Here is a 55,955-nt window from a genome sequence, read left to right on the forward strand (position 1 = left end):
GTTAATCAGACCTTCTTCGATTTCGCGAAGTGCAATAACGGTGGTTTTATCGTTTTCTTCCGGTACCAGCGGATCTTTACCGCCTACCTGCATCTGACGAGCGCGACGCGCGGCGACCAGCACCAGGTCAAAACGGTTACCAATTTTCTCTACAGCGTCCTGAACAGTTACGCGTGCCATACTTAAAATGCTCCACAGGTGAAGAAATGACTGGGCATGATACTGAAAGTGGGTTCAGTCTGCCAACAGTTTGGTGATTAATGCGTCATGTCGCTGCTTCTGGCGGCTCATACGCAGTCGTTCTGCGCGAAGAATGGTTTTGAGATCGCTCAGCGCGGCATCAAAATCATCATTCACAATAAGGTAATCATATTCCGCGTAATGACTCATTTCTGCAACTGCCTGTTCCATACGCTTTGCGATGACTTCTTCGCTGTCCTGACCGCGGCCACGCAGGCGGCGATCCAGCTCATCTTTCGACGGCGGTAAAATAAAGATACTGCGCGAGTCAGGCATTTTCTTACGAATTTGCTGTGCGCCCTGCCAGTCGATGTCGAGGAACACATTCACGCCCGTCGCCAGAACCTGCTCAATGGTTTCACGTGAGGTGCCGTAGTAGTTTCCAAACACTTCTGCGTGTTCAAGAAACGCGTCTCTGCCGATCATCGCTCTGAACTCGTCGTGATCCACAAAGAAATAGTGTTCACCGTGCACTTCACCCGGACGCGGCGCTCGCGTGGTGTGAGAAACAGAAACCTGTGTATCGTACAACGGTTGGGTTTTTAACAGTGCCTGAATAAGGCTGGATTTACCCGCGCCACTAGGGGCAGAAACAATATAAAGCGTGCCTTGAGCCATGAGAGTCTTTTGTATGTGTTAGCGAAGAAGTCCTACATACGGGCTTATTATACACGTCGGCGCACCGTGACGTAGCCTTTGTCACACTTTTTCCCCTGGATTATTGAATTTTGCGTGCCGTTTTCAGGTTTTACCCGCGGTTTGCAGAAATAAAAAGAAACCCTGGATAGCGCCTCGTAAAGCGAAAGGTTGCCGTTAGCGTTGTTTTGATCGGCAGGTTATACCTCCTGCAACGCAAAGGAGGGGTAGCAATGTGGCGATGGATAAGCGGATTACTGGTGTTGTGGTGTGGCTATGGCGCGGCGGTGTGTCCGGTGTGGTCGCAGGCAAAAGCAGAGAAAGAGATTGCGTCGTTAAGCGCGCAGATAAAACGCTGGGATGATGCCTACTGGAAGCAGGGGGCGAGCGATGTAAACGACGACGTGTACGACCAGCTTCACGGGCGGTTAACGCAGTGGCAGCGCTGTTTTGGCAGTGAGATTTCAGAAGAGAAACTCCCCGCGCTGACGGGAAGCGTAAAACATCCTGTTGCCCATACGGGGGTACGTAAAGCAGCCAGCAAAGAAGCGCTGAGCCAGTGGATGCACGGCCGGAAAAATCTCTGGATGCAGCCAAAAGTCGACGGCGTGGCAGTGACGCTTGTGTATCGCAACGGAAAGCTAGCCCGGGCGATCAGCCGTGGTAATGGGCTAAAAGGCGAGGACTGGACGGCACGCGTGCGTTTGATTCCGTCCGTGCCTAAGGAGGTATCCGGCGTGCTGGCAAACAGCGTCTTACAGGGGGAGCTTTTCTGGCTACGCGAAAACCACGTCCAGCGGCAGATGGGCGGAATGAATGCACGTGCAAAAGTGGCGGGCGCGATGATGCGACAAAAGGACAACGCGTTTCTGAACCAGACGGGAATATTTATCTGGGCCTGGCCGGATGGACCGAAGGGAATGGAAAACAGGCTTTCTGAGCTGTCCAGCGCAGGTTTTTCCCTGACGGCGCGCTATACGCTGCCCGTACAGACTGTTGATGCTGTTGAAAAACAGCGTTTGGCCTGGCAAAACACGGCATTACCCTTTGCCACGGATGGCATAGTGGTTCGGTCTGCTGAGTCTCCTTCAGGGGAGCGCTGGCTGCCTGGCGAAGGCAACTGGGTCATCGCGTGGAAATATTCGCCTGCAGCACAGGTCGCTGAGGTCAGAAATATTCATTTTTCCGTGGGGCGCACGGGCAAAATTTCTGTCGTGGCGGCACTGGAGCCTGTCCAACTGGACGATAAACAGGTGCAGCGAGTGAGCCTGGGTTCGGTTGGGTGCTGGCAGAGGCTGGATATTGCCCCGGGCGATCAGGTTCAGGTAAGTCTGGCCGGGCAGGGTATCCCCCGGTTTGATAAGGTGGTCTGGCGAGGAACGGACAGACAAAAACCAGAACCACCGGCCTCGCGTTATCACTCCCTTAGCTGCCTTTATGCCTCGCCGGAGTGTATGGAACAGTTCTTTGCCCGGCTGACGTGGCTCAGTTCAAAGCAGGTATTCAACATTGAAGGATTAGGTGAGTCAGGCTGGCGGATGCTCTGGCAGGCACATCATTTTGAACATCTCTTTTCATGGCTGCTATTAACGCAGGAACAGCTGCAGTCGACGCCGGGGTTTTCCGCAGCGCGCGGACTCGCGCTCTGGCACCGCTTTAATCAGGTGCGCGAGCAGCCTTTCATCCGCTGGATTATGGCTCTGGGTGTTCCGTTACCGCAGGCGTCGCTGAAGGCTTCAGGGGAGGTGTCCTGGCAGAAGATGAGCGAGCGCAGCGCAAAGTCATGGCAGACCCTGCCGGGAACGGGAGAGGAGAAGGCGCGGCAAATCGTTAGCTGGCTGCACGCGCCAGAGATAGATGTGCTGGCGAAGTGGCTCGCTGAACAGCACATCAACGGGTTCTGAGATTAGTGAGCGCCGTGCTTATAGTGAAACACAGGCAGCCCGAGCTTCAGACGCAGCGCCAGCATGCGGGCCGTAAAGCCAAACAGCAGCGTGGAGATGACCACCACATCGTGGTTTGAAACGTAATGCTGCAGGGCAATGTAGAGCACCGCTGCGGCGAAGGAGATGCCGGCATATAGCTCTTTTTGAAAGACCAGAGGAATGCGTTTGCAGAACATATCGCGCAGCACGCCGCCGAATACCCCCGTGACCACGGCCGCGATGGTAGCGATAACCGGACCTTCCCCCATATCGAGCGCGATTTGCGCGCCGATGATTGAAAAAACGATCAGCCCCAGCGCATCAAGCACCAGGAACAGGCGGCGCAGATGGGGCATAACGGGTGCCACTATGGTGGTTAATACGGCAGCCGTTGCGACGATAATCACGTACTCAGGATGCTTCACCCAGCCAAGCGGGTAATGGCCAAGCAGGATATCGCGCACGGAACCGCCGCCCAGCGCGGTTGCAGTAGCAATAATGATCACGCCGAAGGTGTCCATCCGGCGACGCCCGGCGGCGAGAGCGCCAGTCATGGCTTCTGCGGTGATACCAATGAGATAAAGAATGTGAAGCAGCATATACCCTCCGGTGTGAACGCGGGAAGGTTAGCGATTTGTGCGCAAGATCACGATTGAGATTTTCTAAGGCGATTGGATTTCACCTATAAAATCTAATCAATACATGCTGAATATGGTTGATTATTGGCAGGTGAATTGGAAAAGGTGTGAAAATTCGAATTAGAAATAATAATGGGTGGCATCAGCCGATACCACCCAAAAAGGGATTACTCAATATTCTGGATCTGCTCGCGCATCTGCTCAATCAGAACCTTCAGTTCAATCGCTGAGTTGGTCACTTCAGCATTGATAGACTTAGAAGCCAGAGTATTCGACTCGCGGTTGAACTCCTGCATCATAAAGTCCAGACGGCGGCCTACAGCTTCCTTCTTCTTCAGTATGTTGTAGGTCTCTTTCACGTGCGCTTCCAGACGATCCAGCTCTTCGGCCACGTCAACGCGCTGCGCCATCAGCACCAGCTCTTGTTCCAGACGGGTGTTTTCCAGCTGAACTTCCGCTTCTTCCAGCTTGGCGACAAGTCGTTCGCGCTGCCATTGCAGCACTTCTGGCATGTGGGTGCGGACTTTGGCCACTTCGGTGCTCACGCCTTCAAGACGCTGCTCAATCATCGCTTTTAGCGCCTGGCCTTCGGTTTCTCGGGCAACGATAAAATCGTCCAGCGTGCCGTCGAGGGCTGCCAAAATTTCAGCGGCAATGGCATCCAGATCCTGCTCACCGGCGGCCATGACCCCAGGCCAGCGCAGAATATCAACCGGGTTGATTTCGCCTTCATCGCTCTGCATTTTGACCCAGTTCGCCGCATTCACGAGCTGTTTCGCCAGCTTTTCGTTGAGGATCAGTTCGCCCTGCGCGCTTGCATCTGGCTCAAAGCGCAGGTTGCATTCCACTTTCCCGCGGGTCAGACGCGTACGGATACGCTCGCGCACCACAGGTTCAAGGCTGCGGAACTGTTCCGGCATACGGAAATATGTTTCCAGATAGCGCTGGTTTACCGAACGCATTTCCCAGGTAGCGCTACCCCAGCTACCCTTGATTTCACGCCGGGCGTAGGCGGTCATACTGCGGATCATAGACATTCCCGTTTTTAAAGGAGAGATGGGGGGATTATAGCTTTCGGGGGCTTCTCAGGATAGGAATAAGCTTCCTTTATCCGTATAATGCGCAGCCACATTCGTTTCAAGCCGGAGAATCCATCATGCGTCCATCAGGTCGTAGCGCCAATCAGGTGCGTCCCGTCACCCTGACCCGTAACTATACAAAACACGCTGAAGGCTCCGTGCTGGTTGAGTTTGGTGACACCAAAGTGCTGTGCACCGCGTCCATCGAAGAAGGGGTTCCGCGCTTCCTGAAAGGCCAGGGTCAGGGCTGGATCACCGCCGAATACGGCATGCTGCCACGCGCAACGCACACCCGTAATGCCCGTGAAGCGGCAAAGGGTAAGCAGGGCGGCCGTACCATGGAGATTCAGCGTCTGATCGCACGTGCGCTGCGCGCTGCCGTTGACCTGAAAACTCTCGGTGAATTCACTATTACGCTGGACTGCGACGTAATTCAGGCAGATGGCGGCACGCGTACCGCGTCCATTACCGGTGCCTGCGTAGCGCTGGCGGATGCCCTGAACAAGCTGGTTGCAGCCGGTAAGCTGAAAACCAACCCAATGAAAGGGATGGTCGCGGCGGTTTCCGTGGGGATCGTTAACGGCGAAGCGCTTTGCGATCTGGAATACGTTGAAGATTCCGCCGCCGAGACCGACATGAACGTGGTGATGACCGAAGATGGCCGCATCATTGAGGTGCAGGGCACGGCGGAAGGCGAGCCGTTCACCCATGAAGAACTTCTCTCCCTGCTGGCGTTGGCCCGAGGGGGAATCGAATCCATTGTAGCGACGCAAAAAGCGGCGTTAGAAAATTGATTTTAAAGGCGACCAGTGAGTCGCCTTTTTTTTGCCTGTAAGACAGAAAAACCAAAGGAGCGAATCCATGAAATCGTATCAGCGCCAGTTTATTGAGTTTGCTATTAATAAACAGGTACTTAAGTTTGGCGAATTTACGCTGAAATCCGGGCGTAAGAGCCCCTATTTCTTCAACGCCGGGCTGTTTAATACCGGGCGCGATCTGGCCCTGTTAGGCCGTTTCTATGCCGAAGCGCTGGTGGATTCCGGGATTGATTTTGACCTGCTGTTTGGCCCGGCCTACAAAGGCATTCCAATTGCGACCACCACAGCAGTCGCGCTGGCGGAACATCACGACCGCGACGTGCCGTACTGCTTTAACCGCAAAGAGGCCAAAACCCACGGTGAAGGCGGTAATCTTGTAGGCAGCGCGCTGCAGGGCCGCGTGATGCTGGTGGACGACGTGATCACCGCAGGCACTGCGATCCGTGAATCTATGGAGATTATCCAGGCCAACGGTGCGACGCTGGCTGGCGTGCTTATTTCTCTGGATCGTCAGGAGCGTGGTCGCGGCGATATCTCTGCTATCCAGGAAGTAGAGCGTGATTACAGCTGCAAAGTGACCTCTATCATCACCCTGAAAGACCTGATTGCGTATCTGGAAGAGAAGCCAGAGATGGCGGATCACCTGGCGGCGGTGCGGGCGTATCGCGAAGAGTTTGGCGTGTAATTGAATTGCCCGGCGGCGCTACGCTTACCGGGCGCTGCGGCGCTACTGCAGTTGTGCTGCTACTAACGGCCAGCGGGCGTCAAAATCGTCCGTTGGTCGGTATTTGAATTCACTGCGCACAAAGCGGGAGAGCATGCCTTCACAAAACGCCAGGATCTGGCTTGCCAGCAATGTCTCATCCGTATTGTATCCTTCGCCTTCACGCATTTTCTTCTCGCGTAGCACCTGGCGCAGCTGTGCTTCAATACGCTCAAAAAGCTGATTGATGCGGCCCTGCAGCCTGTCCTGCTCAAACATCAGCGCGTGGCCGGTCAGGATACGGGTTAAACCCGGATTGCGTTCCCCAAAGCCCAGAATTAACAGCACAATCAGACGCAGACGCGCGGTGGTGTCTTTTTCGTCTTTCAAAATCAGGTTAATGCGTGTGATCAGACTGTCTTCAATAAACTCGATCAGGCTGTCGAACATTTTTGTTTTGCTGGGGAAATGACGATACAGCGCCGCTTCAGACACGCCCACAGAGGCGGCCAGTTTAGCGGTGGTGATGCGTTGACTGCCATCGCTGGATTCAAGCATCAGAGCCAGAGATTGAAGTATTTCTTCGCGACGATTCCTTTTCGCGGTTTGTTTTTCTGCCATGTTACAAAATACCCCTGAAAAATAAGCACTTGCCAGGCTGGCATCCACACAGCGACCGCAAACTGACGTTTGCGGTTTGTTATTGCGTTATGGCGCTGCGAGATACGTGTGTGTCGGGCGGTTATTTGCGCCCGGAATGGCCGAAGCCGCCTTCGCCACGGTCGGTGGCATCAAAGTCTGCCACCAGGTTAAATTCTGCCTGAACCACCGGTACAAAAACCATCTGCGCGATACGCTCGCCCGGTTCAATGGTGAAGCTGTCCTGGCCACGGTTCCAGACGGATACCATCAGTTGACCCTGGTAGTCGGAGTCGATCAGGCCGACCAGGTTACCCAGCACAACGCCGTGCTTATGGCCCAGACCAGAGCGCGGCAGGATCACTGCCGCCAGAGACGGGTCAGCAATGTGGATCGCCAGCCCAGTCGGGATCAGGGTAGTGGCACCGGGAGCCAGTTCTACGGCGTCATCGAGACAGGCGCGCAGGTCAAGTCCGGCAGAGCCGGAGGTGGCATAGGTTGGCAGCGGGAATTGCTCGCCAACACGCGGGTCCAGAATCTTAACGTCGATTTTTTTCATCATAACGGGTAACGATCTCGTCCAGTAATTGTTGGCCCAGGAGTTCCTTGCGCTCAAGCGGTAAGATTTTATCTCCATCCTGCCAGAAAAGGTGCAGTGCGTTGCTGTCGCTATTAAATCCTTGCGTGGCCAGCGATACGTCGTTCGCGCAAATTAAATCGAGGTTTTTGCGGGTACGTTTTTGCCGGGCATATTCTTCCACATTATTCGTTTCTGCGGCAAATCCAACAACGTAAGGACGATGGTTTTTTAGTGCGGCGACCCCAGCAACAATGTCCGGGTTTTTCACCATTTTCAGTGTTAATTCATCACCTTGCTTTTTGATTTTAGATTCGGCGATGGTCTCGGCACGATAGTCTGCCACGGCCGCACAGCCGATAAAAATCTGCTGATGTTGCGCATGAGCCTGCACGGCGGCTTCCATCTCCAGCGCGGTGGTGACATTAATGCGCTGCACAAAAGGTGGCGTAGGTAACGAGACCGGGCCGCTGACCAGCGTGACGTTAGCACCGCGTTTTGCCGCTGCGGCAGCAATTGCAAAGCCCATTTTGCCGGAGCTGTGGTTGGTGATGTAGCGCACCGGGTCCAACGGCTCGCGCGTGGGACCCGCAGTAATCATGATGTTGAGATGTCGCAGATCGTTGACAGGTGAGAAATGGGCGGCAGCCATATCTACAATCGTCAACGGGTCGAGCATACGCCCTGGGCCAACGTCGCCGCAGGCCTGGCTGCCACTGTCCGGGCCCCAGATAAGCAGGCCGCGCGAGGCCAGCGTCTCCAGATTATGCTGGGTGGCGGCATTGCGGTACATCTGCTGGTTCATGGCGGGCACAACGGCGACAGGTGCAGGCGTCGCGAGGCAAATGGTCGAAACCAGATCGTTCGCCATACCGGCCGCCACGCGGGCAATCAAATCCGCCGTGGCTGGGGCAAGAATCACCAGATCGGCCCATTTCCCAAGCTCAATATGCCCCATCGCGGCTTCGGCGGCCGGATCGAGCAGGCTGTCAGATACCGGGTATCCTGAAACCGCCTGCAGGCTCAGAGGGGTGATAAAGGCTTTACCGCCTTCGGTTATCGCGACCCGCACGTCCGCCCCGCGCTCGCGCAGACGACGCACCAGCTCCGGCGCTTTATAGGCAGCAATACCGCCGCTCACGCCAAGAACGATTTTTTTACCGGCCAGGCTCATCATGATTCTTTCCTGTTGGGTTTCACCAGAGAGCGGGCATTTTATCACAATCCCAAATACGGGGTGATGAAGTCCTTTATTCACTTTGCGAGGCGCTACGCAAGAACGAAACTTCAGCGTCGAGCCCCGGATTTGCCTGTGGCAGCATAATGGCAAACAGAAGGAGGCCGGGCATGGAAGAGACTGAACTGCTGCTACCGCGCGAAAAAATGCTGCGTCATGGCGTCACGTTATTAAAAGACGACGAGCTGCTGGCGCTCTTTTTACGTACAGGTACGAAGGGAAAAACGGTATTTACGCTGGCGAAAAATCTGATAGACCATTTTGGTTCACTGTATGGTTTGCTGACAGCCGAACTGGAGGAGTTTGCGCACGTAGAAGGCATTGGCGTCGCGAAATATGCCCAGTTACGGGGTATTGCTGAACTTGCCCGGAGATTTTATAACGTGCAGATGGAGGAGCAAGATCCGATCCTTACCCCTGACATGACCCGAGAATTTCTGCAAAGCCAGCTATCCGGTCTGGAGCGGGAGATCTTTATGGTGATCTTTCTCGACAACCGAAACCGGGTGCTTAAGCATACCCGCCTTTTTTCAGGTACACTGAGCCACGTTGAGGTGCATCCGCGTGAAATTGTGCGCGAAGCGATAAAAGTGAATGCAGCAGGCGTGATCCTCGCGCATAATCACCCCTCTGGCTGTGCAGAACCGAGCAGAGCGGACAAAGAAATCACCGAGCGCATTATCAAATGCTGTCAATTCATGGACATTCGTGTGCTGGACCATCTGATAATTGGCCGCGGAGAGTACATTTCTTTTGCAGAACATGGCTGGATTTAGGCTATTTCTGGCGATCCATCGGGATCTTTGTCTGTTCGGGACTTGAGCACACCGCCGAGTCAGCGTATACTACGCCACCTTTGAGAATCTCGGGTTTGGCATTTGGGCCTGGCAATCGAGAGTTCACTTAGAACTACGCGATGACCGGGCTGTAAAGCCTGACGAGGCGCCGATACCCCATACGAAGCTCGAGCTAATTTGATTTTTGGAGAATAGACATGTCCCAAGTCTGCCAAGTTACTGGCAAGCGTCCGGTGACCGGTAACAACCGTTCCCACGCACTGAACGCGACTAAACGCCGTTTCCTGCCGAACCTGCACTCTCACCGTTTCTGGGTTGAGAGCGAGAAGCGTTTTGTCACCCTGCGCGTATCTGCTAAAGGTATGCGTGTAATCGATAAGAAAGGCATCGATACAGTTCTGTCTGAACTGCGTGCCCGTGGCGAAAAGTACTAAGTACTTAAAGAGGAAATAAATCATGGCTAAAGGTATTCGCGAGAAAATCAAGCTGGTTTCTTCTGCTGGTACAGGTCACTTCTACACCACCACGAAGAACAAACGTACTAAGCCGGAAAAACTGGAACTGAAAAAATTCGATCCAGTTGTACGCCAGCACGTACTGTACAAAGAAGCTAAAATCAAATAATTTTAGCCTCCTTGTATTGAAAAACCCCGCAACTGCGGGGTTTTTTGCATTCTGCATCTCAACGGAGGAACCATGCCTGAATTACCTGAGGTAGAGACCAGCCGTCGCGGCATTGAGCCCCATCTGGTCGGCGCGACTATTCTTCATGCTGTCGTTCGCAATGGACGTCTGCGCTGGCCGGTGTCCGATGAGATCCACGCGTTAAGCGACAAACCCGTCCTTAGCGTGCAGCGCCGCGCGAAATACCTGCTGCTGGAGTTGCCTGACGGCTGGATTATTATCCATCTGGGGATGTCCGGGAGCCTGCGCATCCTGACCGAAGAACTGCCTGCGGAAAAGCACGACCATGTCGATCTGGTGATGAGCAACGGCAAAGTGCTCCGTTACACCGATCCCAGGCGCTTTGGCGCGTGGCTGTGGACAAAGGAGCTGGAAGGACACAACGTGCTGGCGCATCTGGGCCCTGAGCCGCTTTCAGACGCGTTCAACGCGGACTACCTGAAAGAGAAGTGTGCGAAGAAGAAGGCTCCGATCAAGCCCTGGCTGATGGATAACAAGCTGGTGGTCGGCGTGGGGAATATTTACGCCAGTGAATCGCTTTTCGCGGCCGGGATCCATCCCGATCGGCTGGCATCATCGCTGTCGGCGCAGGAGTGTGAGCTGCTGGTCCGGGTCATTAAAGCCGTATTACTGCGCTCGATTGAGCAGGGCGGGACCACGCTGAAGGACTTCCTGCAAAGCGACGGTAAACCGGGCTATTTTGCCCAGGAGCTGCAGGTGTATGGCCGTAAAGGTGAGCCATGCCGGGTATGCGGGACGCCGATCGCTGCCGCAAAGCACGCCCAGCGAGCCACGTTCTACTGCCGTCAGTGCCAGAAATAGCGCTACTTTAGCTTGTCCATCAGCGCCTGGTGGACGTTATCCGGCAGGAAATGGGTAACGTCCCCGTGATGGCGCGCCACCTCTTTCACCAGCGTGGACGAGATAAACGACCACTCTTTTGATGGCATCAGGAATACGCTTTCCAGCTCCGGCATCAGGTGGCGGTTCATGTGCGCCAGCTGCATCTCATACTCGAAGTCTGCCACCGCGCGCAGGCCACGGATCAGAATATTGGCCTGCTGGGCGCGGGCGAAGTTCGCCATCAGGTCGCTAAACCCGACCACCGCAACATTCGACAGGTGCGAAATGGCATCGGTGGCGAGCTGTACGCGCTCGTTGAGGTCAAACATCGGCTTTTTGCTGGGGCTGGCGGCAATGGCCAGGATCACCTTGTCGAACATGCATGCCGCACGGGTGATGATATCAATATGACCGTTGGTGATCGGATCGAAGGTACCCGGATAAATCGCTTTTGTGCTCATGGCTCACGTTTTCTCTGAGTAGCCGCGGCAGAGCGCCCACAGCTCGGTGTATTTGTTGAAAGTATACTGGGCATTCACTACCGCGAGTAACCAGCCCTGCTTACCGTCCAGCACGCCACCACGCAGCAGCAGCGTTTTCAGAAACGCACCCAGCGTGTGGGTGAAGATACCCGTCAGCGAGGCCTTCTTGCCGCGCTGGTGACGCTCCTGCGCCCATGCGGTGGCATAGTTGAGCTGCTTTTGCTGGAAGCTGGCGAAATCACGGCAGGTCAGGTGCAGCAAATCGCCCGTCAGGGGGATGACCTGGGCGCTGTCGCAGGTCAGGGATTCATGGACCAGATTGTCGTTGTACTGATAGCGCTCGCGCTCGTAGAGGCGCATCACGCGGTCAGGATACCAGCCGCTGTGGCGCATGAAGCGGCCAAGGAAGTAGTTGCGGCGGGCGATGCTGTATACGGCGCCAGGCTTGGGCGAGGAAAGCACCGCCTGGATGGCCTGCTGAAGCTCCGGCGTGATGCGTTCGTCGGTATCGAGCATCAACACGTAATCACCGGTGGCATACCCCTGAGCGCGCTGGCGCTGGATGCCATAGCCTTGCCAGTCAGTATTGGTAAAGACTTTTGCGCCCGCTGCCCGGGCAACGTCCACCGTGTTGTCCGTGCTTCCGGAGTCGAGAATGACGATCTCGTCAGCCCAGGCGACGGAGGTCAGGCAGTCCGGAAGCAGGTCGGCGGCGTTTTTGGCGATCATGACGACCGACAGACGCGTAGACATTAGTGGCTCCGCTGAGGCAAATAAGGTTGCAGAAGCTGCAGCAGACGGGTGAGTGCGCCCTGATTCTGGTGCAGCACTTCAACGGCGTGGCGACCGTACCACAGGCGGTAATCTTCGTCCGTCAGAAGGGTCAATACCTCTTTGACGACCGAGTCCGCATCGGTCACGGTAATTAAACCATCGGCCTGCTGTAATTTCGCGCAGATATCTTTGAAGTTAAACGTGTGTGGCCCCATCAGCACAGGAATGGCGTGGGCTGCCGGCTCCAGCGGGTTATGGCCTCCGCGTTCCACCAGGCTTCCGCCAACAAAGGCGAGGTCAGCAATGCCGTAGAGCAGCATCAGTTCGCCCATCGTATCGCCAATCACCACCTGGGTACTGCCGGAAGGGATCTCTCCGCTGCTGCGCAGAGTGAAGCTGAAGCCTCCTTTCTGCACCATTTCGCGGGCATCTTTAAAACGTTCCGGATGACGAGGCACGAGGATCAGCAGTAAATCAGGGAATTTTTCCAGCAGCTTGCGGTGCGCCTGCAGGATAATCGCCTCTTCACCCTCATGAGTACTGGTGGCAATCCAGACCTGACGACGCGGAGCCCACTGGCGGCGCAGCGTGATGGCGCGGGCGGCCAGTTCAGGGGTAACGGAAATATCGAATTTCAGACTGCCGGTTACGGCAAGCTGGTTGCGCTTCAGGCCCAGAGAGATAAAGCGTGCCGCGTCTTCTTCATTCTGCGCAGCAATCAGCGTGATTTTGCTCAGCAGGCGGCGCATAAATTTACCCAGCTTGCCGTAACCTTTCGCCGAGCGCTCTGACAGGCGCGCGTTGGCAATCACCAGCGGAATTTTACGGGCATGCAGAGCGGAAATCATGTTCGGCCACAGCTCGGTTTCCATCACGATCACCAGCTTCGGGCGAACGGTGTTCAGGAAACGATTCATGGCGCAGGGCAGATCGTAAGGGAGGTAGACGTGATGAACGTCTTTACCAAACGCGGATAACGCGCGCTCTGAGCCGGTTGGCGTCATGGTGGTGACGGTAATTGGCAGAGACGGGTAACGATGGCGCAGAGCGCGAACCAGCGGGATCGCCGCCAGCGTTTCACCAACAGAAACGGAATGCAGCAAAATACCGTCCGGCGCGACTTTATTGCGGCAAAAGCCATAGCGTTCAGCCCAGCGTTTACGATACGCAGGCGCTTTACGGCTACGAAGCAACAGTCTCAGCCACACCAGTGGCTGAATGATATAGAGCAGGGCGGTATACAACAATTCCAAGCGATTATCCGTCTTTTTAGTTTCGGCGGGCAAATTCTAAGCATTTAAGCCAGGTAAAGCTATCTCTTATGCCAGATACCGTTTTAAACGGAAGTAGCGTCGGCCCAGGCGCCAGCGCAAACGCGGGCTTTTGGCACTTTTCCAGATAAGCTTCCAGATCCCGGTGTCGAAGAACTCTTTGATAATCATTGTCTTCTTTGCCTCATCCTTCATGTTGTCGAAGGTATGAATGATTCCCAACCCCTCTTTGGCGATTTGCCAGTAGCAGGCGGGGATATTTTTCACTTTATCCGGGTAACGCTGGTTAATGGCATCAAGCATCTGCAGGATTTTCATGTAGTGGCGCGCGGAGCGAATCAGCGTGTCGTCATTATCCGGCGTGTGCGATACCGAGGCAGAGTGAATGTAGTAGTCATAAAAGCGTTCGCTGGTGTACTGAACGCGCTCTGCGGCAAGCAGCACCTCGGTGGTCCACGGGATATCCTGATGGCGCAGGCCGGGTTCGAAATGGAAACGGTGTTTACGAATAAAATCGTGGCGATAAATATTAAGCCAGGTCACGTGCAGGAACTTACGTGAATCCAGCGCCATCTTCAGCCATGCCGGGCCCGTCATGACGCCCGTCGAGGCGAGTTTATCCTCAGGGAAGATAGGGCGAGAAGGTTTCCTGTCATTTTCCCAGACATAGTTGCCGTTGCAGGTGGCGACATCCAGATCCTGCGTAACGGCCATATCCAGCAGACGCTGGTACATGCCAGGTTTGAAGACGTCATCAATATCCGGGAAAGAGAGATACTGACCGGTTGCAACGGCCAGGCCGGTATTACGCGCGATGGAAACGCCCTGGTTATGCTGTTCAATCACCTGTATCTGCGGCAGTTTTTCACGCCAGCTTTCGACGATCTGCATCGAGCGGTCAGTCGAGCCGTCATTGACAATGATGACTTCCATGCTGTCGATGCGTTGATTCACAAGGCAGGTAAAGAACTGATCCAGAAAAGCTTCGCCGTTATAAACGGCAACCACCACGCTTAACAATGGCGCTGAATTTTGCATAAGAAACCTGATTATTTTTGATTGTCGACCAAAGCAATGTACTGCTGGCAAATGGCATTGATACCGAACGACGCAATCGTTGCATCGCCAACGACCGGCGGGGCGGTATAAATATCTACCAGGGTTTTTGCCAGTGACGCGTCATTTAACTCTGCCAGCCCGCGCGCTAAGGCGCCGGTGAGGATTTCTGCGGGGCCACCCGGACAATTGGTACTGACCGGTGGCGTGTGGCAGATAATGGATTCCACCAGCACATTACCAAAACCTTCGCAGTCAGAGCTTAACACTAAGAGGCGTGCACCTTTTATCCAGGGGTAGGGGTTAGCGTCGAACGGACGGAAAACCGTTTTGTTTTCAATACCCAAATCGCGGGCAAGCTGCTTAAGTTTTTGAATTTTGGCTTCTGAGCCATTGCCCATCATGACAAGCGTAGTGTCAAGCTGACTCTGTGCGAAGGCGCGTAAAAGGCGGTCGTGGCGTTTGTGTTCATGGAAGCGGCCAACATGGATGATGTAATCCTTCCCTTGCATCTCGAAGGGGGCATCCGCCAGACGCTGAATCTCAGGGATATCAAAAGGATTATGGATAACCGCTTTACGCCGGAGTTTGAGAGCCAGCGTCTCGGAAAGATCTTTCAACACGGCGCCTGAGACGGCGACAACGTTTCGGTTTTCGTAGGTATGACGAATTTTAAGATGCTTAAACCAGCGCGAAAGCCCGCTGCGGTGTCGGAGATAAGAGAAAGAGAACATGCCGTGCACGCAGAACCAGACTTTATCACGTTCCAGCGCGCGGCAGTGCGCCACAATGCGGTCCGTTTTGTGCAGATGAGAGAACACAACGTCAAATTTTCCGCTGCGCTCAGCCCGCTCAATTGCCTGATCCAGCAGGCGGGCGCGGCGCGGGATCTCCGTCAGCTTTCGCCACGGTTTTTTGCAGGTATCCTGAACCACCTGATAATCAATGCCTTCCGGGATGGCGTAATCACACACTTTCCGCAGAGAGTAAAGGGAGACCTGATGCCCCATTTCCATTAATCCGCTGGAAAGTGTAAGAACTGTTTTTTCAGCTCCCCCACCGGGTAAACCATCAATAATCATTAGGATACGCATTTTTAATCCAGTAATTTTTGATAAAGCGAAATAAGCTGACTTGACAGTTTTTCGGGGGTGGCGCTTTTTACGCGTTCACGTGCCGCTTGCCCCATCGTGTTATTTTTTCCCAGAGAAGGGGTGGCTGCAATTGCCTCCTTCAATGTGTCGATATCCAGGGCGTCACAATAAAATCCGTTCTGGCCTTGCTGAATAAATTCAGCGCCACCGCAGCTCTGTGAAGTAATGACGGGCAAGCCGCAGGCCATCGCTTCAAGAATGACGTTTGGAAACGGATCATACAGCGTTGGCAACAGTAAACCATCGGATAGCTGATAAAAAGGCAGAGTTTCTTTCTGCATCCCCAGGAAACGGATTTGCCCTTCGCAGCCTAATGAGCGGGCGAGGTCACGATAACGATGTTCTGCTTTATCCTGTCCAACCACAATCAGCCAGGCTGGCGTTCCTGCGATAGCGCGTATGGCGCTGGCCAATCCTTTTCGTTCAAATCCCGACCCTACAAAACAGAACACCACGGCATCGGCTGGCAAACCAAATTGCTGACGCAGCGCGGCTCGCTGTGCTTCCTGGGCTGGAATGAAGCGGCTGGAATCAATTGAATTATAAATCACATGTATTTTTTTTGCGTCAATATCAAAGTCTTCGACGATTTCGCGTTTGATCATCTCCGCATTACAGATAACCGCCTTCAGCTCTGGGGCCTGGTACATTTCTCGTTCGGCTTGCATCACGTAGCGGTGATAGCGATCGAACATCAGCATCTGCGCGCGCCAGGCGGGCAGAATGCGCGCACGCTGCAGCAGCCAGCGGCGATGGACGCCATCTCCAGCGCGGTAGATATCGCAGCCCGGGATACGCTCATGGCTTTGCACAATATCAAACTGCTGTTGTTGCCACAGCGCGCGGGCGGCATGGGCAAAACCGCGTTCGCGGCTGATGCGGCCCCATTTACGCGGGTCGCAAATATGGATATGCCAGTCGTCCTGCTTTTCGCCCTGCCATTCACGCGTAATGACGTTGAGTTCAAGATTCTGGTTGCTCAGCGCGGTGAGAGCACGTGAAACGAAGCGCTCCGCCCCGCCATCAGGGCGATACTTTTGGCGAACAATCGCCAGGCGATGGTGTTTCATGACAGATATCTCCTTGCAGCGGAGACGACAGCATCAGCAGGAATGGCGTCGAGATAACGTTCTTTCGTTTTGGTATCAATGGCGTCGGGATCGGGAAGGGGGCCGTAGTCGCCCGCCCAGATGACTTCACCGTTGACTTGCCATGGAGACCAAAACGTCAGTTTGGAAGGGCCAAACAGCGCCACGCAGGGCGTCTGCAGCGCGGCGGCCATATGCATCGGCACGGAGTCAACGCCAATAAAAAGACACGCGTGATCGATAAGCGAGGCCAGCTGGCGCAACGTTAGCTGTCCCGCCAGCGAGACGACCCCCGTCTTCGGTGAGGCGGCGAGAATGCGATCGATCATCGCCAGCTCTTTTTTATCCGGCCCGGCCGTGAGGACGACGGTATGCCCATCCTGCTGCAGCGCGGTGATGGTTTGCGCCATTTTGCTCTCATCCCAGCATTTGAAGAACCAGCGTGACGTCGGCTGGATGACGATGTAGTTATCGCCCACTCCTTTTTGCACCAGCAGCTGGCGGGCGTGGTGCCAGTCTTCTGCGCTGTAGGCCATGGTAACCGCCGGCTTAGGTGCGACCTGTAATGGCGACAGAATGGAGAGATTTTGTTCGACGGTGTGCAGGGATTTGTGATTTGCAACAGAGACTAATTCACTATGGCAGAAACGCCAGAATGGATTGTTGCGTTTGTTAAAGGCGAATCCGAGGCGAACCGGCGCACCGGTGAAGCGGGTGACGATAGCGCTACGCCACTGATCGGCAAGATTAATCACCAGATGATAATGTTGCTTTCGTAATGCGCAGAGCAGCTGCCACTCCTTTTGAAGGTGCTTTAGCGTGCCCAGCTGCTTCCATTTACGATCGATTCCATAAATAGTGCCAATCGCCGGATGGGCGGCGAGCATATCGCGCGTTTCTTCATACAACAGCACGTCAATTTGCGCCTGCGGCCATTTTTGACGTAACGAATCAATGACGGGAGTGGTCAATAACATATCGCCATGATGGCGGAGTTTGATCAGTAAAATGCGCAAATCAGGCGTGTCAGGTAAGTTATTCATCATCATCTTATCGGCGTTGTACTGTTGGCAATTCTAATAGACCTGGTAGCGACTTGCACTCTTTCTCCATAATCTCAGGAATTTCCCAGGGAGGCTTTACTCAGGCTTTGGTGAGTGCGTAACATAGCGCTAACTTCCCTGTCATGCGGACTCATTATGAAAAAACCAGCGTTTATCATCACGATTGATACTGAGGGCGATAATCTCTGGCAGAATCACCGCGTCATTAAAACGGAAAACGCGCGCTATCTGGCCCGCTTTCAGACCCTTTGTGAACGTTTTGGTTTTAAGCCCGTATGGCTGACAAACTATGAGATGGCAATTGAGCCCGTTTTCATTGAGTTCGCCAGGGACGTGATTGCTCGCAGGCAGGGGGAGGTGGGAATGCACCTTCACGCATGGAATAGCCCGCCTGAGCACGATCTCACGGGAGATGACTGGCGCTGGCAGCCGTATCTGATTGAATTTTCAGACGAGGTGATGCGTGAGAAAGTGCTGTTCATGACCCGTCTGCTGGAAGAGACATTCCAGACCAAAATGCTGAGCCACCGTGCCGGGCGCTGGGCATTTGATAGCCGCTATGCAAAATTGCTCGTTGAACTGGGTTACCAGGTTGATTGCTCCGTGACGCCGCGCGTGAACTGGCGCAACGCGAAAGGTGCTCCGCAGGGTAATGGCGGAACGGATTATCAGCATTTCCCCGACCACGCCTATTTTATGGATTTAGATACTCTTTCCCGGGTGGGCAATAGCCCATTGCTGGAAGTGCCGATGAGCATTCAGTATAAACATCCGGCCTGGTTGAACACGATCAAACAGGGGTACGATCGTCTTCGCGGGAAATACCGTTCGCCCTCGGTGAACTGGCTACGACCGACGGGTGGAAATGCGCCGCAGATGATTCAGGTCGCGCAGCAATGCTTGTCTCAGGGAAATGACTACGTGGAGTTTATGCTTCACTCGTCTGAATTTATGCCTGGCGGAAGCCCCACGTTTAAAGATGAGGCGGCGATCGAAGGGTTGTATCAGGATCTGGAAGTGCTCTTTAGTTGGTTATCCGATAAGACGATTGGGATGACGCTGGCGGAATTTTATCAGTACAAGAAAAAATAATGCCCGCATGGCGGGCATTATCGCTTAATGATGGTTCCTGGATTGCGAGAAAGGGGGGCTCAACGCAAACAGGGTTACAAAGAAGATTAGGGCTTCTGAGCTCAGTAAAATGACGTCCGTCAGGCCATAAAGCAACAAAAGCAGCATGGTCGTCAGCAGCAGGCCATTCCTGTTCTTCAGCGCGTATGCGATTATCGAAACGAAGAAAAAGAGTAATATCGCCAGTCCCGGTAGCCCCTGCAGAGAGTATTTTTCGATGAATTCATTGTGCAGATGTATCCTAATATACTGGAGCGCCGAGGCGAGGTGGGGATGCCCTTCTTTAACATAACGCTGCGTCCATACCTCTCGGTCTTCAATTGATTGTCCCAGTGGGTGGGCAAGTCCGTTCTGAATACCAACAATCCACATGGAAAAACGCGCGCCGAGTGATGTGGCGTCATAGCCTTGTTGGAAGCGTTCTACTTCCATCTGTGTTTGATCTATTTTGGGGGAGATCAAAGGCTTGTAGCTAACGATAATAATGCCTGCCACAACACATAAGAAAATGAGCATCGATTTAAGATGAATTCTTCTGAAGTGGTAAAGCGTGAGCACAATCGCCAGAAGCAAATACAGCCCCATTGCAGCACGCGTCCCTGTCAAAAGAATGACGAACCAGGAAATTAATACGGTGAAACCCGCTACCACATACAGTTTTCTGTTTTTTTGAAGATAGAGACTGTACACCAGCGCCAGCGACAGAACTGAGTAAACATAGGCCGATACGGTAGGACGATTTATGGCCATCTCAACTCGATCTACACCCTGCGTTGCCTGCCACAAGCCATACCCCGTGGCGAGGACAAAACCCGCACCTGCCGCGTACAGGAAGTACTTCTGGAAAGCGCTTTTATCGACGTAATTTTTAAATCGGTCCAGATAAAAAACGAGAATGCTCGCTAAAATCAGTTTTTTACTGGCACCAAGATAATCACTGTAAGCGTTTAAACCTTCGCTGTGATATTCATACACCATATACCAGACAAGATTGAGCAACCCTATCAGTAATATAGGAAGCGCGATTGAAAAGGGGCGCAGGGTAATTTTTTTATATTCGCAAGCTAAGCCGATAATACTGGCATAAACTGCAATATAGAAAAATTCGCGTTGTTTACCTGAGCTCAGCAGCGCCAGCGCCAGCGAAATGAGGCTCAAAATCAGTGCCAGCTGATAGAGCCGCAGTTTTACTTTTTCCATAATGCCTCAATGACCCTTTTTTTGTAGCTGAAACGTACATCTCTGGAGAAGAAAAAAGAGAAAGAATAAAGTGATTTCACCCGCTGCTTAACCAGTTTGAGCTGCACATCGGTCAGGTGTTGTCGGTGATTACTGTAAATATCAAACCAGTGGCAATTAATAAGATGCTTAAATGATGGCGGGAATGTTTTTTCCATCTGTAATGTGCATTCAACCAGCGTAGCGATTTTACTGGCGTCAAGACGGCTCGACAAACTGCCGCTGCGTTTGATGTAATAATAGTGCCCCTGGCGCTGATAGACGATTTTACGCGATTGCATCAGCATGCCGGGAAATACCGCGAAATCTTCATAGCAGACCATAGAAGGGATCGGGTTGGTTGCGTACAGCCTGCGGTGTACGAATTGCCCGATGAGGTGCGCCTGAAAATCTTTGTGCTGCAAGAAACGCTTTATTGCATCACTTTGCGACAATGAGACGGGGGTGAATCCCTGCCAGGCGGAGGTAATTTTCCGCATATCGCGAATTTCCAGCAGGCGCGTCAGCAACATATCAGGACGCTCTGCTTTCAGGAAGGCGACGGCATCCCGGACGCTACCCGGCTTCAACAGATCGTCGCTATCCAGCATCGTGATGTATTCGCCCGACGCCAGCGAGACTGCGCTGTTTCGAACATGCCCTACGTTACGGTACTCAACGTAATGGGATTGGGCATGCGGAAGCTTTGGCAACCACGTCTCAATAATATCCTGTGTGGAATCACCGGAACTGTCATTAAAGATAATGACTTCGACTTCATCGCCTGCATTCTCAATCGCGTTTTGCAGGCTTTCCAGCGTGGCGTGAAGCGTGTCTTCAGCGTTGTGTGCGGCAATAATGATGCTGAGAAAAGCCATAATAATTAGTTTCCCTGCGCATCAAGGGCAGAATTTGCTGTTGGCAGTCCGCAAATGAAATGTTTGAGTTCGTCCAGCGATTCGTCTGTTACCGCGAAGAGTTCTTCCCGGCTTTGTGAGAAGTAATATCGTGTTTCAAAAACATACGAGCAAATGTTGTCATCATTACCAATCAGCAACACGTTGCCAAGCGGGCGTTGCTCATAGTGGCAGCACGGTCCGAACAGTAAGACGACCGGCACGCCCACCGCATCGGCGATATAGACATTCCCCGAGTCGGACGCGATATAGCAATCCATTTTAGAAATGGCCCACGGAAGCTCTTCCAGCGAGATCTTGCCAATCAGATTAATAAAGTTGGGCAGTTCACCGTAAGCGCGGATGATGTCGTCCATCCACGACTGTTCATTCGGAGCGCCAAAGACATAAAACTCGCAGGGTATGTCGGCGAGACGATCGGCAATCCGTTTCCAGATTCCCGGCGGAACGGTTTTCGCTTTATTTCCTGCGGCGATGCTGATGCCAATGCGGATCGCACCGGGTTTATCAAGGATCGCCGGGTAAGTCGCGGGTTTAAACAGTGGCTTTGTGGCGTGCTTGGGAGAGTCTTGCCAGGTCAGCGCACGATCCGCCAGCTTAAGATAGTTCGTGACGGACAGCGTCTTCTTTTCGTGCTTAACCGTACCATCGGCCGTTGCATAGAAAATCCCGTGATACCACCTGCGCGTGTAAGTGCTTAAAAATTGCTTGTTTTTGGCATTGCACACGGAGGCGAAAAAGAGATTCACGCTGTTAGGCTGCAGGAGATAGACGTTGTCATAGCGGTTCATAATCCTGCAGGCAAAGCGAAGCTTTCGCCACAGGTTACGCTTTTGCTGCTCGATAAAAAAAATCTCGTCGATCGTCTCATCATGCTTCGCCAGCGCGCCAACGCTGCGGCTGATCAGAACGTCGCTTTTTTGCAGCCAGGCCAGAAGAGGCGTTGCATTAACAAAATCACCGATTTTGGCTGTCTGAATGACCAGGTTTTTCCCTGTCTCTTTGCGGAACAGCTTCCGGAGAAGCTTCACCGGAAAGAGTAAAATCAGCAGAAATACGTAACTCATGGGTTAAATATCCCTGTTGGAAAGCCAACGGCTGCCCTGTAAAAATGAAAAAATCGCATCTGCGCTGATATCCTTCGTTTGCTGAGTCGGGCTGACCATCTGATGCTGGTTTTTGCCATAGCCCCCGATCAGGCCGGGATCGGTCGGGCCAAAAAGTGTGATATTTGGACGATCCAGCGCCGCGGTTAAATGGCTTAAACCCGTATCCACGGAAACGACGGCGTTAGCGCCTGCCAGCTCTGCGGCAACCTGCGCCAGCGTGAGTTTGGGTAAAACCTCAACGTGGGTAAAGCCTGCTGCCAGACGCTCCGCACGCTGCCGTTCATGCTCAGCGCCCCACGGGAGTTTAATATGGATACCGGAGGGTTGCATTAGTTCAATCAGCCTACGCCAGTGCGTTTCCGGCCAGTGCTTATCGTCACGCGTAGTTGCATGCAGGAAGACAAGATAAGGCTGAGCACAGGGATCTGTATTGCGCAAAAAGTGCTGTGCAATGGCATAGTCGCCCTGGGTTTCCGGTTTCGCATAGCCGAGGCTTTTTGCGAACAGCTCGCGGGTGCGTTCCACGGCGTGCTGCTGTTTTGCGATGTGGTGGCGGCGGTTATAGAACAGGCTCGCCAGCGGTTCGCGGGCGGTGTGCCAGTCCATGCCGTGCTTTACGCCGTGCGCCAGACGCGTGACCAGCGCGGCGCTTTTCACCAGCCCCTGGGCGTCGATGATTGCGTCGTAACGCTGCGCCTGCACCGTTTCACGGAAGGTTTTACGCTCGGCTTTGATCGGTGCGGAGAACCACGCTTTGCGCCAGCGGCGAATCGCGACCGGGATCACGCGGTCAACCGCTTCATGCCAGGTGGGGATCTGCGCGAAGCCTTCTTCCACCACCCAGTCAAAACGGATGCCGGGGATGGCCCGCATAGCGTCCGTCAGCGACGGCAGCGTATGCAGAACATCGCCCATTGAGGAGGTTTTAACGATCAATACCCGCATCCGTTATCCTTCTTCGCTCAACAGCAGTTCGTTGAGCTCTTCGAGAACGCGCTGCGGGGTAATATCGATCAGGCTCTGATGGTAGCCTTCTGCGGCATCGCCCTTGCGTACCTTGTGGTAGCCAGTGATCAGGCGGATGACGCGCGCTTTGTGCGACAAGGGCGGGGTGAAGTCCGGGCTGCTTGGGCCATACAGTGCGACCAGCGGACGGTCCAGCGCGGCGGCGACGTGCATCAGGCCAGAGTCATTGCTGACCACGGCCTTACAGGCGGCAATCAGGATAACCGCCTGTTCAAGCTGCGTTTCTCCTGCCAAATTACGGCACCAGGCCTGTTGTTCATTGCTCAGCGTGGCGAGTATTTCGTTGCCCGCCTCGTGGTCCTTCGCCGAGCCAAACAGCACAATCTGGTAGCCTTCGTCGATCAGCTGTTTCGCCAGCTCCGCATAGTGGTAGTGCGGCCAGCGTTTTGCCGGACCAAATTCCGCGCCGGGGCAGAAGCCAACCATCGGGCGTTCAGACGAAATGCCAAACGCGTTGCAGGTGTGGGATTTCTCCCCGTCGCTAACCTGAAGCTGCGGCCACAGCAGCGGCTGCGGCAGGTCTTTCGCGCTGCGCATCACGCCTTTGTCGTAGGCCAGCGCCACGTAGCGCTCCACCATCAGCGGCCAGGCCTCTTTATCCAGCACCCGTGCGTCGTTCAGCAGGCCGTAGCGCATTTCACCGCGCCAGCCGGTACGGTGCGGGATTCCCGCAAAGAAAGGCACCAGGGCGGATTTGAAGGAGTTTGGCAGCACGTACGCGCGATCGTAGCGCTTCTCGCGCAGGCTGTGGCCGAGCTTGCGGCGCTCGCCGATTTCCAGCGCCCCGTGGCCAAGCGGCATCGGGATCGCCTCGTTCACTTCCGGCATGCGCGATAGCAGCGGACGGCACCATGCAGGTGCCATCACGTCGATTATCGCCTGGGGATAACGCGCCTTGAGCGTGCGATAAAGACTTTGCGACATCATCATGTCGCCCACCCAGGACGGGCCGATCACCAGAATCTTCATACTTATGCGTCGCGGTTCAGCCAGGCCATATATTCCGTTACGCCTTCGGCAACGGTCTTGAACGGCTTATCGTAGCCTGCGGCGCGCAGGTTGGTCAGGTCAGCCTGCGTGAACGCCTGATAGCGGCCTTTCAGCTTGTCCGGGAACGGAATGTACTCGATGCTGCCTTTTTTGTGGTACGCCAGCGTCGCGTCAGCCACTGCCTGGAAGGATTCCGCGCGGCCTGTGCCCAGGTTGAAGATGCCGGACACGCCGTTTTCCCAGAACCACAGGTTCACGGCTGCCACGTCGCCCACGTAAACGAAGTCGCGCTTGAAGCCGTCGCTGCCTTCAAACAGCTTCGGGCTTTCGCCGTTATTCAGCTGGGTATTCAGGTGGAACGCCACGCTCGCCATGCTGCCTTTGTGGCCTTCGCGCGGTCCGTAGACGTTGAAGTAGCGGAAGCCGACGATCTGGGAGTTCGCTTCAGGCAGGATCTGACGCACGTACTCGTCGAAGAGGAACTTGGAGTAGCCGTAGACGTTCAGCGGCTGCTCATATTCGCGGGACTCGATGAAGTCCGAGGTACGACCGCCATAGGTTGCCGCTGAGGAGGCATACAGGAACGGAATTTCACGCTCCAGGCAGTAGTGCAGAAGCTCTTTGGAGTACTGATAGTTGTTGTCCATCATGTACTTGCCGTCCCACTCTGTGGTGGATGAGCACGCACCTTCGTGGAAGATGGCTTCGATCTCGCCGAACTCTTCACCTGCCATAATCTGGATAAGGAAGTCTTCTTTATCCATGTAGTCAGCGATGTTCAGATCCACCAGGTTAACGAACTTGGTGCCGTCTTTCAGGTTGTCCACCACCAGGATGTCGGTGATGCCTTTGTCATTGAGGGCCTTGATAATATTGCTGCCGATAAAGCCCGCGCCGCCAGTAACGATGATCATAACTGTAACCTTTGAAGTGTGGAGCCCGGGGCCAATCCCGGACGCTAATGTTCATATCATATCATTAGTATGGCGACCCTTCAGCCATTCACCGATATGCAGCAGGGTTACACGTGATTTATGCTGCAAAAACGAGAAGAGATACTGCGTCATCTCGTCATGAACTATAGGTTTGGGTAATATGTGCCGAAATTTGCCGAGTCTGGAGAATTGCAATGCGTGGTGATTTTTACAAACAGTTAAACAGCGACCTCGACACCGCACGTGCGGAAGGGTTGTTCAAGGAAGAGCGTATTATCACGTCTGCTCAGCAGGCGGACATCACCGTTGCCGACGGCAGCCATGTGATCAACTTTTGTGCGAACAACTATTTAGGTCTTGCGAATCACCCTGAGCTGATTGCCGCGGCGAAAAACGGCATGGACACCCACGGTTTCGGCATGGCCTCCGTACGCTTTATCTGCGGTACGCAGGACAGCCACAAGCAGCTTGAGCAAAAGCTGGCGAGCTTCCTCGGAATGGAAGACGCGATTCTGTATTCCTCCTGCTTCGACGCCAACGGCGGTCTGTTTGAGACCCTGCTCGGCGCAGAAGATGCGATTATCTCCGACGCCCTGAACCACGCCTCCATCATCGACGGCGTACGTCTGTGCAAAGCGAAGCGCTTCCGCTACGCCAACAACGACATGGTCGAGCTGGAAGCGCGCCTGAAAGAGGCCCGTGAAGCGGGGGCTCGTCATGTGCTGATCGCCACCGACGGCGTGTTCTCTATGGACGGCGTGATCGCCAACCTGAAGGGCGTGTGCGACCTGGCGGATAAATACGACGCGCTGGTAATGGTCGATGACTCTCACGCGGTCGGCTTTGTCGGCGAAAACGGCCGTGGTTCCCACGAATACTGCGACGTGATGGGCCGCGTGGACATCATCACCGGCACGCTGGGCAAAGCGCTCGGCGGCGCGTCCGGCGGTTACACGGCTGCGCGCAAAGAGGTGGTTGAGTGGCTGCGCCAGCGTTCTCGACCGTACCTGTTCTCCAACTCTCTTGCGCCAGCGATTGTGGCCGCCTCCATCAAAGTGCTGGAGATGGTGGAGTCCGGTGCCGAACTGCGCGACCGCCTGTGGTCCAACGCCCGTCTGTTCCGTGAAAAAATGAGCGCCGCAGGGTTTACCCTGGCCGGTGCCGATCACGCCATTATCCCGGTGATGCTGGGTGATGCGGTCGTCGCGCAGAAGTTTGCCCGTGAGTTGCAGAAAGAGGGGATTTACGTCACCGGGTTCTTCTTCCCGGTGGTGCCAAAAGGTCAGGCGCGTATCCGCACCCAGATGTCCGCGGCGCATACGCCTGAACAAATTGAACGTGCGGTGGAAGCCTTTACCCGCATCGGTAAACAGCTGGGCGTAATTGCCTGAGGACGTGTGATGAAAGCGTTATCCAAACTGAAAGCGGAAGAAGGGATTTGGATGACCGACGTGCCGGAGCCGGAAGTCGGTCATAACGATCTGCTGATCAAAATTCGTAAAACCGCCATCTGCGGTACTGACGTTCACATCTACAACTGGGACCAGTGGTCGCAGAAAACCATTCCTGTCCCGATGGTTGTCGGCCACGAATATGTGGGTGAAGTGGTCGGCATCGGCCAGGAAGTAAAAGGCTTCAAGATTGGCGATCGCGTTTCCGGCGAAGGCCATATTACCTGCGGCCACTGCCGTAACTGCCGCGGTGGACGTACGCACCTGTGCCGTAACACCGTCGGCGTGGGCGTTAACCGTCCGGGCTGCTTCGCGGAATACCTGGTGATTCCGGCCTTTAACGCGTTCAAAATCCCGGACAATATTTCTGACGATCTGGCCTCCATCTTCGACCCGTTCGGCAACGCTGTGCACACCGCTCTCTCCTTCGACCTGGTGGGCGAAGACGTGCTGGTCTCCGGCGCGGGCCCAATCGGCATCATGGCGGCAGCCGTGGCGAAGCACGTGGGCGCGCGCAACGTGGTCATCACCGACGTGAACGAATACCGTCTGTCGCTGGCGCGTAAAATGGGCGTGACCCGCGCGGTGGATGTCTCTAAAGAGAGCCTGACCGACGTGATGGAAGAGCTGGGCATGACCGAAGGCTTTGACGTGGGTCTGGAGATGTCCGGCGCGCCACCGGCGTTTCGCACCATGCTGGACACCATGAACCACGGTGGGCGTATTGCGATGCTGGGTATTCCGCCGTCAGATATGTCCATCGACTGGAACAAAGTCATCTTCAAGGGGCTGTTCATCAAGGGCATCTATGGCCGCGAGATGTTCGAAACCTGGTACAAGATGGCGGCGCTAATCCAGTCCGGTCTGGATCTGTCACCGATTATTACGCACCGTTTCTCCATCGACGAATTCCAGCAGGGCTTTGACGCGATGCGTTCCGGCCAGTCAGGAAAAGTGATCCTGAGCTGGGATAAATAATCAAAAAGGGGCCAGCGGCCCCTTTTTTACTGATTCTTTTTCTCTTCGTCCGTCAGGTAACGCACCTTGCGGGTGTAGTCCTGCCCTTTGAATAACAGCTTATTATCTGGCGATTCAAGATACTTCTGCCATTCGGAAAGTGGGAAACCACCGTGCGCGCCAATCACCTCTTTCGGCACAACAGCTTCCTGTCCGCCGATCTTCTTGGACACCGGCCAGTTCATCCAGTCGCCCAGATTAACCGTTTTTAAATCCAGCATGTCCAGCAGCGCGGCGAGCGGCAGCTGATCGGTTGGCGGCTGCGTGTCGTCCATCAGTTCCCAGGTATCCTGGAACAGCGTCAGCCACAGCGGGCAGATACGGCGCCAGGTCTTTTTGGTGGCCGCAAGAAACGCGCCGTTAACGTGATCGACCAGATACGGGCGCACCGTCTCTTTGTAATACGCCGGCACTTTCTCCACTGGCGCACCGTCCAGCTTGGCAATCATTTTGCCCTGACGGAAGCTGGAGTAGATGTGCATATCGGCCATGTTAATTTCCGGCATTTTCAGCAGGTTGAGATCGGAATCGATCATCAATACGCCTTCACCGCGCGCCTGTAGCGGGGCGTTCAGCTTCACCAGACGGCTGAGGTAGATCTGCTTATAGCGGTAACTTTCCTCGCGTACCGGAAGGGTAAGCGTGACGACGCGGGTCTTTGGCGGGAGTTCGCCGAAAGCGGATTCAGGCTGATCGCTGACGATAACAATTTCGCTGACGTCGGTGGCATAACGTTCTGCAAATGTCGCTGACAACAACGCTTCTTCAACGAAATCCGCGCCCGTACACGGGATCACGATGGAGTCCACCGCAACGAGATCGCGCGTAACCGGAAGGGAAGCGTACGGAATGTTATGTCGCCCGGTGATGTGGCGGTAGCGAGCATTCAGGAATTTAAACATGTTGTTCTCGTTTGGTTATTGCGCGCCAAGAACGGCCTCGACACCGTTAACATAGCTTTCAATGGCATACACGTTGCAGACATTCTGATGCGCAGCCGCGGCGAGCCGGGCGCGCAGATCGGGATCCTGCCAGATATTATCCAGATGTTGAGCAAGTTTCGATACATCGCTCCACGGGAAAAGCAGCCCGGTCGCCTCGTGGTCGATCAATTCTGCCGTGCCGGTCACCTTTGAACCAATGACGGGGATGTTCAGCAGCATCGCTTCCAGCACGACGCGGGGCAGGCCTTCGCTCTGCGAGGCCAGAATAAACGCATCGAAGGTAGCGAGGTAGTCAAAAGGCGTGTTCTGGAAACCGGTAAAAATCACGTGCCCGGCAATACCCAGCGCCTCAGCCTGTGCCGCCAGCGCGCCGCGTTCAGCCCCTTCACCGACCAGCACCATCTTCCATTTTGCCTGCGGATGCTGCTGGTTGAACTGCGCCAGCGCCGCCAGCGTATGGTGGTTAGCCTTGCGGGGGATCAGCGATCCAATGCTGCCGAACACAAAGGTGTCGTCATCAATGTTCAGACGATGACGCATGGCGCGTCGGTCGGGCAAAGGCTGGTGGATGTCGATGGCATTGTTGACCGTTGTACACAGCTCGGGCCGGACGCCATGCTGAAGTAACACGCGCTCGACGCCGTGCGAAACGGCGATGATTTTTGTGGCATGGGCATTCACCAGCTTTACCAGCGGCGGCGACAGCACCGGTTCAATCCGGCAGTGCTGAATTATCCGCGCATGCAGCTTCGCGCCCGCCAGGTAACCCTCTTCGTTAGAGCCTGGCTGGTTGTTCATGTACAGCGTATCGAAACCGCCTTCCCGGAAAATCGTCTCGATCTTGCGGACGTTAGGGCGAATGCGCCAGAGGGTATCAACATGGCGCGTAAGCGCCTTCCGGGCGCTGCGGGAGAAAAACAGCAGGCTGCGGCCCAGCTCTTTTACGATTTTCGCCCATGCGGGCTGTTTATGCTGGGGAATGACAATTAAGGGAATGCCAATGCCGTTCAGCACCTGACCGATGGTTTGCCCTTCGGCCCGACTGTAGTCGCTGTAAAAACAACAGGTAATATCGAACTTCTCGCGGTTAATGCGCTTCAGAAGTTCGAGCATGCTGTTGGTGCCTCCTCCCCACTCTTTACCGGTATCGAGGAGCAGAATTTTGTGTCGTTGCGGCATTGTTCTACCTTAATCGCCTGTCACTGGGAGTGGTTCGCTGAGACTTTCTTACCCCATCCCTGCCACTGGTGCTGGAAGTATTGCACCAGCGTACTTTGACTCACACTTTCGCTGATTACCGTGAAGAAGCGGGTTGCATGCACCGGTTCAGGCGGTTGTTTCAGCGTGCAGTTCTTCACGCCGCGGAACGGATTGCGCGGCTGCGTTGCCGGAGGTTGAGCGCTACCCGGACGAGACGTGTCTACCTGCGGTTCATTGAGCAGATCGCTCGGGCGTACCAGCGTGATGTCGGCAGGCAGGGAGGGCAACATCTGCTGTAGAACGCGCACCGTTGAAGGATGCGGGTGCCCAATGGCAATAGCCGAACCGTTACGGCGCGCCAGCGCTACCGCGCGGTTAAACTGCACGCGGATATCCGCTTCATTCTGGGAGTCGTCCAGGAAGACTTTACGCTTAATGACCTTTACACCCGTCCCCTGAGCGGCCCGCATCGCCTGGCTGTTGCCGATGGTCATGCTGTCGAGGAAGTAGAGATTGTAACGTTCCAGCGCCTGCATCACTTTCAGCATTCCATACAGGCTGGAGGTCATCGCGCTGCCCATATGGTTGTTCAGGCCTACGGCATACGGAACTTTGTTGTAGGCGTCACGGATGATGCGCTCGATCTCATCGCTGCTCATATCCGGGCGCAGGGTATCTTTTTCCAGCGGCTGCTTGCTGAGCGGGGCCATTGGCAGATGAATAAGCACCTGATGACCGCTGTTGTGGGCTTTGGTAGCCATCTCGTGCGCGTGTGGCGCATTGGGCAGGACGGCGACGGAGATGGCTGACGGCATCGCCAGCACCTGATTTTCATAATGCGGACGATAACCGAAGTCATCAATCACAATCGCGAGTTTGCCTGCATAAGCTGGTGCTGCCAGCGCCAGCGCGCTGACGACGGCGAGAATCATTCGACGAAACTGAAGCAAAACTTATCTTCCCAACCACGGCTGTGGATTGACCGCCTGACCCTGACGACGAATTTCGAAATAGAGTGACGGGCGGCCCTGACCGCCACTGCTGCCCACAAGGGCGATGGGTTGGCCGGCGCGCACCTGCGTGCCGACGCTGACCAGCGCGCTCTGGTTGTAGCCGTAAAGACTCATGTCGCCTTTACCGTGCTCGACCACCACCACAAGCCCGTAACCCTGCAGCCAGTCGGCCAGAATCACGCGGCCATCGGCGATGGCTTTCACTTCGCTACCTTCAGACGCACCGATAACGATCCCTTTCCAACGTAGCTCACCCTGCAGTTGTTCGCCATAGCGATGCAAAATAGAACCGCGAACGGGCCAGTATGCCTGACCGCGAGGGGAACCCAGGCCACCGGTACGCGACATGAGGGAACGTTCGCTCTCGCTTGGCTTGTAGGTGGTTCCTTTGCGGGAGGCTTCCTGCTGCTTGTCGCGAACCGCCTGCGCTTCGCGCGCCTCTTTTTCGGCGCGCGCTTTCGCCGCCGCTTCCGCACGGGCGATGCTGTTACGCAGTTTGGATTCGTTGGCGCGCATTTCGCTCAGCTGGCTTTGTCCTGCCTGAATGGAGGACTCAAGACCGGACAGGGTTTTCTTGCGCTCGTTACGGGCCTGCTCAAGTTTCGCCTGCTGCGCTTTTTGTTCGTAGAGCAACGTCTGTTGCTGGCTCTGCTTCTCTTCCAGCTCCGCTTTTTGGGTGGAGACCTCTTCGCGCGTCTGCTTCAGCTGCGCGATAGTCTCCTGACGCGCCTGGTTGAGATAGCCGAAGTAGGCCTGCAGGCGCTGGCCGCGTTGGCTCTCTTCGCCGCTGAGGATCAGCTGGAGTCCGGTATGTTCACCCTGGCGGAATGCAGCATCCAGCTGTGCCGCGAGGTTGCGCTCCTGCGCATCACGCTGGCGCTCCAGTTTGGCAATCGACGCGTTCATCTCGTCGATCTGTTTGTTCAACTCGGCGAGGGTGTTTTGCGTTTCACGGAGTTTACGTGCGGCAGCGGAGATGGCCTCTTCCTGCTGCTTAAGCTGGGCGAGCAGTGCGGAGCGCTGCTGTTGCTGCTGGCGTACCGCACGCTCTTTGGCGGCGATATCGGCCTGAATGGATTTCAGCTGGTCGCGGTCATCCGCGTGGGCGGATGCGGCGCACAGCAATACGCCAGCGCTGAGTGCGCTGGCGTAAAACAGAGGTCTGACTGATAACCTAAGCGGCTTCACGACCCATGTGATTGAAAAAATCGCCTTTCCCCTCATGGGGAGCGATTATTCCACGATGAACAGCGGCTTACCAGTCATCTCTTCAGGGATCGGCATGCCCATCAGCGACAACATGGTTGGCGCGATGTCGGAAAGCTTGCCGCCTTCCACTGCTTTCAGTGATTTATCACCCACATAAATCAGCGGAACAGGCAGGTTGGTATGCGCGGTGTGTGCCTGGCCGGTTGCCGGGTCGCGCATCTGCTCGGCGTTACCGTGGTCAGCGGTGATCAACAGCTGGCCGCCCACAGATTCAACCGCTTTTGCTACCTGCTCAACGCAATGGTCCAGCGCTTCAACCGCTTTCACCGCCGCTTCCATCACGCCGGTATGGCCGACCATGTCGCCGTTCGGATAGTTACAGATGATAGTGTCGTACTTGCCGCTTTCGATCGCGGCCACCAGTTTTTCGGTCAGTTCGGCAGAGCTCATCTCTGGCTGCAGATCGTAAGTGGCGACTTTCGGCGAGTTGATCAGAATGCGCTCTTCGCCTTTAAACGGCTCTTCAACGCCGCCGTTAAAGAAGAAGGTCACGTGCGCATACTTCTCAGTTTCGGAGATACGCAGCTGGGTTTTGTCGTTCTTCGCCATCCACTCGCCGAAGGTATTTTCCAGCGAGGCAGGTGGGTAAGCGCAAGGCGCGTTGATATCTGCCGCATATTCGGTCAGCTGGATGAAGTTGATGTTCACCACTTTCTTACGGGCAAAGCCGTCGAAATCGCTGTTGACGAACGCACGGGTGATTTCGCGCGCGCGGTCAGCGCGGAAGTTCATGAAGATCAGCGCGTCGCCATCTTCCATCGCGGCATCGGCCTGGCCTTCAGCGCGGATCACGCTCGCTTTCACGAATTCATCGTTTTCATCACGCGCGTATGCGGCTTCCAGGGCTTCAACGGCGGTCGCGAACTGGAACTCACCTTTTGCCAGGGTCATCAGGTCATAGGCCTGTTCAACGCGATCCCAGCGGTTGTCGCGGTCCATAGCGTAGTAACGGCCAATGATGGAGGCCACGCGGCCTTTGCCCAGCGCGGCGAATTTGTCTTCGAAAGCTTTCAGGGAGCCTTCTGCGCTGCGCGGTGGCGTATCGCGACCGTCCAGGAAGGCGTGCAGGTAGATTTTTTCCGCACCGCGTTCAGCGGCCAGCTCAACCATCGCCATGATGTGATCTTCATGGCTGTGCACGCCGCCCGCGGAGAGCAGACCCATGATGTGCACCGCTTTACCTGCTGCAACGGCTTTATCTACCGCACCGCAGAGAACCGTGTTCGCGAAGAAGGTGCGTTCTTTGATTTCGACGTCCAGACGGGTCAGGTCCTGATACACGATACGGCCTGCGCCCAGGTTAACGTGACCGACTTCGGAGTTGCCCATCTGGCGATCCGGCAGGCCGACTTCCAGACCGGATGCATCAATCAGGGTATGCGGACGTTTTGCCCACAGCGCATCCATTACCGGGGTTTTTGCGTTGAAAATAGCGTTATCCTGGCTGTCTTCGCGGTAGCCATAGCCATCCAGAATCACTAGTACCATAGGTTTTTTAGAAACCGACATTGCAACAACCTCATGCTCAAGAGTCAAAATTTGCGTAATTTTACTATAGCTGAATCGATCAAATAGCCGCAGAAGATCAAAGAAAGCGCGGGGGCAAGATGCTGACCGGACCATTTTGAGGCATTTTTTTAGGTGGCATGCCGCAGAAAATGGATTAGGTTATGGTCGCTGGCTGTATTTGCCAGAACGCACAGGTATACTCCTGTCCTGGTTTTTTTATCACTTAGTCGGGAGTAGTTACCCTCCATGCAAGAAATTATGCAATTCGTTAGCCGCCATCCGGTTCTGAGCATCGCGTGGATTGGCCTGCTGGCTGCTGTACTGTTCACCACATTTAAGAGCCTGACGTCTAAGATTAAGGTTATCACCCGTGGTGAAGCGACGCGTCTGATTAACAAAGAAGACGCCGTTGTTGTCGATCTGCGTCAGCGTGACGATTTCCGTAAAGGTCACATTGCCGGCGCAATCAACCTGTTGCCAGCTGAAATCAAAGCGAACAACGTGGGTGAGCTTGAGAAACACAAAGCTCAGCCCATTATTGTTGTGGATGCGACCGGTATGCAGGCGCAGGAATCTGCCAGCGCGCTTTATAAAGCGGGCTTCGAAAACGTAACGGTACTGAAAGAAGGTATTTCCGGCTGGAGCGGGGAAAATCTTCCTTTGGTTCGCGGTAAATAAGGAGTTCAGTCATGGCCAATATTGAGATCTACACCAAAGCGACGTGCCCGTTCTGCCATCGTGCGAAAGCGCTGCTGAGCAGCAAAGGCGTCACGTTCCAGGAATTGCCTATCGACGGTGACGCGATCAAACGCGAAGAGATGATCCAACGTAGTGGTCGTACGACGGTTCCGCAGATTTTTATTGATGCGCAGCACATTGGCGGCTGTGATGACTTGTATGCGCTCGACGCCCGTGGTGGACTCGATCCGCTGCTGAGCTAAGAGACTTTAGGACAATTAAAAAGGGTATTTCCATGTCAGAACAAAACAACACCGAAATGACTTTCCAGATCCAGCGTATCTACACCAAGGATGTCTCTTTCGAAGCGCCAAATGCGCCGCACGTTTTCCAGAAAGATTGGCAGCCAGAGGTTAAACTTGATCTGGATACCGCATCCACCCAACTGGCGGATGACGTGTATGAAGTCGTACTGCGTGTGACCGTGACCGCCTCTCTGGGCGAAGAAACTGCATTCCTGTGTGAAGTACAGCAGGGCGGTATCTTCTCCATTGGCGGCATCGAAGGCAACCAGATGGCGCATTGCCTGGGTGCATACTGCCCGAACATCCTGTTCCCGTATGCCCGTGAATGTATCACCAGCCTGGTTTCTCGCGGTACATTCCCGCAACTGAACCTTGCGCCAGTGAACTTTGATGCGCTGTTCATGAACTATCTGCAGCAGCAGGCTGGCGAAGGTGCCGAACAACATCAGGATGCCTGATGAGCACTGTTAATGCGTCAATGACTGTGATCGGTGCCGGCTCATACGGCACCGCTCTTGCCATCACGCTGGCAAGAAATGGTCACGATGTGGTCCTGTGGGGCCACGATCCAAAACATATCGCCACGCTGCAGCGCGACCGTTGCAATGTGGCGTTTCTCCCGGACGTTCCGTTCCCTGACTCTCTGCACCTGGAAAGCGATCTGGCGACCGCGCTGGCGGCCAGCCGCAACATTCTGATTGTGGTCCCGAGCCATGTGTTTGGCGACGTGCTGCATCAGATCAAGCCGCTGATGCGCCCGGATGCGCGTATTGTCTGGGCAACCAAAGGGCTGGAAGCGGAGACCGGACGCCTGCTGCAGGACGTTGCCCGCGAAGCGCTGGGTGATGAGATCCCGCTTGCGGTCATCTCTGGCCCGACCTTTGCCAAAGAGCTGGCTGCGGGCCTGCCGACGGCGATCTCGCTGGCATCCACTGACCAGGCTTTCTCCGACGATCTTCAGCAACTGCTGCACTGCGGCAAGAGCTTCCGCGTCTACAGCAACCCCGATTTTATCGGCGTGCAACTGGGCGGCGCGGTGAAGAACGTGATTGCGATTGGCGCCGGGATGTCAGACGGCATTGGTTTTGGTGCCAACGCGCGTACGGCGTTGATTACCCGCGGCTTAACCGAAATGTCCCGTCTGGGCGAAGCGCTGGGCGCCGATCCGGCCACCTTTATGGGAATGGCGGGCCTGGGCGACCTGGTGCTGACCTGTACCGACAACCAGTCTCGTAACCGCCGCTTTGGCATGATGCTCGGACAGGGCAGCGATGTAAAAAGCGCGCAGGAGAAGATTGGACAGGTGGTGGAAGGCTACCGCAATACCAAAGAAGTTCGCGAGTTGGCGCACCGGTTTGGTGTCGAAATGCCAATAACCGAGGAAATTTATCAGGTATTGTATTGCGGAAAAAATGCGCGCGAGGCAGCATTGACCTTATTAGGTCGTGCGCGCAAGGACGAGCGCAGCAGTAACTAGTCGGAACCGTTGTCACCTGAATGACCCAGCCAGCGCAGAACTGGCTGGTCATTATACTATCGTCTGGAGTTAGCAATGCCGTGTGAAGAACTGGATATCGTCTGGAATAATATTAAAGCCGAAGCCCGGGCGCTGGCCGACTGTGAGCCAATGCTGGCCAGTTTTTACCACGCGACGTTACTCAAGCACGAAAATCTCGGCAGCGCGCTGAGCTACATGCTCGCCAATAAGCTGGCTTCCTCCATCATGCCGGCTATCGCCATCCGTGAAGTGGTTGAAGAGGCTTACGCCGCTGACCCGGAAATGATCGCCTCTGCCGCCTGCGATATCCAGGCCGTGCGCACCCGTGACCCGGCGGTCGATAAATACTCCACGCCGCTGCTGTACCTGAAAGGCTTCCACGCCCTGCAGGCTTACCGCATCGGCCACTGGTTATGGAATGAAGGCCGCCGCGCGCTGGCGATCTTCCTGCAAAACCAGGTCTCCGTGACGTTCCAGGTCGATATTCACCCGGCGGCGAAGATTGGCCGCGGGATCATGCTCGACCACGCCACCGGCATTGTGGTGGGTGAAACGGCGGTGATTGAAGATGATGTCTCGATCCTCCAGTCGGTTACTCTGGGCGGTACCGGTAAAACCAGCGGCGATCGCCACCCGAAAATTCGTGAAGGGGTGATGATTGGCGCGGGCGCTAAAATTCTCGGCAATATTGAAGTCGGGCGCGGTGCGAAGATTGGCGCCGGGTCGGTTGTGCTCCAGCCCGTGCCGCCGCACACCACTGCCGCTGGCGTACCGGCGCGCATCGTCGGTAAGCCTGACAGCGATAAGCCGTCGATGGATATGGATCAGCACTTCAACGGCATTCACCATACCTTCGAGTATGGTGACGGCATTTAACTTCTTAAAATGGCGCCGGGATAACCCAGCTGGCGCCAGGCTTCATACACTACCACCGACACCGCGTTCGACAGGTTCATGCTGCGGCTGTCCGGCATCATCGGAATACGGATTTTTTGCTCAGCGGGCAGAGCATCCAGAATCGTGGCCGGCAGGCCGCGGGTTTCCGGGCCAAACATCAGATAGTCACCTTCCTGATAGCTCACGGCGCTGTGCGCTGGCGTGCCTTTGGTGGTCAGGGCGAACATGCGCTGCGGCTTCTCCGCTTCCAGAAACGCGGCGTGATCGTGATGGCGAACCACGGCGGTAAATTCATGGTAATCCAGCCCCGCGCGGCGCAGGCGCTTGTCGTCCCACGTAAAGCCCATCGGCTCGATGATGTGCAGGCGAAAACCGGTGTTGGCACACAGGCGGATGATATTGCCGGTATTTGGCGGAATTTCTGGTTCGAATAAAACGATGTTAAGCATGCTGCCCCCTTAATTGCGGGGGCAGAATAGCAGAAAAGAGAGGAACTACGCGACGCCGGGTTCGTGCGAGCGGCTGTACAGCATTTTGTAGACGGTTGCCGCCGCGGCCACCAGGGCGGGCACGCTGAGGATCATTAAAATACTGTCTGCCTGCCACTGCATAGAAAGAAGCTGGGCGCTGGTCATGGTGCCCGCCACCCCGCCAAAGCGGCCAATCCCCTGCATCCAGGCGATGCCCGTCGCGCGGCACTCGGTAGGGTAAAAGGTGGCCGCGAGGGTTTGCATGCCCGACTGCGCGCCGTTCATGGCGATCCCCATCAGGAAAATCAGCCCGCCAAACAGGGCGATATGGTTATGCTCAAGGCCGAGTAACAGGATCAATCCCATCGTCAGGACAAATCCCCCTGCGACCACCTTGTGCGCCTCCCAGCGGTCCATCATCCAGCCCGCGAGCAGAATGCCTGCGGTACCCCCGAACGTGAACAGCGAGGTGAGCCAGGCGGATTCCGCCAGCGCATAACCCATCCCCTGCATCAGCGTTGGCATCCAGCTCAGCAGGACGTAGTAAATGACCAGCCCCATAAAATAGGTCACCCACAGCATCAGGGTGCCGGGCAGCCAGGGCATGGAAAACAGCTGCCCCACGCTCCCTTTTTTAGACGCGACTTTCTCCTCCGCCAGGAAAAAGCCCGTGACGCTCTCCAGCGTGCTGCGGCTGAACCGGCTGGCGATGCGGCGGACCTGCATAACGTCTTTCCCGCGCTGCACCAGAAACTTCACCGATTCCGGCAACAGCAGCGCCAGCAGCAGCGTTAAAATCAGCGGAGCAATCGCGCCGGTCAGCAGCACGCTTCGCCAGCCGTGATGGGGGATAAGCCAGGAAGAGATCGCACCGCCGCCTGCCGCACCCAGAGGGAAGCCGCAGTACATGGTATTAATCGCCATGGCGCGACAGCGCTGGGGGGCAAATTCGGAGATCAGCGTGATGGCGTTAGGCATTGCGGCACCGAGCCCGAGGCCTGTCAGAAAGCGCCACAGCGTCAGGGTATTCAGGCTTTGTGCCCAGGCCGTGCCCAGGCTCGCCAGGCCGAAGAACAGGCACGAGAAGACCAGCACGCGCTTGCGTCCCATCCGGTCCGACACCGGGCCTGCAATCAGCGCGCCCAGCGACAGCCCCAGCAGCGCCGCGCTCAGCACCGGCCCCAGATCCTGTTTGTGTATCCCCCATTCTGCCGACAGCGTAGGCGCGATGTAGCCCATCGCTGCGGTATCAAAACCGTCGATCGCCAGAACCAGAAAGCCCAGCACGATAAGAAGCCAGTGAAACCCTGAAAAGGGACTCTCGTCGATAACCCGCTGAATATCCACCTTACCTGAATACGTCATACGCTCCCCTCCGATGTGATGTTGTTTTTGTGTTCTTGTATTTGCTTGTCTATACAATTGCGGGCGGGTGGGGTATGTCAAATTTTCTTATCCAGAATGTTACATGGGTGTTATTTTCGACAAAAAAAGCGCCCGAGGGGAGTCGGGCGCATGAGAAAAAATAGTAACGGATGAAAATCAGGCCGCGTTTCCCTGCGAAAGAGGGGCCAGCGCCGCAGGCAGCTTACTCAGCTCCTGCACCAGCGAATCCTTGCTGATCTCACTAATCGACTTCGCGCCGGTCAGCGTCATCGCCACCTTCATCTCTTTTTCGATCAGGTTGAGCAGATTCGCCACGCCGGCCTGGCCGCTGGTGGCCAGCGCATACAGGTACGCGCGGCCCAGCAGCACGCTGTCTGCGCCCAGGGCAATCATGCGCACCACGTCCAGCCCGTTGCGGATGCCGCTGTCGGCCAAAATCGCGATATCGCCTTTCACCGCATCGGCAATGGCCGGCAGCGCGCGGGCAGAAGAGAGCACGCCGTCGAGCTGGCGTCCGCCGTGGTTAGAGACCACGATCCCGTCCGCGCCGAAGCGCACCGCGTCGCGGGCATCTTCCGCATCGAGGATCCCTTTGATCACCATTGGGCCGTCCCAGAATTCGCGGATCCACTCCAGGTCTTTCCAGGAGATCGACGGATCGAAGTTGTTTGCCAGCCAGCCGATGTAATCCTCCAGCCCGGTCGGTTTACCGAGGTACGCCGAGATATTGCCCAGATCGTGCGGACGTCCGTTAAGACCGACGTCCCACGCCCACTGCGGGTGGGTAACCGCCTGCCAGTAGCGGCGGAGCGCAGCATTTGGGCCGCTCATGCCGGAGTGGGCATCACGATAGCGCGCGCCGGGCGTCGGCATATCGACGGTAAAGACCAGCGTGGAGCAGCCTGCCGCTTTGGCACGCTCAAGGGCGTTACGCATAAAGCCGCGATCGCGCAGGACGTACAGCTGGAACCACATCGGGCGCTTGATGGTCGGGGCGACCTCTTCAATCGGGCAGACTGAGACGGTGGAAAGGGTAAACGGAATACCTTTGGCATCCGCCGCGGCAGCAGCCTGCACTTCGCCACGGCGGGCGTACATGCCGCATAAGCCTACAGGCGCGAGCGCCACGGGCATGGAGAGCGTTTCGTTAAACAGCTTCGTCTCCAGGCTCAGGTCAGACATATTCTTCAGCACGCGCTGGCGCAGAGCCACCTCCGAGAGGTCTTCCACGTTGCGGCGCAGGGTATATTCGGCATAGGCCCCGCCGTCGATGTAGTGGAACAGGAACGGGGGCAAAATGCGCTGCGCCGCGGCGCGATAGTCACTGGCTGCTGAAATAATCATGCTTTGTTCTCCCTGGAAATATCACTGTCGCCAGGCAAACGGGTAATACGCGCCTGTCGGGCCTGGTCTTCATCGAATCGTTTAATGGTGGTGTGTACGAAGCCGAGATGCGCCATCATTGCTTTGCGCGCGGCCTCGGCATCACCGGCCAGAATGGCGTTGAGCACGGCTTCATGCTGTTCGGTCAACTGAGCAAAGACCGGCGGAACCAGATACATGCGCTGGCGGCTCTGCTTGACGGAGGATTGCAGCAGATCGAAGAACCCGCGCATGGTCTGGAGCAGAACCACGTTATGCGATGCCTCGGCAATCGCCAGGTGAAAACGGACGTCTGCCTGGGAGGCGATATCCGGATCGCTGCTTTGCGTGGCCTCAAAGCAGGCTTTGAGCTTCTCTTTGTCGGCCTCGGTTGCCCGCATCGCCGCGTGCCAGGCGGTACTGGTTTCGATGGCGTGACGCGCTTCAAGGATGTCGAAGCTGTAGTCCGGGTCGTTTTCCATCAGCGTCTTCAGCGGCTGCACGATGTTTTGCTCGGACCAGTCGTCATGCTGCCAGCGCACAAAGGTGCCACCGCCGCGACGGCTCACCAGCACCCCTTCGCTGACCAGCGTGGCCAGCGCCTCGCGCAGTGAGTTACGCGATACGCCAAGCTGGGCGGCAAGCTGGCGCTCGGCGGGCAACTTCATGCCCGCTTCCAGCTGTTGTTCTTCAATCAGCGCCCGCACGCGAGAGGCAATCTCGTCGGACAGGCGTCTGGGCATCACTATCATGGGATCATCCAGGTTAAGACATAGGCCTGCAGGGTGGTGATCACGCCCACCATGCAGGTGAATATCAGGCTGTGTTTCACGGTAAAGCGGAACAGATCCGACTCTTTACCGACCAGTCCCACCGCCGCACAGGCAATGGCGATGGATTGTGGAGAGATCATTTTGCCGGTTACGCCGCCAGTGGTATTCGCTGCCACCAGCAGGATGTCCGACACGCCAATTTGTTGGGCCGCCGTTGCCTGCAGGGCAGCAAACAGGGCGTTAGACGAGGTATCTGAACCCGTCAGGAACACCCCCAGCCAGCCGAGGAACGGCGAGAAAAAGGTGAACGCGTGTCCGGTGTGGGCCAGCGCTAACGCCAGCGTCGACGACAGGCCGGAGTAGTTCGAGATAAACGCGAACGCCAGCACCATGCCGATGGAGTAGATCGGCAGCATCAGCTCTTTAATGGTCGCCGCAAAGGTCTGTACCGCGGCGGCTGGTTTCATGCGCAGCCATACCACGGAAAGGAGTGCCGCAAACAGGATGGCGGTACCGGTGGCGGAGAACCAGTCGAATTTATAGACCGCGGCATACGGCGTGGCGGCATGCACCACCGGCGGCATACGGGCGACCATCTTGTCGAGGAACGGCACGGAGATGTTAATCACCATGTCGTACAGCGCGCCGCCGGGAGCGAACAGCGCTTTAAACGGCGGAATGCTCCACAGCGTTACCGTTGCGGTCAGGAACAGGAACGGTGACCAGGCGCGAACGATCTGTCCTGCGGTATAGCCTGTGCGGGCGAGGGTCTGATCCACATGCGACGCGCCCATGTCGGCAAAGCGGAAGATGCGCACTGGCTGCCAGCGTTTCAGGAACAGCGTCAGACAGACCAGCGACACCAGCGAAGAGATAATGTCCGGAAGTTCCGGTCCGAGGAAGTTCGAGCTGAGGTATTGGGCAATGGCGAACGAACCGCCCGCCACCATCACCGCAGGCCAGGTCTCCCTCACGCCGCGCCAGCCGTCCATAATCGCCATGATCCAGAACAGCACGATAATGGTCAGGAACGGCAACTGGCGGCCTACCATCTGGCCAATCTCGAAGCTGTCCAGCCCGGTCACCTGTCCGGCCACCAGAATCGGGATCCCCATCGCGCCAAAGGCCACCGGGGCGGTGTTCACAATCAGGCACAGGCCCGCGGCATACAGCGGGTTAAAGCCCAGGCCGACCAGCAGCGCGGCGGTAATCGCCACCGGCGCGCCAAATCCGGCAGCACCTTCCAGGAACGCCCCGAAGGAGAAGCCGACAATCAGCATCTGTAAACGCTGGTCTGGCGTGATGGAGAGAATCGACGAGCGGATAATGTCGAACTGCCCGGTTTTCACCGAGATTTTATAGACAAAAACCGCCGCGATGATGATCCACGCAATCGGCCACAGGCCGTAGAAGAAACCGTAGACGACGGAGGCCAGCGCGCGATCGATCGGCATTTTATAGAAGAACAGCGCCACCAGCAGGGCGATGGCAACGGTGTACGTCGCGGCGAGGTAGCCCTTCAGCTTGAGCTTAATCAGCGCAAAGAAGAAGAACAGGATCGGAAGCGATGCTATCAGGCTCGACAGCCAGATATTTCCGGCCGGGTCGTAGTTTTGTTGCCAGAGGCTCATGCAGGTCTCCTGGGGACCAGACAGCCTGCGCTGCGGGTGAGTCTCCGCTCATCTCTGCATCACAAACTGTGTAAAAGTGGTCCTGCCAATATTGTGTTGTAGGGTTAATGACAATGAATGGTTAACCAGATGTTATGAGCTAGCAATGGTTTTGTGAGCGGAAATAATGGAATTGTGAACCAGGGAAGAAAGTAAAGGGGGATTGGTTGGGCCAATTTGAAGCGGGAGTGTGGCTGAGGCACCCCTCACCCTAACCCTCTCCCCAAAGGGGCGAGGGGACTGAACTGTGCGGTTTTCTCCCTCTCCCCTTTGGGGAGAGGGCGGGGTGAGGGGAAGAACGATCAGAACGCGGTCTTACAAAAGCCCGTCATCTCTTTCAGGCCCATCTCGCGGCCAAGCTCGGTCATCGGGTGCACCACCACCAGGCCACGGACGCTTTTCTTCAGCTTCCCCATGTCAGCCTGCTCTTTTTTGGTGATCGCGCGGCGGTGCGGCATGTTCATCAGCTTCTGCGCTTCTTTGCTCAGCTTCTGGCCTTTCACTTCGCGCAGGCGCTCGATTTCAGCTTCCAGCTTCGCGGTCTCTTTCTCCAGCTCGGCGTACTTCTCGGCGGAATCGACCAGCGACAGGCCAGCCATCTGGTGGCGGATCAGATCCAGGCGGTCGCTCAGGCGTTTAATTTCGTTCTTTTCGACTTCTTTCATGACAAATGACTCTGAAAACGGGGAATTTACAGGGAAGGATACACCAATGTGAACGGGCTTACTTCTGAAACGCTTTTTTTAAGCTGATTTTAGAAATCAGCTCAGTCAGGGAGAGGACCATAGTGGAACGGACAACCTGTTGATAGCGCAGCTTTTGCATCGCGTACAGTTCAGGGTCGCTGTTATCAAAATGGGGAGCAGGAGGCAGGGCGGTAACGCAGTGCAGCTCGCCGAAGGGGCCCAGAATCTCATCATCGGTAAAGGTATACTCATTACCGTCATGATTGAGCTCTTCGCGCAGCGCCATTAACAGTTCCGCATCTTCATACTCTTGTCGGTTGAGCACGCCCAGGCCATAAATCAGCTTCAGGCGCACCGACAGATCGCCCAGCGGTCCGTCTCCGTCCAGTAACGGTTCTACAGCGTACTTTACCGCGTAGTCGTCTTTGCGAAACACCTGAAGCACCAGAATGTTCACCGCCTCGGTTAACAGCTCGACGGCGGCAATCAGGAAACTTCGTACGGTTTTGCCAGCATTCAGACGCTCAAGCACACGATTTTCAAAGGCCTGGGTTTGTTCCATTATTGCCTGCATATCTGACAATCTGTTATTCGGGCGCAGGCTAACCTGCGCCGGATTCTGTATCATTTGGTTGCGTTATATGCGTTAACCGCCTCCGCCACCACGTCGCTGCTGGCGTCCAGACCGGAAATTTGCGCCAGCGCAGCCTGCGCGCCTTTGTCATCAATCAGCTGAGCCAGCTCAATTGCCTGCGGGTCCTGCTCGCTGCGGTAGTGCATCGCGGCGGCAATTCCTTTCACCAGATTGGCGTGCGGCAGACCGTATTCCAGTGTGCCGAGCAGCGGCTTAATCAGGCGGTCGCCCGCGCTCAGCTTACGCAGCGGCTGACGGCCCACGCGCTCAACGTCATCTTTCAGATACGGGTTTTCAAAGCGGCCGAGGATTTTCTGGATGTATGCTGCGTGTTTATCAGCATCAAAACCGTAGCGTTTGATCAGCACCTCGCCGCTCTCTTCCATCGCCCCTTTTACCACCGCGCGGATCTGCTCATCGAGGATCGCATCACGAATGGTCTGATGACCGGCCAACTTTCCGAGGTACGCGGTTATAGCATGCCCGGTGTTCAGCGTGAAGAGTTTGCGTTCGACAAATGCCATCAGGTTATCGGTTAATTCCATACCCGGAATGGTCGGCAGCGCGCCCTTAAACTGGGTTTTATCGACGATCCACTCGCTGAAGGTTTCTACGGTCACTTCCAGCGGATCGTGGGTGGCGGATTCGGACGGCGGAACAATGCGGTCCACGGCGGAATCGACAAAACCAACGTGCGTGTCAACCCAGGCTTTATCTTCGTCAGCCACGGCCGCCATGACGTGACCTTTCAGCTGCGTGGTACCGCGCACCATGTTTTCGCAGGCGATGATGTTCAGCGGAGCGTCGTTGCCCTGCGCCTTACGTTTTGCCAGGCCTTTCGCGACTGCTGGAGCGATACGCTCAAGTACGACCGGGCCCACAGCGGTGGTCACCAGGTCAACGCTGGCGATCAGATCAATCACGTCGTCGCCGATGCTGCTGACCGCGTTGACGCCAGAGACGGTTTCAACCTGTTCATTTTCACCCACCACCTGGACCTGATAGCTATGACGGGCATTCAGGGCATCCAGAACCACCTGATTCACATCGGCGAATGTCAGGGTAATGCCCGCGTCTGCCAGCAGTTTACCGATAAAGCCACGACCGATGTTACCTGCACCAAAATGTAATGCTTTCATAGTGTTAACCTTAATCAATGTTTTTACCCGAGAGGGCTGGGGTGAGGAACGTTTACCCCCTCACCCTAGCCCTCTCCCCAAAGGGGAGAGGGAAGAGGGACTGCTATTTGTTGAGCAGGGCCAGAACTTCTTCAACGCTGGTGGTGTTAGCCAGACGCTCAATGACGGTTTCGTCGTCCAGCGCGTTGGTCAGGCTGGTAATCACCTGAATGTGCTCGTTATTGCGAGCGGCGATACCAATCACCAGACGGGCGATGTCGTCCTCTTCTTCACCGAAGCGCACGCCGTCAGGATACTGACAGAACACTACGCCGGTTTTCAGCACGCGGTCTTTCGCTTCAACCGTACCGTGCGGAACCGCGATAGATTCACCCAGGTAGGTCGGCGTCAGTTTTTCACGTTCCAGCATCGCTTCAACGTATTCTGGCTGAACGTAGCCGCCTTTCACCAGCTGTTCACCGGCAAAGCGAATCGCCTCTTCTTTAGTGGCCGCGGTACGACCGAGGAAAATGTTCTCCGCACCCAGCTTGAACAGGTGAGCATTGCTCTCGTCAAAGCTGTCCTGCAGGCTGGTACGCACTTTCACTTCATTATCTTCATGACGCTGCGCGGCAACCAGACGTTCGGTCAGGCTGGTGTACAGGCCGCTGTCGAGGAAGTTGGTCAGCGAGATGTGCTGTGCCTGCGGCACCTGGCGCATGGCGCGTTCGGTCAGGTCGCGGTGCGTGATGACCAGGTCAACATCCGGCGGCAGGCTGTTAATGGCGCTGTTGGTCACGGAGATGTTGGTCAGGCCCGCATCCTGCACTTTCTTACGCAGCACGCCTGCACCCATTGCGCTGGAACCCATACCGGCGTCGCAGGCAACGATGATTTTACGCACGTGGCTCAGGTCGTTAGAGACATCGCCAGCCGCCAGCGGGGTCGCGCCTTTGGATTCGGCTTTCATGTCGTGCATACGACGGGTCGCCGCTTCAATATCGTCGTCTTCTTTCACTTTGCTGGTTTTCAGCAGGATAGAAGAGACCACGAAGGAGACCGCCATTGCGGCACAGATCGCCGCGATGTTCGCGAAGTACGCGCCTTTCGGGGTCATCGCCAGCACCGCCAGGATAGAGCCCGGAGAAGCAGGAGAGACCAGGCCGCCGCCCAGCACGCTCAGGGTGAACACGCCGGTCATACCGCCGAGGATAACTGCCAGGATCAGGCGTGGGTTCATCAGCACATACGGGAAGTAAATTTCGTGGATACCACCCAGGAAGTGGATGATAGCCGCACCGCCAGCAGACTGCTTCGCGCTGCCGCGACCAAAGAACATGTACGCCAGCAGAACGCCCATGCCCGGACCCGGGTTCGCTTCAATCAGAAAGAAGATGGACTTGCCGAGATCGTGAGACTGCTGAATACCCAGCGGCGAGAAGATACCGTGGTTGATGGCGTTGTTCAGGAACAGGATTTTCGCCGGTTCAACGAAGATAGACGCCAGCGGCAGCATGTCGTGCGCCACCATGAAGTTAACGCCCGCCGCCAGCAGTTTGGACAGCACTTCAACAGCCGGACCAATGCCGAGGAACGCCAGAATCGCGAGGATCATCCCGATGATGCCCGCAGAGAAGTTGTTCACCAGCATTTCAAAGCCGGATTTGATCTTGCCATCAACCCAGACGTCGAATTTCTTAATCGCCCAGCCGCCGAGAGGACCGGCAATCATCGCACCGAGGAACATCGGCATATCCGCACCGACGATAACACCCATAGTCGTGATAGCACCCACTACGCCACCACGGTCACCGCCCACCAGACGACCACCGGTGTAACCGATGAGCAGCGGCAGGAGATAGGTAATCATTGGGCCAACAAGTTTCGCCAGCGTTTCGTTAGGCAACCACCCTGTCGGAATAAACAATGCGGTGATAATACCCCACGCGATAAACGCGCCGATATTTGGCATCACCATGTTGCTGAGGAAACGACCAAAGCTTTGAACTTTGATCTTGAAATCGGATGACATAAAACACCCCTTCTTATGTTTACGCTTAGGCTTGCGGCCCGAGGTTTATCGTTAATGTGCGGCGGCAGAGGTAGCCGGGCCCTGTTCTGATGCTGTGAAATCTGGCACTGAATCGTTCAACTGTCCAGACAGCGAAAATTTATGTGATGTCCATCACGTAAATGCAGGGGGTGTGTCGCCCTTCATGGTGATCTGAATCACAAAATAAGTGGGCAAAAAAAATACGATGGCGAGAAAAGAAGCAAAAACCACGGATTTTTGTGATATATGTCTCTTTTTGGCTTCGTGAGTTTGTTTCTGGATTGTGACTGATTTCACAAAATATTTTTATGCAGATTTCTCCGGCTGGGATCGGCGTTAGGATGGCCTTCCGTGACACGGAAAGCTAAAAAAACACTTTTCGTATGTAGTATGGCGGAAAGCTAAAACCTGAATTACGCTCATTATGTAAGGTTGAGTATATTATTATTCAGGATATATTTTGACACGCTTATAAACTTGCATGGAGATATTATAAAAAACGATACTCCCCGGCTCTGAAATAATCAGTGTGCCTTTTAAATTTAAAAATAAATTAATTAGGCTGCGTGCTGTTTTATTAGTTTAATGAGTTGACGTTGTTTAAGTGAGGAGAATATGTTTCTCAACTATTTCGCGCTGGGCGTGTTGATTTTTGTATTTTTGGTTCTTTTTTACGGAATCATCGCCATTCATGATATCCCCTATAACATGGCCAAAAAGCGCAATCATCCCCATGCCGATGCTATTCATACGGCAGGCTGGATCAGCCTGTTTACGCTCCATGCCATCTGGCCGTTCCTGTGGATTTGGGCCACCCTGTACCGCGAAGATCGCGGCTGGGGTATGCAAAACCACATCACCAGGGCGGATGAGGTTCCGGGCATGGATGCGCTGGCCAAACGCGTGGCCGAGTTAGAACACAAGCTGGCAGCGGTTCAGCCCTCTGATGATAAAAACACGCTGGAGCGCTAATCATGGATCTGTTGATTATTCTGACCTATGTGGCATTTGCCTGGGCAATCTTTAAAATATTTCGTATTCCGGTAAACCAGTGGACGCTTGCTACCGCGACGTTAGGCGGCGTGTTTATTGTTGCCGGACTTATTCTGCTAATGAACTATAACCATCCGTATACCTTTACGGCGCAAAAAGCGGTTATTTCCATTCCGATTACGCCGCAGGTCACGGGGGTGGTGACTGAAGTGACCGATAAAAATAACCAGCTCATTAAAAAAGGCGAAGTGTTATTTAAACTGGATCCGGGCCGCTATCAGGCGCGCGTCGACAGACTGAAGGCAGACCTGGTGACCGCGACGCACAATATTGACAATCTGAAAGCGCAGCTGTCGGAAGCGGTTGCCAATACGACACGCGTCTCCGCTGAACGCGATCGCCTGTATAAAGATTATCAGCGCTACCTGAAAGGCAGCCAGGCGAAGGTGAATCCGTTCTCTGAAAGCGATATTGATAACGCGCGGCAGAACTATCTGGCGCAGGATGCCATGGTGAAAGGTTCCGTTGCTGAACAGACGCAGATTCAAAGCCAGCTGGACAGCATGGTGAACGGCGAGCAGTCGCAGATTGCCTCGTTACGTGCCCAGCTTGCTGAAGCGAAATACAACCTCGATCAGACCGTGGTGCGCGCGCCGAGCAACGGCTATATCACCCAGGTGCTGATTCGTCCGGGAACCTATGCCGCCGCGCTGCCTTTGCGCCCGGTGATGGTCTTCATTCCTGAACAGAAGCGTCAGATTGTGGCCCAGTTCCGTCAGAACTCGCTGCTGCGCCTGAAGCCTGGCGATGAAGCGGAAGTGGTGTTTAACGCGCTGCCGGGCCAGGTGTTCACCGGTAAGCTCACCAGCGTTCTGCCTGTGGTGCCGGGCGGGTCGTATCAGGCGCAGGGCGCCTTGCAGGCACTGACCGTCGCGCCGGGTACGGATGGCGTACAGGCGCTGATTGAGCTGGAGCCTAACGCCGACGTCGATGCTTTGCCGGACGGCATTTATGCCCAGGTGGCGGTCTATTCGGATCATTTCGCCCACGTCTCGGTAATGCGTAAAGTGTTGCTGCGTATGACCAGCTGGATGCACTACCTCTATCTCGATCACTAATCCTTCCGGGGCAGGAATGCGACACGCATACCTGCCCTTTTTTCATCGCTTGATCCATACTGACTTTTTCCCGGCATCAAGGATCAGGCAATGAAACTCATCGGTAGCTACACCAGTCCCTTCGTGCGAAAAATCTCGATTCTCCTGCTGGAGAAAGGGATTGAATTTGAATTCGTTAATGAGCAGCCCTACAACGCCGAAAACGGCGTCGCGCAGTATAACCCGCTGGGGAAAGTTCCGGCGCTGGTAACGGACGAGGGCGAATACTGGTTCGATTCCCCCATCATTGCGGAGTATGTCGAACTGCTGGGCGTTGCCCCGGCAATGCTGCCGTCTGACCCTAAAGCGGCGCTGGCGGTGAAGCAAATTGAAGCCCTGGCCGATGGCATTATGGATGCGGCACTCACCTCCGTACGCGAGCAGGCGCGTCCCGCCGCGCAGCAGTCAGAAAACGAATTGCTGCGCCAGCGGGAAAAAATCAGCCGCAGTCTGGATATGTGCGAACAGCTTATCCGGGAGGGCAAGATCCACACCGACAGCCTGAACCTGGCAACCATCGCCATCGCCTGCGCCATCGGCTACCTCAACTTCCGCCGGGTGTCCCCAGGCTGGTGCGTAGACCGTCCGCTGCTGGTGAAACTGGTAGAGACGCTATTTCAGCGCGAAAGTTTCGCTCGTACCGAGCCACCAAAAGCGTAACCCGGTTGCCCGGCGAAGCCGGGCAGATTAGTTACATGTCGAGAGAATTTCTTTTTGCTTGTCTGAAAAATAATAGAATTTAGCCGAGGTGACAACTTCGCCAAGATAACCTTTTGGATATTTGATATAGAAATCCATCGCCTGGATATTTTTATCAAGGTGGGCAGGGAAATCAGGCAGACTACCTGCCATTGGGCGAGTGAGGTGGTTAGAGTCTGCACCAATATAATAATCAGGGTTACCAAATTGTGCGCGACCATATTCAAACACAATAGGCTCAGCACCATATTCATCCATAAATGCACTAGTAACGTTAGGGTCGCCAATCTTTGTTACGGCGAAAACCTCTACGCGTAAATATTCAAAGTTTCTGGTCATGGTGAAAATCGTGGTGTCGATGGAGTCGTCAGACAGGGACGGGAACATGCCAGAATGCACATAAATAAAGTCATTAGGATATTGTTCTAAAACTTTATTATAAGCAGACAAGCCTCGCCCAACGGTGGGATGCCAGTCTGCTGGATATGGCTGACAATCCGATTTATCCATACATACAGGTTTGGAAAGGTAGCTACCGGTTGTTCCTGAGGGGTTGTTATCGTATAGCAGAACCGTGGAGGGAAAAGGATCGCGCCCAGTGGCCGGTTTTGTTTTCAGGTAATTATAACCATCACTGTTACTGTACAGACTATAAAGATCGCCACGTTTTCTTTGGTCTGCAGCAACATAAATAATATTATAAGCCATACCATCGAAGTTTTCGATGTAATCATCGACTCTGAATTTAATCGGCATCGGTGCGTCGGGTAGTGAGCACCTTTTGGCAAAGCCAAATTTCTGATCAGCCTGCGTTTGAGCGGTATAAAGAGTGCAGGTCGATAATAAAAGAGCAGCGAGAACCTTGATCTTCATTTTCATCTGTATGCTTCCATGCGTTACGGGGTAAGGAATTCATAATAATATTCGCTTCGTTGATTGATTGATATTGATGTTTTCTGAATTATTTATTCAAGTAAGTTATGAAATAATTTTAATTATTCTCGGTAATTATTGATCTGGGTAAATTAAAGTATGCGGATGTATAAGGACTCCCTCAGGTCAACCTGCTAAAATAGCCACAGATTTCTTACTCTCAGGCAGGCTTATGAACCAGACGCACAGCTCGCTTTATCGTCTTCTCCCCTCTACGGATCGCTTGTTGCGAGACGTAGGATTTCGCCCTCTGCTCGCCAGATATGGTCATACCCGCGTGGTCGCTGTGCTGCGGGATTTACAGGACGAGGCGCGCAGGACGATCGGTGAGAAGGGCGTATTGCCGGTATGGAATGACGACTGGGTACGAGCCGTTTCAGAATATCTCTCCCAAAGCCATGCCCACGCCCTGCGCCCGGTGATTAACCTGACGGGAACCGTGCTGCACACCAACCTGGGGCGCGCGCAGCAGGCGGAAGAGGCGGTGGCTGCGGTCGTGCAGGCCATGCGCTCGCCTGTGACGCTGGAGTACGATCTGGACGGCGCCGGGCGCGGGCATCGCGATCGCGCGCTGGCGGATCTGCTCTGCCAGCTAACCGGCGCGGAAGATGCCTGCATTGTGAATAATAACGCGGCGGCGGTGCTGTTGATGCTGGCGGCGACCGCGAGCGGCAGAGAGGTGGTGGTGTCCCGCGGCGAGCTGGTGGAGATTGGCGGGGCGTTTCGCATCCCGGACGTGATGCGTCAGGCGGGCTGCACGCTGCATGAGGTGGGCACCACGAATCGTACCCATGCGAAAGATTATCGCGCGGCGGTGAATGAAAATACCGCCCTGCTGATGAAGGTCCACACCAGCAATTATCATATCGAGGGCTTCACCAAAACCGTTGACGAGGCCGAGCTGGCGGCGATTGGGCAGGAGATGAATATTCCGGTGATTGCCGACCTCGGCAGCGGTTCGCTGGTGGATCTCAGCCTGTACGGGTTGCCAAAAGAGCCGATGCCGCAGGAGATGATTGCCGCAGGCGTGAGCCTGGTCAGCTTTTCCGGCGACAAACTGCTGGGCGGGCCACAGGCCGGGATTATCGTCGGCAAGCGCGAGCTGATTGCGCAGCTGCAGCAGCACCCGCTCAAGCGCGCCCTGCGGGCCGATAAAATGACCCTTGCCGCGCTGGACGCGACGCTGCGGCTCTATCTCCACCCGGAGAAGCTGGCCGACCGTCTGCCCACGCTGCGCCTGTTAAGCCGGGATGCCGCCTCGATTCGCGCGCAGGCCGAACTGCTGCTGCCGCGCGTCGCCCCGCACTACCCCGATTTTGACGTCCGCATTGAGCCCTGCCAGTCGCAGATAGGCAGCGGTTCGCTGCCGGTGGACAGGCTGCCGAGTGAAGCGCTCACGTTCACCCCGCGTGACGGGCGCGGCAGCCGCCTTGAGGCGCTGTCGTTGCGCTGGCGCGGCTTGCCGACGCCGGTCATCGGGCGGATTTACGATGGCCGCATGTGGCTGGATCTGCGCTGCCTTGAAGATGAAGAGCGATTTCTGGAGATGTTGCTGAAATGATTATTGCCACCGCCGGTCACGTCGACCATGGAAAAACCACGTTGCTGCAGGCGATCACCGGCATAAATGCCGATCGCCTGCCGGAAGAGAAAAAGCGCGGCATGACCATCGATCTGGGCTATGCCTACTGGCCCCAGCCGGATGGCCGCGTGCTGGGCTTTATTGATGTTCCGGGGCATGAAAAGTTTCTGTCTAACATGCTGGCGGGCGTGGGGGGCATCGATCATGCGCTGCTTGTGGTGGCCTGCGACGACGGCGTGATGGCGCAAACCCGTGAGCATCTGGCAATCCTCCAGCTGACCGGCAACCCGCAGCTGACCGTGGCGCTGACTAAAGCCGATCGCGTGGATGAGGCGCGCATCAGCGAGGTGCGTGAAGCGGTGCGGGCGACCTTACGGGAATATGGTTTTGCCGAGGCGTCTCTTTTTGTCACCGTGGCGACTGAAGGCCGCGGTATCGACGATCTTCGCCACCACTTGCAGCAATTATCGTCGCGTGACCACGCCAGCCATCACCGTTTCCGTCTGGCGATTGACCGGGCGTTTACCGTAAAAGGCGCGGGGCTGGTGGTCACCGGTACGGCGCTGAGCGGTGAAGTGAAGGTGGGAGATAGCCTGTGGCTGACGGGCGTTAATAAACCGATGCGCGTGCGCGGCTTACATGCGCAAAACCAGCCCGCAGAGCACGCCCACGCCGGGCAGCGGATCGCGCTCAACATTGCCGGGGATGCGGAAAAAGAGCAGCTTAACCGCGGCGACTGGCTGCTGGCCGACGCCCCGCCCGAGCCGTCTGAACGCGTGATTGTCTCTCTGCAGACGCACGTACCCCTGACCCAATGGCAGCCGCTGCATATTCACCACGCGGCCAGCCATATCACCGGGCGCGTGTCCCTGCTGGAAAACGATCTTGCCGAACTGGTTTTTGATTCGCCGCTCTGGCTGGCGGACAACGACCGTCTGGTGCTGCGGGATATTTCCGCGCGGGAAACGCTGGCCGGGGCGCGGGTAGTGACGCTTAACCCGCCTCGACGCGGCAAGCGTAAGCCTGAATATCTGCAATGGCTGGCAGCGCTGGCCCAGGCTCCGGATGATAACGCCGCGCTGCGGGTGCATCTTGAGCGCGGGGCGGTGAGCCTGAGTGATTTTGCATGGGCACGTCAGCTGAGCGACGAAGGACTACGTCAGTTGACCCGGCAGCCGGGCTTTATTCAGGCCGGCAACAGCCTGCTCGATGCGCCGGTGGCTGCACACTGGCAGCGTAAGATACTGAACACGCTCGCAACGTACCATGAACAGCATCAGGATGAGCCCGGTCCTGGCCGTGAGCGTCTGAGACGCATGGCGCTGCCGATGGAAGATGACGCGCTGGTGCTGCTGCTGATTGAAAACATGCGCGAAAGCGGGGTGATTAAAAGCCATCACGGCTGGCTGCATCTGCCGGATCACAAGGCCGGGTTCACCGCAGAGCAGGAGGCTATATGGCAAAAAGTGGCCTTAATGTTTGGGGATGAACCGTGGTGGGTTCGCGATCTGGCGCGTGAGACGAATACCGACGAGCAGGCGATGCGTCAGGTATTGCGCCATGCGGCGCAGCAGGGGCTGATAGTCGCGATCGTGAAAGATCGTTATTACCGTAACGATCGCATTGTGGCATTTGCCAACTTGATCCGCGAACTGGATCAGGCGCGCGGCTCCACCTGCGCAGCCGATTTCCGCGATCGGCTGAACGTAGGCCGCAAGCTGGCGATTCAGATCCTGGAATATTTCAACCGCATCGGGTTTACGCGTCGCCGGGGTAATGACCATCTGCTTCGCGACGCGCAGCTGTTCCCCTGAGCGCTACGTGCTGCGGGAGAGTTTCTGCTTAGCCAGCCATACCGCGCCCAGTCTTCCCGCCTGGTTACCCAGCTCGCAGGGCAGAATGGGCACCTTGAGTGCCTCCCACTCCTCGAATCGCTGTAGATATTTATCGAGCAGGAGATAGATTTTCTCCTGCTCGCTTACCCCGCCACCAATCAGCACTGCCTGTGGATCGAACATCGAGATCACGCTGTAAACGCCGCGTGAGAGAAAATGTGCCCAGGCTTCAATAGCTTCGCGCAGATGCACGTCGCTCTCCATACGTTTAAAAAGCTCCTCGCCGTCAGGCATCTCTTCTTCTGATACGGCCAGCACGCGGCGGCAGGCTTTCATCAGGCCGCTGGCAGACGCAACCTCGTGCATCGGTTCGCCCTGATCCCCGACGGGTAGCACGCCAAATTCGCCGGCGCGGTAATGTGACCCGCGATAGAGATCGCCTTCCATCACAATCCCGCCACCGATGCCTGTGCCGATGGTGATGCAGACGAAATGCTCGTAATCCTTACCTGCGCCCTGCCAGCGCTCGCCCAGCGCCGCACAGTTGGCGTCGTTTTCTACAGTGACGGGAAGGTCGGTCAGCCCGGCGAAGAGTTCGCACAGGTTTTCGCCGTCGAGATAGTCGAGCGCGCCCGCTTTCGCCGCTTCGCCGCTGTGGTGGTTAATATGGCCGGGAAAACTCACGCCGATACCGGCGATGTCGTGTTCGTCCTGATACGCTTCAACCACCGCTTTCCACTTCTTTTTAAAGGTGTTTTTATCCTCAGGGGTATCGTACTCGTCCGTCGCCAGCTCCCTGCCATTTTCATCAATCACGCCGTGCTTGATGTGGGTTCCGCCTACGTCAAAACCGATAAATAGCTGCATCGCATCGTTCCTCATGAGCGCTTGAGCTGATAAGTATGGCTCAGTAGCAGAAACGAAACGTAAAGTACGGTAATCCGTGATACGGCTCGTAAACCCGTCACCCACTGGCGAGAAAACCGCCAGCCGGGACTACCCTTGTTGTATAACAACAGCAAGGAGACGGTCATGACAAATAATCCTCCCTCTTCGCGTATCCAGCCCGGCGAATATGGTTTTCCCCTCAAGCTGAAGCCCCGCTATGACAACTTTATTGGCGGCAACTGGGTGGCCCCCGTCGACGGCGAATACTATTCCAACCTGACCCCCGTTACCGGCCAGCCGCTGTGTGAGATAGCCAGCTCAGGCAAGCGTGATATCGACCTGGCGCTGGATGCCGCGCACAAAGCGAAAGATAAATGGGGGCATACCTCCGTTCAGGACCGCGCGGCCATTTTGTTCAAAATCGCCGACCGGATGGAGCAGAACCTGGAGCTGCTGGCGACGGCAGAAACCTGGGATAACGGCAAGCCGATCCGGGAAACCATGGCGGCAGATGTGCCGCTGGCTATCGACCACTTCCGCTATTTTGCCTCCTGTATTCGCGCGCAGGAGGGCGGGATCAGCGAAGTTGACAGCGACACCGTGGCGTACCACTTCCACGAGCCGCTGGGCGTCGTCGGGCAAATCATTCCGTGGAACTTCCCGTTGCTGATGGCGAGCTGGAAAATGGCCCCTGCGCTGGCCGCCGGGAACTGCATTGTGCTTAAACCGGCGCGTTTAACCCCACTCTCGGTCCTGCTGCTGATGGAAATTGTTGGCGATCTTCTGCCGCCGGGGGTCATTAACGTGGTGAACGGCGCGGGCGGTGAGATAGGAGAATATCTGGCCACCTCAAAACGGATCGCTAAAGTGGCGTTTACCGGGTCGACGGAAGTGGGCCAGCAGA

57 protein-coding genes (2 of these 57 cut by a window edge) are annotated in these 55,955 nt (G+C 55.6%); 21 read left to right on the plus strand and 36 right to left on the minus strand.

What is annotated here, in order from left to right; translation table 11 throughout:
* Window positions 1-180, minus strand: the 5' portion of a protein-coding gene (gene rpoZ, locus ACR42C_RS00445) for a DNA-directed RNA polymerase subunit omega (protein ID WP_000135058.1). Its footprint begins 96 nt before the window's first position; only the first 180 of its 276 coding nucleotides appear in the window; its start codon is at window positions 178-180; its stop codon lies off the left edge, out of view.
* 54 nt (window positions 181-234) lie between these two features.
* A complete protein-coding gene (gmk, locus tag ACR42C_RS00450; RefSeq protein ID WP_010426438.1) occupies window positions 235-858 on the minus strand; it encodes a guanylate kinase in 624 nt (207 codons plus the stop codon).
* Between the two features lie 251 nt (window positions 859-1,109).
* On the opposite strand from gmk, the gene ligB reads away from it, so the two are divergent.
* On the plus strand, window positions 1,110-2,780 hold the full coding sequence (ligB, locus tag ACR42C_RS00455) for an NAD-dependent DNA ligase LigB (RefSeq protein ID WP_479984627.1): 1,671 nt from the start codon (window positions 1,110-1,112) through the stop codon (window positions 2,778-2,780).
* A 2-nt stretch (window positions 2,781-2,782) separates the two neighbouring features.
* Here the strand turns inward: ligB and ACR42C_RS00460 are convergent, their stop codons facing one another.
* Both ACR42C_RS00460 and ACR42C_RS00465 read right to left on the minus strand, forming a co-directional pair.
* Window positions 2,783-3,400: a trimeric intracellular cation channel family protein gene (locus ACR42C_RS00460; RefSeq protein WP_061096641.1), complete on the minus strand. Its 618-nt coding sequence runs from the start codon at window positions 3,398-3,400 to the stop codon at window positions 2,783-2,785.
* Window positions 3,401-3,606: 206 nt separating this feature from the next.
* Window positions 3,607-4,470, minus strand: coding sequence for a YicC/YloC family endoribonuclease (locus ACR42C_RS00465; protein WP_116342963.1), 864 nt, complete (start codon window positions 4,468-4,470; stop codon window positions 3,607-3,609).
* 125 nt (window positions 4,471-4,595) lie between these two features.
* Here ACR42C_RS00465 and rph point away from each other — a divergent pair, with 125 nt between their 5' ends.
* Window positions 4,596-5,312 carry a ribonuclease PH gene (rph, locus tag ACR42C_RS00470; protein WP_431649334.1) on the plus strand — a complete coding sequence of 239 codons (717 nt, stop codon included), beginning with the start codon at window positions 4,596-4,598 and terminating at the stop codon, window positions 5,310-5,312.
* Window positions 5,313-5,379: 67 nt separating this feature from the next.
* Entirely contained in the window at window positions 5,380-6,021 is a 642-nt protein-coding gene (pyrE, locus tag ACR42C_RS00475; RefSeq protein WP_041911672.1) for an orotate phosphoribosyltransferase, read from the plus strand.
* 42 nt (window positions 6,022-6,063) lie between these two features.
* Here the strand turns inward: pyrE and slmA are convergent, their stop codons facing one another.
* The 3 genes from slmA to coaBC form a co-directional block, all read right to left on the minus strand.
* The gene (gene slmA / locus ACR42C_RS00480) at window positions 6,064-6,660 is read right to left on the minus strand and encodes a nucleoid occlusion factor SlmA (protein WP_028015015.1); all 597 of its coding nucleotides are present in this window, start codon (window positions 6,658-6,660) and stop codon (window positions 6,064-6,066) included.
* A gap of 121 nt (window positions 6,661-6,781) precedes the next feature.
* On the minus strand, window positions 6,782-7,240 hold the full coding sequence (dut, locus tag ACR42C_RS00485; protein WP_015570042.1) for a dUTP diphosphatase: 459 nt from the start codon (window positions 7,238-7,240) through the stop codon (window positions 6,782-6,784).
* Window positions 7,218-8,429 (minus strand): bifunctional phosphopantothenoylcysteine decarboxylase/phosphopantothenate--cysteine ligase CoaBC, encoded by a 1,212-nt coding sequence (coaBC, locus tag ACR42C_RS00490; protein ID WP_479985224.1) that lies wholly within the window; start codon window positions 8,427-8,429, stop codon window positions 7,218-7,220. Before coaBC ends, dut begins: the two co-directional genes overlap by 23 nt.
* Window positions 8,430-8,602: 173 nt before the next feature.
* Between coaBC and radC the strand changes: the two genes are divergently transcribed.
* The 4 genes from radC to mutM all read left to right on the plus strand — a co-directional run bounded on the left by radC (window position 8,603) and on the right by mutM (window position 10,795).
* Window positions 8,603-9,268 carry a RadC family protein gene (gene radC / locus ACR42C_RS00495; protein ID WP_316380399.1) on the plus strand — a complete coding sequence of 222 codons (666 nt, stop codon included), beginning with the start codon at window positions 8,603-8,605 and terminating at the stop codon, window positions 9,266-9,268.
* Between the two features lie 218 nt (window positions 9,269-9,486).
* Window positions 9,487-9,723: a 50S ribosomal protein L28 gene (rpmB, locus tag ACR42C_RS00500; protein WP_479984628.1), complete on the plus strand. Its 237-nt coding sequence runs from the start codon at window positions 9,487-9,489 to the stop codon at window positions 9,721-9,723.
* A gap of 22 nt (window positions 9,724-9,745) precedes the next feature.
* Entirely contained in the window at window positions 9,746-9,913 is a 168-nt protein-coding gene (gene rpmG / locus ACR42C_RS00505; RefSeq protein WP_003024094.1) for a 50S ribosomal protein L33, read from the plus strand.
* A 72-nt stretch (window positions 9,914-9,985) separates the two neighbouring features.
* Window positions 9,986-10,795, plus strand: coding sequence for a bifunctional DNA-formamidopyrimidine glycosylase/DNA-(apurinic or apyrimidinic site) lyase (mutM, locus tag ACR42C_RS00510; RefSeq protein WP_116342967.1), 810 nt, complete (start codon window positions 9,986-9,988; stop codon window positions 10,793-10,795).
* A 2-nt stretch (window positions 10,796-10,797) separates the two neighbouring features.
* Here the strand turns inward: mutM and coaD are convergent, their stop codons facing one another.
* From coaD to rfaQ, 7 genes are all read right to left on the minus strand, one after another.
* Window positions 10,798-11,277 carry a pantetheine-phosphate adenylyltransferase gene (coaD, locus tag ACR42C_RS00515; protein ID WP_316380400.1) on the minus strand — a complete coding sequence of 160 codons (480 nt, stop codon included), beginning with the start codon at window positions 11,275-11,277 and terminating at the stop codon, window positions 10,798-10,800.
* 3 nt (window positions 11,278-11,280) lie between these two features.
* Window positions 11,281-12,051 (minus strand): glycosyltransferase family 2 protein, encoded by a 771-nt coding sequence (locus ACR42C_RS00520; protein WP_479984629.1) that lies wholly within the window; start codon window positions 12,049-12,051, stop codon window positions 11,281-11,283.
* The gene (gene waaA / locus ACR42C_RS00525) at window positions 12,051-13,325 is read right to left on the minus strand and encodes a lipid IV(A) 3-deoxy-D-manno-octulosonic acid transferase (RefSeq protein WP_479984630.1); all 1,275 of its coding nucleotides are present in this window, start codon (window positions 13,323-13,325) and stop codon (window positions 12,051-12,053) included. The genes ACR42C_RS00520 and waaA overlap by 1 nt, the downstream gene beginning before the upstream one ends.
* A 66-nt stretch (window positions 13,326-13,391) precedes the next feature.
* Entirely contained in the window at window positions 13,392-14,381 is a 990-nt protein-coding gene (locus ACR42C_RS00530; RefSeq protein ID WP_316380402.1) for a glycosyltransferase, read from the minus strand.
* An 11-nt stretch (window positions 14,382-14,392) separates the two neighbouring features.
* Window positions 14,393-15,493, minus strand: a complete 1,101-nt coding sequence (locus ACR42C_RS00535) for a glycosyltransferase (RefSeq protein WP_316380403.1) — start codon at window positions 15,491-15,493, stop codon at window positions 14,393-14,395.
* Between the two features lie 2 nt (window positions 15,494-15,495).
* Window positions 15,496-16,623, minus strand: coding sequence for a glycosyltransferase (locus ACR42C_RS00540; RefSeq protein ID WP_316380404.1), 1,128 nt, complete (start codon window positions 16,621-16,623; stop codon window positions 15,496-15,498).
* A complete protein-coding gene (rfaQ, locus tag ACR42C_RS00545) occupies window positions 16,620-17,690 on the minus strand; it encodes a putative lipopolysaccharide heptosyltransferase III (RefSeq protein ID WP_320720672.1) in 1,071 nt (356 codons plus the stop codon). The genes ACR42C_RS00540 and rfaQ overlap by 4 nt, the downstream gene beginning before the upstream one ends.
* A gap of 150 nt (window positions 17,691-17,840) precedes the next feature.
* Here rfaQ and ACR42C_RS00550 point away from each other — a divergent pair, with 150 nt between their 5' ends.
* Window positions 17,841-18,797: a polysaccharide deacetylase family protein gene (locus ACR42C_RS00550; protein WP_479984631.1), complete on the plus strand. Its 957-nt coding sequence runs from the start codon at window positions 17,841-17,843 to the stop codon at window positions 18,795-18,797.
* 24 nt (window positions 18,798-18,821) lie between these two features.
* Here the strand turns inward: ACR42C_RS00550 and ACR42C_RS00555 are convergent, their stop codons facing one another.
* Genes ACR42C_RS00555 through rfaD form a run of 6 tightly spaced genes read right to left on the minus strand, consistent with a single transcriptional unit; the run spans window position 18,822 to window position 25,010 of the window.
* Entirely contained in the window at window positions 18,822-20,036 is a 1,215-nt protein-coding gene (locus ACR42C_RS00555) for an O-antigen ligase family protein (RefSeq protein WP_316380409.1), read from the minus strand.
* Complete coding sequence (locus ACR42C_RS00560) at window positions 20,024-20,932, minus strand: glycosyltransferase family 2 protein (protein WP_316380410.1); 909 nt, start codon at window positions 20,930-20,932, stop codon at window positions 20,024-20,026. The genes ACR42C_RS00555 and ACR42C_RS00560 overlap by 13 nt, the downstream gene beginning before the upstream one ends.
* Before the next feature lie 5 nt (window positions 20,933-20,937).
* Window positions 20,938-22,038 carry a glycosyltransferase family 9 protein gene (locus tag ACR42C_RS00565; protein ID WP_316380412.1) on the minus strand — a complete coding sequence of 367 codons (1,101 nt, stop codon included), beginning with the start codon at window positions 22,036-22,038 and terminating at the stop codon, window positions 20,938-20,940.
* Window positions 22,039-22,041: 3 nt separating this feature from the next.
* Window positions 22,042-23,025: a lipopolysaccharide heptosyltransferase RfaC gene (gene rfaC / locus ACR42C_RS00570; RefSeq protein WP_316380413.1), complete on the minus strand. Its 984-nt coding sequence runs from the start codon at window positions 23,023-23,025 to the stop codon at window positions 22,042-22,044.
* A gap of 3 nt (window positions 23,026-23,028) precedes the next feature.
* Complete coding sequence (gene rfaF, locus ACR42C_RS00575) at window positions 23,029-24,075, minus strand: ADP-heptose--LPS heptosyltransferase RfaF (protein WP_316380415.1); 1,047 nt, start codon at window positions 24,073-24,075, stop codon at window positions 23,029-23,031.
* A 2-nt stretch (window positions 24,076-24,077) separates the two neighbouring features.
* Window positions 24,078-25,010: an ADP-glyceromanno-heptose 6-epimerase gene (gene rfaD / locus ACR42C_RS00580; RefSeq protein ID WP_080329840.1), complete on the minus strand. Its 933-nt coding sequence runs from the start codon at window positions 25,008-25,010 to the stop codon at window positions 24,078-24,080.
* 215 nt (window positions 25,011-25,225) lie between these two features.
* Between rfaD and kbl the strand changes: the two genes are divergently transcribed.
* On the plus strand, window positions 25,226-26,422 hold the full coding sequence (gene kbl, locus ACR42C_RS00585; protein ID WP_023309905.1) for a glycine C-acetyltransferase: 1,197 nt from the start codon (window positions 25,226-25,228) through the stop codon (window positions 26,420-26,422).
* A gap of 9 nt (window positions 26,423-26,431) precedes the next feature.
* Window positions 26,432-27,460: an L-threonine 3-dehydrogenase gene (tdh, locus tag ACR42C_RS00590; RefSeq protein WP_042717745.1), complete on the plus strand. Its 1,029-nt coding sequence runs from the start codon at window positions 26,432-26,434 to the stop codon at window positions 27,458-27,460.
* 26 nt (window positions 27,461-27,486) lie between these two features.
* Here tdh and ACR42C_RS00595 read toward each other — a convergent pair whose 3' ends face one another.
* Genes ACR42C_RS00595 through gpmM form a run of 5 tightly spaced genes read right to left on the minus strand, consistent with a single transcriptional unit; the run spans window position 27,487 to window position 33,434 of the window.
* Entirely contained in the window at window positions 27,487-28,401 is a 915-nt protein-coding gene (locus ACR42C_RS00595; protein ID WP_316380416.1) for a hypothetical protein, read from the minus strand.
* Between the two features lie 15 nt (window positions 28,402-28,416).
* On the minus strand, window positions 28,417-29,622 hold the full coding sequence (locus tag ACR42C_RS00600) for a glycosyltransferase (RefSeq protein WP_479984632.1): 1,206 nt from the start codon (window positions 29,620-29,622) through the stop codon (window positions 28,417-28,419).
* A 20-nt stretch (window positions 29,623-29,642) separates the two neighbouring features.
* Window positions 29,643-30,593, minus strand: a complete 951-nt coding sequence (locus ACR42C_RS00605; RefSeq protein ID WP_116343001.1) for a divergent polysaccharide deacetylase family protein — start codon at window positions 30,591-30,593, stop codon at window positions 29,643-29,645.
* A 3-nt stretch (window positions 30,594-30,596) separates the two neighbouring features.
* Window positions 30,597-31,856 (minus strand): murein hydrolase activator EnvC, encoded by a 1,260-nt coding sequence (envC, locus tag ACR42C_RS00610; protein WP_479985225.1) that lies wholly within the window; start codon window positions 31,854-31,856, stop codon window positions 30,597-30,599.
* 33 nt (window positions 31,857-31,889) lie between these two features.
* Window positions 31,890-33,434 (minus strand): 2,3-bisphosphoglycerate-independent phosphoglycerate mutase, encoded by a 1,545-nt coding sequence (gpmM, locus tag ACR42C_RS00615; protein ID WP_166709694.1) that lies wholly within the window; start codon window positions 33,432-33,434, stop codon window positions 31,890-31,892.
* A gap of 246 nt (window positions 33,435-33,680) precedes the next feature.
* Here gpmM and ACR42C_RS00620 point away from each other — a divergent pair, with 246 nt between their 5' ends.
* The 5 genes from ACR42C_RS00620 to cysE all read left to right on the plus strand — a co-directional run bounded on the left by ACR42C_RS00620 (window position 33,681) and on the right by cysE (window position 36,791).
* Window positions 33,681-34,112 (plus strand): rhodanese-like domain-containing protein, encoded by a 432-nt coding sequence (locus ACR42C_RS00620; RefSeq protein WP_014882007.1) that lies wholly within the window; start codon window positions 33,681-33,683, stop codon window positions 34,110-34,112.
* 11 nt (window positions 34,113-34,123) lie between these two features.
* Window positions 34,124-34,375: a glutaredoxin 3 gene (gene grxC, locus ACR42C_RS00625; protein WP_028015037.1), complete on the plus strand. Its 252-nt coding sequence runs from the start codon at window positions 34,124-34,126 to the stop codon at window positions 34,373-34,375.
* 32 nt (window positions 34,376-34,407) lie between these two features.
* Window positions 34,408-34,875, plus strand: coding sequence for a protein-export chaperone SecB (gene secB, locus ACR42C_RS00630; RefSeq protein ID WP_003860835.1), 468 nt, complete (start codon window positions 34,408-34,410; stop codon window positions 34,873-34,875).
* On the plus strand, window positions 34,875-35,894 hold the full coding sequence (gene gpsA, locus ACR42C_RS00635) for an NAD(P)H-dependent glycerol-3-phosphate dehydrogenase (RefSeq protein WP_116343007.1): 1,020 nt from the start codon (window positions 34,875-34,877) through the stop codon (window positions 35,892-35,894). Before secB ends, gpsA begins: the two co-directional genes overlap by 1 nt.
* Before the next feature lie 75 nt (window positions 35,895-35,969).
* Window positions 35,970-36,791 (plus strand): serine O-acetyltransferase, encoded by an 822-nt coding sequence (gene cysE / locus ACR42C_RS00640; protein ID WP_008502718.1) that lies wholly within the window; start codon window positions 35,970-35,972, stop codon window positions 36,789-36,791.
* Here cysE and trmL read toward each other — a convergent pair.
* The 9 genes from trmL to ACR42C_RS00685 form a co-directional block, all read right to left on the minus strand.
* Window positions 36,788-37,261, minus strand: a complete 474-nt coding sequence (gene trmL, locus ACR42C_RS00645; protein WP_316380418.1) for a tRNA (uridine(34)/cytosine(34)/5-carboxymethylaminomethyluridine(34)-2'-O)-methyltransferase TrmL — start codon at window positions 37,259-37,261, stop codon at window positions 36,788-36,790. The genes cysE and trmL overlap by 4 nt on opposite strands.
* A gap of 45 nt (window positions 37,262-37,306) precedes the next feature.
* Window positions 37,307-38,647 (minus strand): MFS transporter, encoded by a 1,341-nt coding sequence (locus ACR42C_RS00650; protein WP_116343011.1) that lies wholly within the window; start codon window positions 38,645-38,647, stop codon window positions 37,307-37,309.
* Between the two features lie 177 nt (window positions 38,648-38,824).
* Window positions 38,825-40,012 (minus strand): FMN-dependent L-lactate dehydrogenase LldD, encoded by a 1,188-nt coding sequence (lldD, locus tag ACR42C_RS00655; RefSeq protein ID WP_316380420.1) that lies wholly within the window; start codon window positions 40,010-40,012, stop codon window positions 38,825-38,827.
* A complete protein-coding gene (gene lldR / locus ACR42C_RS00660) occupies window positions 40,009-40,782 on the minus strand; it encodes a transcriptional regulator LldR (RefSeq protein ID WP_014882013.1) in 774 nt (257 codons plus the stop codon). The genes lldD and lldR overlap by 4 nt, the downstream gene beginning before the upstream one ends.
* Entirely contained in the window at window positions 40,779-42,434 is a 1,656-nt protein-coding gene (lldP, locus tag ACR42C_RS00665; RefSeq protein WP_479984633.1) for an L-lactate permease, read from the minus strand. Before lldP ends, lldR begins: the two co-directional genes overlap by 4 nt.
* Before the next feature lie 341 nt (window positions 42,435-42,775).
* Window positions 42,776-43,138: a YibL family ribosome-associated protein gene (locus ACR42C_RS00670; RefSeq protein WP_008502724.1), complete on the minus strand. Its 363-nt coding sequence runs from the start codon at window positions 43,136-43,138 to the stop codon at window positions 42,776-42,778.
* 58 nt (window positions 43,139-43,196) lie between these two features.
* A complete protein-coding gene (mtlR, locus tag ACR42C_RS00675; RefSeq protein WP_047363332.1) occupies window positions 43,197-43,787 on the minus strand; it encodes a mannitol operon repressor MtlR in 591 nt (196 codons plus the stop codon).
* Entirely contained in the window at window positions 43,784-44,932 is a 1,149-nt protein-coding gene (gene mtlD / locus ACR42C_RS00680; protein WP_479984634.1) for a mannitol-1-phosphate 5-dehydrogenase, read from the minus strand. The genes mtlR and mtlD overlap by 4 nt, the downstream gene beginning before the upstream one ends.
* A 103-nt stretch (window positions 44,933-45,035) precedes the next feature.
* Window positions 45,036-46,943, minus strand: a complete 1,908-nt coding sequence (locus ACR42C_RS00685) for a PTS mannitol transporter subunit IICBA (protein WP_116343017.1) — start codon at window positions 46,941-46,943, stop codon at window positions 45,036-45,038.
* Between the two features lie 636 nt (window positions 46,944-47,579).
* On the opposite strand from ACR42C_RS00685, the gene ACR42C_RS00690 reads away from it, so the two are divergent.
* The 3 genes from ACR42C_RS00690 to ACR42C_RS00700 all read left to right on the plus strand — a co-directional run bounded on the left by ACR42C_RS00690 (window position 47,580) and on the right by ACR42C_RS00700 (window position 49,774).
* Window positions 47,580-47,936 carry a DUF3302 domain-containing protein gene (locus ACR42C_RS00690; protein ID WP_116343019.1) on the plus strand — a complete coding sequence of 119 codons (357 nt, stop codon included), beginning with the start codon at window positions 47,580-47,582 and terminating at the stop codon, window positions 47,934-47,936.
* A 2-nt stretch (window positions 47,937-47,938) separates the two neighbouring features.
* Entirely contained in the window at window positions 47,939-49,075 is a 1,137-nt protein-coding gene (locus tag ACR42C_RS00695) for an HlyD family secretion protein (RefSeq protein ID WP_116343021.1), read from the plus strand.
* A 90-nt stretch (window positions 49,076-49,165) separates the two neighbouring features.
* On the plus strand, window positions 49,166-49,774 hold the full coding sequence (locus ACR42C_RS00700; protein WP_395313518.1) for a glutathione S-transferase: 609 nt from the start codon (window positions 49,166-49,168) through the stop codon (window positions 49,772-49,774).
* 27 nt (window positions 49,775-49,801) lie between these two features.
* Here the strand turns inward: ACR42C_RS00700 and ACR42C_RS00705 are convergent, their stop codons facing one another.
* A complete protein-coding gene (locus ACR42C_RS00705; RefSeq protein WP_479984635.1) occupies window positions 49,802-50,692 on the minus strand; it encodes a hypothetical protein in 891 nt (296 codons plus the stop codon).
* 226 nt (window positions 50,693-50,918) lie between these two features.
* Between ACR42C_RS00705 and selA the strand changes: the two genes are divergently transcribed.
* Together selA and selB are read left to right on the plus strand one after the other, a co-directional pair.
* Window positions 50,919-52,307 (plus strand): L-seryl-tRNA(Sec) selenium transferase, encoded by a 1,389-nt coding sequence (gene selA / locus ACR42C_RS00710; protein WP_479984636.1) that lies wholly within the window; start codon window positions 50,919-50,921, stop codon window positions 52,305-52,307.
* On the plus strand, window positions 52,304-54,142 hold the full coding sequence (gene selB / locus ACR42C_RS00715; protein ID WP_320720681.1) for a selenocysteine-specific translation elongation factor: 1,839 nt from the start codon (window positions 52,304-52,306) through the stop codon (window positions 54,140-54,142). Before selA ends, selB begins: the two co-directional genes overlap by 4 nt.
* Window positions 54,143-54,145: 3 nt before the next feature.
* On the opposite strand, the gene ACR42C_RS00720 is transcribed toward selB, so the two are convergent.
* Window positions 54,146-55,030, minus strand: coding sequence for an ROK family protein (locus ACR42C_RS00720; protein WP_316380427.1), 885 nt, complete (start codon window positions 55,028-55,030; stop codon window positions 54,146-54,148).
* 165 nt (window positions 55,031-55,195) lie between these two features.
* Between ACR42C_RS00720 and aldB the strand changes: the two genes are divergently transcribed.
* Window positions 55,196-55,955, plus strand: partial view of an aldehyde dehydrogenase AldB gene (aldB, locus tag ACR42C_RS00725; RefSeq protein ID WP_166709708.1) — the start only. Its footprint extends 779 nt past the window's final position; the window shows 760 of its 1,539 coding nt (coding positions 1-760); the start codon lies at window positions 55,196-55,198; the stop codon falls past the right edge of the window.

It is taken from the genome of Enterobacter sp. MG-EB028 (genome assembly GCF_056673305.1).

What these genes read in the sequence shown, in the direction of transcription:
- gmk (WP_010426438.1), bottom strand. Translation starts at nt 858, where the DNA reads ATGGCTCAAGGCACGCTTTATATTGTTTCTGCCCCTAGTGGCGCGGGT.
- ligB (WP_479984627.1), top strand. Translation starts at nt 1,110, where the DNA reads ATGTGGCGATGGATAAGCGGATTACTGGTGTTGTGGTGTGGCTATGGC.
- ACR42C_RS00460 (WP_061096641.1), bottom strand. Translation starts at nt 3,400, where the DNA reads ATGCTGCTTCACATTCTTTATCTCATTGGTATCACCGCAGAAGCCATG.
- ACR42C_RS00465 (WP_116342963.1), bottom strand. Translation starts at nt 4,470, where the DNA reads ATGATCCGCAGTATGACCGCCTACGCCCGGCGTGAAATCAAGGGTAGC.
- rph (WP_431649334.1), top strand. Translation starts at nt 4,596, where the DNA reads ATGCGTCCATCAGGTCGTAGCGCCAATCAGGTGCGTCCCGTCACCCTG.
- pyrE (WP_041911672.1), top strand. Translation starts at nt 5,380, where the DNA reads ATGAAATCGTATCAGCGCCAGTTTATTGAGTTTGCTATTAATAAACAG.
- slmA (WP_028015015.1), bottom strand. Translation starts at nt 6,660, where the DNA reads ATGGCAGAAAAACAAACCGCGAAAAGGAATCGTCGCGAAGAAATACTT.
- dut (WP_015570042.1), bottom strand. Translation starts at nt 7,240, where the DNA reads ATGATGAAAAAAATCGACGTTAAGATTCTGGACCCGCGTGTTGGCGAG.
- coaBC (WP_479985224.1), bottom strand. Translation starts at nt 8,429, where the DNA reads ATGAGCCTGGCCGGTAAAAAAATCGTTCTTGGCGTGAGCGGCGGTATT.
- radC (WP_316380399.1), top strand. Translation starts at nt 8,603, where the DNA reads ATGGAAGAGACTGAACTGCTGCTACCGCGCGAAAAAATGCTGCGTCAT.
- rpmB (WP_479984628.1), top strand. Translation starts at nt 9,487, where the DNA reads ATGTCCCAAGTCTGCCAAGTTACTGGCAAGCGTCCGGTGACCGGTAAC.
- rpmG (WP_003024094.1), top strand. Translation starts at nt 9,746, where the DNA reads ATGGCTAAAGGTATTCGCGAGAAAATCAAGCTGGTTTCTTCTGCTGGT.
- mutM (WP_116342967.1), top strand. Translation starts at nt 9,986, where the DNA reads ATGCCTGAATTACCTGAGGTAGAGACCAGCCGTCGCGGCATTGAGCCC.
- coaD (WP_316380400.1), bottom strand. Translation starts at nt 11,277, where the DNA reads ATGAGCACAAAAGCGATTTATCCGGGTACCTTCGATCCGATCACCAAC.
- ACR42C_RS00520 (WP_479984629.1), bottom strand. Translation starts at nt 12,051, where the DNA reads ATGTCTACGCGTCTGTCGGTCGTCATGATCGCCAAAAACGCCGCCGAC.
- ACR42C_RS00530 (WP_316380402.1), bottom strand. Translation starts at nt 14,381, where the DNA reads ATGCAAAATTCAGCGCCATTGTTAAGCGTGGTGGTTGCCGTTTATAAC.
- ACR42C_RS00535 (WP_316380403.1), bottom strand. Translation starts at nt 15,493, where the DNA reads ATGCGTATCCTAATGATTATTGATGGTTTACCCGGTGGGGGAGCTGAA.
- ACR42C_RS00540 (WP_316380404.1), bottom strand. Translation starts at nt 16,623, where the DNA reads ATGAAACACCATCGCCTGGCGATTGTTCGCCAAAAGTATCGCCCTGAT.
- rfaQ (WP_320720672.1), bottom strand. Translation starts at nt 17,690, where the DNA reads ATGATGATGAATAACTTACCTGACACGCCTGATTTGCGCATTTTACTG.
- ACR42C_RS00550 (WP_479984631.1), top strand. Translation starts at nt 17,841, where the DNA reads ATGAAAAAACCAGCGTTTATCATCACGATTGATACTGAGGGCGATAAT.
- ACR42C_RS00555 (WP_316380409.1), bottom strand. Translation starts at nt 20,036, where the DNA reads ATGGAAAAAGTAAAACTGCGGCTCTATCAGCTGGCACTGATTTTGAGC.
- ACR42C_RS00560 (WP_316380410.1), bottom strand. Translation starts at nt 20,932, where the DNA reads ATGGCTTTTCTCAGCATCATTATTGCCGCACACAACGCTGAAGACACG.
- ACR42C_RS00565 (WP_316380412.1), bottom strand. Translation starts at nt 22,038, where the DNA reads ATGAGTTACGTATTTCTGCTGATTTTACTCTTTCCGGTGAAGCTTCTC.
- rfaC (WP_316380413.1), bottom strand. Translation starts at nt 23,025, where the DNA reads ATGCGGGTATTGATCGTTAAAACCTCCTCAATGGGCGATGTTCTGCAT.
- rfaF (WP_316380415.1), bottom strand. Translation starts at nt 24,075, where the DNA reads ATGAAGATTCTGGTGATCGGCCCGTCCTGGGTGGGCGACATGATGATG.
- rfaD (WP_080329840.1), bottom strand. Translation starts at nt 25,010, where the DNA reads ATGATCATCGTTACTGGCGGCGCGGGCTTTATCGGCAGCAATATTATC.
- kbl (WP_023309905.1), top strand. Translation starts at nt 25,226, where the DNA reads ATGCGTGGTGATTTTTACAAACAGTTAAACAGCGACCTCGACACCGCA.
- tdh (WP_042717745.1), top strand. Translation starts at nt 26,432, where the DNA reads ATGAAAGCGTTATCCAAACTGAAAGCGGAAGAAGGGATTTGGATGACC.
- ACR42C_RS00595 (WP_316380416.1), bottom strand. Translation starts at nt 28,401, where the DNA reads ATGTTTAAATTCCTGAATGCTCGCTACCGCCACATCACCGGGCGACAT.
- ACR42C_RS00600 (WP_479984632.1), bottom strand. Translation starts at nt 29,622, where the DNA reads ATGCCGCAACGACACAAAATTCTGCTCCTCGATACCGGTAAAGAGTGG.
- gpmM (WP_166709694.1), bottom strand. Translation starts at nt 33,434, where the DNA reads ATGTCGGTTTCTAAAAAACCTATGGTACTAGTGATTCTGGATGGCTAT.
- ACR42C_RS00620 (WP_014882007.1), top strand. Translation starts at nt 33,681, where the DNA reads ATGCAAGAAATTATGCAATTCGTTAGCCGCCATCCGGTTCTGAGCATC.
- grxC (WP_028015037.1), top strand. Translation starts at nt 34,124, where the DNA reads ATGGCCAATATTGAGATCTACACCAAAGCGACGTGCCCGTTCTGCCAT.
- secB (WP_003860835.1), top strand. Translation starts at nt 34,408, where the DNA reads ATGTCAGAACAAAACAACACCGAAATGACTTTCCAGATCCAGCGTATC.
- gpsA (WP_116343007.1), top strand. Translation starts at nt 34,875, where the DNA reads ATGAGCACTGTTAATGCGTCAATGACTGTGATCGGTGCCGGCTCATAC.
- cysE (WP_008502718.1), top strand. Translation starts at nt 35,970, where the DNA reads ATGCCGTGTGAAGAACTGGATATCGTCTGGAATAATATTAAAGCCGAA.
- trmL (WP_316380418.1), bottom strand. Translation starts at nt 37,261, where the DNA reads ATGCTTAACATCGTTTTATTCGAACCAGAAATTCCGCCAAATACCGGC.
- ACR42C_RS00650 (WP_116343011.1), bottom strand. Translation starts at nt 38,647, where the DNA reads ATGACGTATTCAGGTAAGGTGGATATTCAGCGGGTTATCGACGAGAGT.
- lldD (WP_316380420.1), bottom strand. Translation starts at nt 40,012, where the DNA reads ATGATTATTTCAGCAGCCAGTGACTATCGCGCCGCGGCGCAGCGCATT.
- lldR (WP_014882013.1), bottom strand. Translation starts at nt 40,782, where the DNA reads ATGATAGTGATGCCCAGACGCCTGTCCGACGAGATTGCCTCTCGCGTG.
- lldP (WP_479984633.1), bottom strand. Translation starts at nt 42,434, where the DNA reads ATGAGCCTCTGGCAACAAAACTACGACCCGGCCGGAAATATCTGGCTG.
- ACR42C_RS00670 (WP_008502724.1), bottom strand. Translation starts at nt 43,138, where the DNA reads ATGAAAGAAGTCGAAAAGAACGAAATTAAACGCCTGAGCGACCGCCTG.
- mtlR (WP_047363332.1), bottom strand. Translation starts at nt 43,787, where the DNA reads ATGATACAGAATCCGGCGCAGGTTAGCCTGCGCCCGAATAACAGATTG.
- mtlD (WP_479984634.1), bottom strand. Translation starts at nt 44,932, where the DNA reads ATGAAAGCATTACATTTTGGTGCAGGTAACATCGGTCGTGGCTTTATC.
- ACR42C_RS00685 (WP_116343017.1), bottom strand. Translation starts at nt 46,943, where the DNA reads ATGTCATCCGATTTCAAGATCAAAGTTCAAAGCTTTGGTCGTTTCCTC.
- ACR42C_RS00690 (WP_116343019.1), top strand. Translation starts at nt 47,580, where the DNA reads ATGTTTCTCAACTATTTCGCGCTGGGCGTGTTGATTTTTGTATTTTTG.
- ACR42C_RS00695 (WP_116343021.1), top strand. Translation starts at nt 47,939, where the DNA reads ATGGATCTGTTGATTATTCTGACCTATGTGGCATTTGCCTGGGCAATC.
- ACR42C_RS00700 (WP_395313518.1), top strand. Translation starts at nt 49,166, where the DNA reads ATGAAACTCATCGGTAGCTACACCAGTCCCTTCGTGCGAAAAATCTCG.
- ACR42C_RS00705 (WP_479984635.1), bottom strand. Translation starts at nt 50,692, where the DNA reads ATGAAAATGAAGATCAAGGTTCTCGCTGCTCTTTTATTATCGACCTGC.
- selA (WP_479984636.1), top strand. Translation starts at nt 50,919, where the DNA reads ATGAACCAGACGCACAGCTCGCTTTATCGTCTTCTCCCCTCTACGGAT.
- selB (WP_320720681.1), top strand. Translation starts at nt 52,304, where the DNA reads ATGATTATTGCCACCGCCGGTCACGTCGACCATGGAAAAACCACGTTG.
- ACR42C_RS00720 (WP_316380427.1), bottom strand. Translation starts at nt 55,030, where the DNA reads ATGCAGCTATTTATCGGTTTTGACGTAGGCGGAACCCACATCAAGCAC.